The 57,671-nt window shown below is 60.9% G+C and carries 41 protein-coding genes (2 of these 41 running past the window's edge); 20 read left to right on the top strand and 21 right to left on the bottom strand.

Features of this window, described 5'->3' with window-relative positions:
* Nucleotides 1–1,714 carry the 5' portion of a CHASE2 domain-containing protein gene (locus tag ACFOW7_RS21105; protein WP_378168419.1) on the bottom strand. Its footprint begins 281 nt before the window's first position, so 1,714 of the gene's 1,995 nt are visible here — the first part of the coding sequence; it begins with the start codon at nucleotides 1,712–1,714; its stop codon lies beyond the left edge, outside the window.
* A 62-nt stretch (nucleotides 1,715–1,776) separates the two neighbouring features.
* On the opposite strand from ACFOW7_RS21105, the gene ACFOW7_RS21100 reads away from it, so the two are divergent.
* Together ACFOW7_RS21100 and ACFOW7_RS21095 are read left to right on the top strand one after the other, a co-directional pair.
* Nucleotides 1,777–4,998: a FecR domain-containing protein gene (locus ACFOW7_RS21100; RefSeq protein ID WP_378168417.1), complete on the top strand. Its 3,222-nt coding sequence runs from the start codon at nucleotides 1,777–1,779 to the stop codon at nucleotides 4,996–4,998.
* 174 nt (nucleotides 4,999–5,172) lie between these two features.
* A complete protein-coding gene (locus tag ACFOW7_RS21095; protein ID WP_378168414.1) occupies nucleotides 5,173–5,595 on the top strand; it encodes a hypothetical protein in 423 nt (140 codons plus the stop codon).
* Between the two features lie 214 nt (nucleotides 5,596–5,809).
* Here the strand turns inward: ACFOW7_RS21095 and ACFOW7_RS21090 are convergent, their stop codons facing one another.
* Genes ACFOW7_RS21090 through gspD form a run of 9 tightly spaced genes read right to left on the bottom strand, consistent with a single transcriptional unit; the run spans nucleotide 5,810 to nucleotide 16,134 of the window.
* Entirely contained in the window at nucleotides 5,810–7,111 is a 1,302-nt protein-coding gene (locus tag ACFOW7_RS21090) for a protein kinase domain-containing protein (protein ID WP_378168412.1), read from the bottom strand.
* A 26-nt stretch (nucleotides 7,112–7,137) separates the two neighbouring features.
* A complete protein-coding gene (locus tag ACFOW7_RS21085; protein ID WP_378168410.1) occupies nucleotides 7,138–8,655 on the bottom strand; it encodes a S8 family serine peptidase in 1,518 nt (505 codons plus the stop codon).
* 14 nt (nucleotides 8,656–8,669) lie between these two features.
* Nucleotides 8,670–9,356, bottom strand: a complete 687-nt coding sequence (locus ACFOW7_RS21080) for a hypothetical protein (protein ID WP_378168408.1) — start codon at nucleotides 9,354–9,356, stop codon at nucleotides 8,670–8,672.
* Nucleotides 9,307–10,815 carry a hypothetical protein gene (locus tag ACFOW7_RS21075; RefSeq protein ID WP_378168406.1) on the bottom strand — a complete coding sequence of 503 codons (1,509 nt, stop codon included), beginning with the start codon at nucleotides 10,813–10,815 and terminating at the stop codon, nucleotides 9,307–9,309. Before ACFOW7_RS21075 ends, ACFOW7_RS21080 begins: the two co-directional genes overlap by 50 nt.
* On the bottom strand, nucleotides 10,812–11,726 hold the full coding sequence (locus ACFOW7_RS21070; RefSeq protein WP_378168404.1) for a hypothetical protein: 915 nt from the start codon (nucleotides 11,724–11,726) through the stop codon (nucleotides 10,812–10,814). Before ACFOW7_RS21070 ends, ACFOW7_RS21075 begins: the two co-directional genes overlap by 4 nt.
* Entirely contained in the window at nucleotides 11,723–12,523 is an 801-nt protein-coding gene (locus ACFOW7_RS21065) for a PulJ/GspJ family protein (RefSeq protein WP_378168402.1), read from the bottom strand. The genes ACFOW7_RS21070 and ACFOW7_RS21065 overlap by 4 nt, the downstream gene beginning before the upstream one ends.
* Nucleotides 12,523–12,855: a hypothetical protein gene (locus ACFOW7_RS21060; RefSeq protein WP_378168400.1), complete on the bottom strand. Its 333-nt coding sequence runs from the start codon at nucleotides 12,853–12,855 to the stop codon at nucleotides 12,523–12,525. The genes ACFOW7_RS21065 and ACFOW7_RS21060 overlap by 1 nt, the downstream gene beginning before the upstream one ends.
* 37 nt (nucleotides 12,856–12,892) lie before the next feature.
* Nucleotides 12,893–13,693 carry an ABC transporter permease gene (locus ACFOW7_RS21055; RefSeq protein WP_378168397.1) on the bottom strand — a complete coding sequence of 267 codons (801 nt, stop codon included), beginning with the start codon at nucleotides 13,691–13,693 and terminating at the stop codon, nucleotides 12,893–12,895.
* Nucleotides 13,693–16,134, bottom strand: a complete 2,442-nt coding sequence (gspD, locus tag ACFOW7_RS21050; protein ID WP_378168395.1) for a type II secretion system secretin GspD — start codon at nucleotides 16,132–16,134, stop codon at nucleotides 13,693–13,695. The genes ACFOW7_RS21055 and gspD overlap by 1 nt, the downstream gene beginning before the upstream one ends.
* Before the next feature lie 512 nt (nucleotides 16,135–16,646).
* Here gspD and ACFOW7_RS21045 point away from each other — a divergent pair.
* From ACFOW7_RS21045 to ACFOW7_RS21025, 5 genes are all read left to right on the top strand, one after another.
* On the top strand, nucleotides 16,647–18,185 hold the full coding sequence (locus ACFOW7_RS21045; RefSeq protein WP_378168393.1) for a hypothetical protein: 1,539 nt from the start codon (nucleotides 16,647–16,649) through the stop codon (nucleotides 18,183–18,185).
* Nucleotides 18,186–18,295: 110 nt separating this feature from the next.
* Nucleotides 18,296–20,749, top strand: coding sequence for a hypothetical protein (locus tag ACFOW7_RS21040; RefSeq protein WP_378168391.1), 2,454 nt, complete (start codon nucleotides 18,296–18,298; stop codon nucleotides 20,747–20,749).
* Nucleotides 20,750–20,812: 63 nt separating this feature from the next.
* On the top strand, nucleotides 20,813–22,735 hold the full coding sequence (locus ACFOW7_RS21035) for a glycosyltransferase family 2 protein (RefSeq protein ID WP_378168388.1): 1,923 nt from the start codon (nucleotides 20,813–20,815) through the stop codon (nucleotides 22,733–22,735).
* A gap of 4 nt (nucleotides 22,736–22,739) precedes the next feature.
* A complete protein-coding gene (locus ACFOW7_RS21030) occupies nucleotides 22,740–24,998 on the top strand; it encodes a glycosyltransferase (protein WP_378168386.1) in 2,259 nt (752 codons plus the stop codon).
* Nucleotides 24,995–26,044 (top strand): glycosyltransferase, encoded by a 1,050-nt coding sequence (locus tag ACFOW7_RS21025; RefSeq protein WP_378168384.1) that lies wholly within the window; start codon nucleotides 24,995–24,997, stop codon nucleotides 26,042–26,044. The genes ACFOW7_RS21030 and ACFOW7_RS21025 overlap by 4 nt, the downstream gene beginning before the upstream one ends.
* A 191-nt stretch (nucleotides 26,045–26,235) precedes the next feature.
* On the opposite strand, the gene ACFOW7_RS21020 is transcribed toward ACFOW7_RS21025, so the two are convergent.
* The 10 genes from ACFOW7_RS21020 to ACFOW7_RS20975 all read right to left on the bottom strand — a co-directional run bounded on the left by ACFOW7_RS21020 (nucleotide 26,236) and on the right by ACFOW7_RS20975 (nucleotide 37,417).
* Nucleotides 26,236–28,242, bottom strand: coding sequence for a FecR family protein (locus ACFOW7_RS21020; RefSeq protein WP_378168381.1), 2,007 nt, complete (start codon nucleotides 28,240–28,242; stop codon nucleotides 26,236–26,238).
* 12 nt (nucleotides 28,243–28,254) lie between these two features.
* Nucleotides 28,255–29,553 carry a surface lipoprotein assembly modifier gene (locus tag ACFOW7_RS21015; RefSeq protein ID WP_378168378.1) on the bottom strand — a complete coding sequence of 433 codons (1,299 nt, stop codon included), beginning with the start codon at nucleotides 29,551–29,553 and terminating at the stop codon, nucleotides 28,255–28,257.
* 531 nt (nucleotides 29,554–30,084) lie between these two features.
* Nucleotides 30,085–30,855, bottom strand: a complete 771-nt coding sequence (locus ACFOW7_RS21010; RefSeq protein ID WP_378168376.1) for a replication initiation protein — start codon at nucleotides 30,853–30,855, stop codon at nucleotides 30,085–30,087.
* Between the two features lie 38 nt (nucleotides 30,856–30,893).
* Nucleotides 30,894–31,364 carry a type IV pilus modification PilV family protein gene (locus ACFOW7_RS21005; RefSeq protein WP_378168374.1) on the bottom strand — a complete coding sequence of 157 codons (471 nt, stop codon included), beginning with the start codon at nucleotides 31,362–31,364 and terminating at the stop codon, nucleotides 30,894–30,896.
* Nucleotides 31,354–31,902, bottom strand: coding sequence for a prepilin-type N-terminal cleavage/methylation domain-containing protein (locus ACFOW7_RS21000; protein WP_378168372.1), 549 nt, complete (start codon nucleotides 31,900–31,902; stop codon nucleotides 31,354–31,356). Before ACFOW7_RS21000 ends, ACFOW7_RS21005 begins: the two co-directional genes overlap by 11 nt.
* Before the next feature lie 3 nt (nucleotides 31,903–31,905).
* On the bottom strand, nucleotides 31,906–32,385 hold the full coding sequence (gspG, locus tag ACFOW7_RS20995) for a type II secretion system major pseudopilin GspG (protein ID WP_378168369.1): 480 nt from the start codon (nucleotides 32,383–32,385) through the stop codon (nucleotides 31,906–31,908).
* Between the two features lie 35 nt (nucleotides 32,386–32,420).
* Nucleotides 32,421–33,626, bottom strand: a complete 1,206-nt coding sequence (locus ACFOW7_RS20990) for a type II secretion system F family protein (protein WP_378168367.1) — start codon at nucleotides 33,624–33,626, stop codon at nucleotides 32,421–32,423.
* A 4-nt stretch (nucleotides 33,627–33,630) separates the two neighbouring features.
* Nucleotides 33,631–35,187 (bottom strand): GspE/PulE family protein, encoded by a 1,557-nt coding sequence (locus ACFOW7_RS20985; protein ID WP_378168365.1) that lies wholly within the window; start codon nucleotides 35,185–35,187, stop codon nucleotides 33,631–33,633.
* A gap of 73 nt (nucleotides 35,188–35,260) precedes the next feature.
* Nucleotides 35,261–36,022: a hypothetical protein gene (locus ACFOW7_RS20980; RefSeq protein ID WP_378168363.1), complete on the bottom strand. Its 762-nt coding sequence runs from the start codon at nucleotides 36,020–36,022 to the stop codon at nucleotides 35,261–35,263.
* Between the two features lie 66 nt (nucleotides 36,023–36,088).
* Entirely contained in the window at nucleotides 36,089–37,417 is a 1,329-nt protein-coding gene (locus tag ACFOW7_RS20975) for a replication initiation protein (protein ID WP_378168361.1), read from the bottom strand.
* A 546-nt stretch (nucleotides 37,418–37,963) separates the two neighbouring features.
* Between ACFOW7_RS20975 and ACFOW7_RS20970 the strand changes: the two genes are divergently transcribed.
* Genes ACFOW7_RS20970 through ACFOW7_RS20945 form a run of 6 tightly spaced genes read left to right on the top strand, consistent with a single transcriptional unit; the run spans nucleotide 37,964 to nucleotide 44,929 of the window.
* Nucleotides 37,964–39,190, top strand: coding sequence for an ABC transporter ATP-binding protein (locus ACFOW7_RS20970; protein ID WP_378168358.1), 1,227 nt, complete (start codon nucleotides 37,964–37,966; stop codon nucleotides 39,188–39,190).
* Nucleotide 39,191: 1 nt separating this feature from the next.
* Nucleotides 39,192–40,559 carry a GNAT family N-acetyltransferase gene (locus tag ACFOW7_RS20965; protein WP_378168356.1) on the top strand — a complete coding sequence of 456 codons (1,368 nt, stop codon included), beginning with the start codon at nucleotides 39,192–39,194 and terminating at the stop codon, nucleotides 40,557–40,559.
* A gap of 11 nt (nucleotides 40,560–40,570) precedes the next feature.
* Nucleotides 40,571–41,248 (top strand): class I SAM-dependent methyltransferase, encoded by a 678-nt coding sequence (locus tag ACFOW7_RS20960; RefSeq protein ID WP_378168354.1) that lies wholly within the window; start codon nucleotides 40,571–40,573, stop codon nucleotides 41,246–41,248.
* A complete protein-coding gene (locus ACFOW7_RS20955) occupies nucleotides 41,212–42,900 on the top strand; it encodes a hypothetical protein (protein WP_378168352.1) in 1,689 nt (562 codons plus the stop codon). The genes ACFOW7_RS20960 and ACFOW7_RS20955 overlap by 37 nt, the downstream gene beginning before the upstream one ends.
* Nucleotides 42,897–44,060 (top strand): glycosyltransferase family 4 protein, encoded by a 1,164-nt coding sequence (locus ACFOW7_RS20950; RefSeq protein ID WP_378168350.1) that lies wholly within the window; start codon nucleotides 42,897–42,899, stop codon nucleotides 44,058–44,060. Before ACFOW7_RS20955 ends, ACFOW7_RS20950 begins: the two co-directional genes overlap by 4 nt.
* A complete protein-coding gene (locus ACFOW7_RS20945; RefSeq protein WP_378168348.1) occupies nucleotides 44,042–44,929 on the top strand; it encodes a glycosyltransferase family 2 protein in 888 nt (295 codons plus the stop codon). The genes ACFOW7_RS20950 and ACFOW7_RS20945 overlap by 19 nt, the downstream gene beginning before the upstream one ends.
* Nucleotides 44,930–45,442: 513 nt before the next feature.
* Here ACFOW7_RS20945 and ACFOW7_RS20940 read toward each other — a convergent pair.
* Nucleotides 45,443–45,592 (bottom strand): hypothetical protein, encoded by a 150-nt coding sequence (locus ACFOW7_RS20940; protein WP_378168346.1) that lies wholly within the window; start codon nucleotides 45,590–45,592, stop codon nucleotides 45,443–45,445.
* 229 nt (nucleotides 45,593–45,821) lie between these two features.
* Here ACFOW7_RS20940 and ACFOW7_RS20935 point away from each other — a divergent pair, with 229 nt between their 5' ends.
* The 7 genes from ACFOW7_RS20935 to ACFOW7_RS20905 all read left to right on the top strand — a co-directional run.
* Nucleotides 45,822–50,141, top strand: coding sequence for a glycosyltransferase (locus ACFOW7_RS20935; RefSeq protein ID WP_378168344.1), 4,320 nt, complete (start codon nucleotides 45,822–45,824; stop codon nucleotides 50,139–50,141).
* 102 nt (nucleotides 50,142–50,243) lie between these two features.
* Nucleotides 50,244–51,053, top strand: coding sequence for a ParA family protein (locus tag ACFOW7_RS20930; RefSeq protein WP_378168342.1), 810 nt, complete (start codon nucleotides 50,244–50,246; stop codon nucleotides 51,051–51,053).
* The gene (locus tag ACFOW7_RS20925; protein WP_378168340.1) at nucleotides 51,046–51,948 is read left to right on the top strand and encodes a ParB/RepB/Spo0J family partition protein; all 903 of its coding nucleotides are present in this window, start codon (nucleotides 51,046–51,048) and stop codon (nucleotides 51,946–51,948) included. Before ACFOW7_RS20930 ends, ACFOW7_RS20925 begins: the two co-directional genes overlap by 8 nt.
* A gap of 379 nt (nucleotides 51,949–52,327) precedes the next feature.
* On the top strand, nucleotides 52,328–52,948 hold the full coding sequence (locus tag ACFOW7_RS20920) for a hypothetical protein (protein ID WP_378168338.1): 621 nt from the start codon (nucleotides 52,328–52,330) through the stop codon (nucleotides 52,946–52,948).
* Nucleotides 52,949–52,953: 5 nt separating this feature from the next.
* Nucleotides 52,954–53,559: a GNAT family N-acetyltransferase gene (locus ACFOW7_RS20915; protein WP_378168336.1), complete on the top strand. Its 606-nt coding sequence runs from the start codon at nucleotides 52,954–52,956 to the stop codon at nucleotides 53,557–53,559.
* Nucleotides 53,556–56,717 carry a glycosyltransferase gene (locus tag ACFOW7_RS20910; protein ID WP_378168334.1) on the top strand — a complete coding sequence of 1,054 codons (3,162 nt, stop codon included), beginning with the start codon at nucleotides 53,556–53,558 and terminating at the stop codon, nucleotides 56,715–56,717. The genes ACFOW7_RS20915 and ACFOW7_RS20910 overlap by 4 nt, the downstream gene beginning before the upstream one ends.
* On the top strand, nucleotides 56,714–57,671 hold the 5' portion of the coding sequence (locus tag ACFOW7_RS20905; RefSeq protein WP_378168332.1) for a GNAT family N-acetyltransferase. Its footprint extends 14 nt past the window's final position; the window shows 958 of its 972 coding nt (coding positions 1–958); the start codon lies at nucleotides 56,714–56,716; its stop codon lies off the right edge, out of view. The genes ACFOW7_RS20910 and ACFOW7_RS20905 overlap by 4 nt, the downstream gene beginning before the upstream one ends.

Here is a 57,671-nt window from a genome sequence, read left to right as displayed (position 1 = left end):
CGCGCCGGCTGAGCCGCGTCACCGTCTCGCCGCTCAGCAGAATCACCGTACCGTAGAACTTGTTTGCGCCTTCAAGCCGCGCAGCCAGATTCACATCGTCACCCAGCGCCGTATAGCTGAAGCGCATGGGCGAGCCCAGATTGCCAACCACGGCATGGCCGCTATGCAGGCCGATCCGCATCGTCAGCGCCGGCCAGCCGTGTTCGGCCAGACGGGCGTTGATCGCCGGCATCGCCGCCTGCATGGCGCAGGCACAGGCCAGTGCTCGGTCGGCCTGGAGCGGATCGGCCAGCGGCGCCCCCCAGAAGGCCATGATCGCGTCGCCGATGAACTTGTCGAGCGTGCCCTCGCAGGCAAACACCTGCTGATGCATCGCCGCGAAATAATGGTTGAGCGCTTCGGCCACCTCGGCCGGGTCCATTCCTTCTGCCAGTGAGGCAAATCCCGCCAGATCGGTAAACATCACCGTCAGCTCGCGCTGACTGCCGCCCAGGGCCAGCCGCTCGGGATGGCGTTCCAGCTCGTGGACCAGCCGTTCCGGCAGATAGAGCGCCAACATCCGGCGGATTTCCAGCCGCGCCCGCCGCTCGCGCCGATAGACCAGATAGCCCTGGCCCAACTGCACCAGTCCCAAGGACAGCAGGGTCGGCAGCACCGGCAGCCAGACCTGCTGCCAGCGGAACAGGCCATAACCCAGCCCGACAAGGCCCAGGCTCAGCCAGGACACCACCAGGGCCTGCCGGCGCAGACCGCGCCCGCCGGCCAGGCCCACCAACAGCGTGACGCAGACGATCAGCAGCAAGGCGGACAGCCAGGCCGATGTGCGCTCGACCAGATGATGACCGACTGCATTGGCCACCAGCGTGGCATGCACTTCGACGCCGGGCGTGCGGTTGCCGTCGAGCGCGCTGTAGGGGGTCTTGAACAGATCGGGTTCGGCCACGCCGACGTCGATGGCTGCCACGCCGGTGCGTCCCACCATCACCAGACTGCCGCTCAGCGCCCCGGGCGCCACATGGCGCGATGCATCGAGTGCCTGCTGGACCGGCAGGTAGTCGAAGCTGCCGGCGGGGCCGAAGTAGCGGATATAGCGGTCCGGCCCGGTCGTCAGATCGGCCGCCACCTCATCGACCAGCCGTTCTAGCCGCTGTGCCAGCACACGCCATAGCGCGCCCTTGCTGTCGGGCTGGCGCCGCACCACATCGTCACGGTCTATCGCCACCTGCACCAGCGCCGTCTCAGCGCCGGCGGCCAGAAAACGCGGCAAGGGATCGACCCGGCGCCAGATGCGGCCAGCCGGCGTATCTTCGGTGACGATTTTCGAAGCAAGCACCACCTTGCCACCGGCACGGCGGATGGCCGCCTCGAAGGCAGCATCGTCAGCTTCGTTGGAAGGTTGATCGAACAGGACATCGAAGGCAATCAGCGCCACGCCCTGGTCCAGCAGACTGTCGATCAGTCTGGCGTGAAGGCGGCGCGGCCAGGGCCAGCGCTGGCCAGCCGCCTGGATCGAGGCGTCGTCGATCGCGACCACCACGATGGGCAGTGATTGCGGCGGTGCTGGCAGCGAGCGCGACCAGAGATCGTATTCGCGCCCGAGTTCGGCTTCGACCGGCGCCGTGGCCGTCAGCAACGCCAGCACGGCGCCGAGCAGCAGGCCCAGCACCCAGCCCAGACGGTGCCGCCACGGCGGCGGCAGGCGCAACGATGACATTGGGAGATCACTCATGAAGCCGTTAGAATGCCGGCCACTTCTTCCGCCAGTCAAACAGCACAATGCGCCGCGTCCTGACTACGCTCGTCTCCAGTTGCCTGTTCAGTTACGCCTTGGCCGATGGCGGCGAAATCGTCGCGCTCGCCGGCCGGGTCGATTACCGCGAAGCCAATGCCAGCGCCTGGCGCCCGGCCGTACTGCGCCAACAGGTGCAACCGGCGAGCTTTGTGCGGACCGGCGACGCCGCCAGCGTCGCCTTGCTGCTCAGCGACCGCACCCAGGTCAAGCTCGGCGCCAACAGCATGTTTCAACTGCGTGGCGTCGCCACGGGCGGTACCCGACTGTTCCTGCAACGCGGCAAGGCCTGGAGTCAGACCAAAAACGCTGGCGGCGGCCTGTCGATGGATACACCGGCCGTTACCGCCGGCATCCACGGCACCGACTGGGTGATGGAAGTCGACGAACGCGGCACCACCCGCGTCACCGTGCTGAGCGGCGTGGTGTCGCTTCACAACGAATACGGCCGCGTGGTGCTCAATAGCGGTGAGGAAGGCCATGTCGAAGTCGGCGCCGCCCCGATCCGGCGCGTGCTGGTCACGCCGCGCGAGCGGGTGCAGTGGGTCGGCATCTACCGGATCGACCCGCGCAGCTACCCTGAACTCGATGCCGCTGCCCGGCTGCAATTGGCCGAGCCGGTCCAACTGGCCCAGGAACTGGCACGCCGCCGCCGCGAGCAGCCCGAGGCACCGGCCTGGCTGCTCGGCGCAGAACTCGCGCTGCTGGCCGACCAGCCCGCAGAGGCGGCCAGCCTGATCGAGGAAGGCCGTCGCCGCTATCCCACCGAATTGCGCTTTGCCACGGTCGGCGCCCGGATCGATCTGTTCCATGACCGCTTCGCCGCCGCCCGTGCCCGGCTCGACGCCTTGCCTCCAGCGCAAGCCGACCAGATCGAGGCACTGCTGGTGCGGGGCGAGCTGGAGCGGCTCAGCGGCCACGGCATCCAGGCCCGCAACGCCTTCAGACGCGCCACCGAGCTAGCACCACACGACGGGCGCGGCTGGCTCGGACTGGCCCGGGTCGAGAGTGAACGCGATGCGCTGGGCGCAGCTCGTCACGCCATCGATGAAGCAGCGGCACGCCAGGAAGCGGTATCCCTCTCCGCCGGTCGTCTCGCTGCCGACAACGACCGGCTGACCGAGGCCAGACAGCATTTCGACGCGGCCCTGGCGCGCGACCCGGCGGACTATGAAGCCTGGACCGGGCTGGGACTGAGCCGGCTCAAGGCCGGCGACGAGCAAGGCGCCTTGGAGGCCCTGCTGCGCGCCAATGTGATCGAGCCGCGCTACGCCGCTGCCGTCAGCTATAGCGCCGTGGCCTACCATCGCCAGGGCAGAAGCGAAGTGGCGCTGGCCACGCTCGAGCGGGCCGCCGAACTCGACCCGCGCGATCCGCTGCCGTATTTCCTGCGCGCCGCCATCCTGCGCGAACTGGGCCGGCCGGCCGAGGCGCTCAGCGCTGCCCAGGGCGCGCAAAGCCGTCTGCCTTATCTCAAATCGCTCAACCGGCTGGCCACCGATCGCCAGGGCTCGCTGGCGCTTGGCGCCACGCCCGCCGATCTGGGCCTCGAAGCCTGGGCCGAATCCCTGGCGCAGGAAAGCGCCCTGCCAGGCTGGGCCGGCAGCCATCTGTTCCTGGCCGAACGGCTCGGCCGGGGTTTCTCGCACGACAGCGAATTGATGCAGGGCCTCTTGGCCGACCCGACCGTATTTGGCGTCGCCGGCCGCCGCCAGCCACTGCTCAGCCGTGCAGGCGACCACCTGAGCGTCGCCGGCCGCGTCACCTCGCAAGACAAGCACGACGGCGGCGAATGGCGACTCAGCAGCCAGGGTCTGCGCAATCACAGCACCCCCTGGGCCTATCTTCTCGACTGGCGACACCATGCCCATCCGCTGTCCCTGATCGACGGCGATATCGACCAGGCCACCGTGGGTCTGGGCTGGCGGCCGCGCGCCCAGACCGGTCTGTTTCTTTATGCAGGCGGAATCGATGGTGATTTCCAGCTGCGCAGCAACAAGGAATTCGTCGATCTGCGCCAGGCCCGGGTCGATCTGGGCTGGAGCGAACGGTTCGGCCCGCACACCCGCTGGTGGCTCAAATTGGGTGATGGCTACCAGTCCTGGCAGCAGGCGCTGGGGCAGCAGAACACCGACAACCGGATCGACGACACCGATCTGCGCTGGCGCCACGACGATGTTTTCCAGACGGTCCACCGCCTGTCCACCGGCGGCGAATGGATTGCTCAGGACCGCAACCGTCTGCTGGTGGCCAATCAGGGGCTGATTTCGATCGAGCATCAGGAGCGCAGCCGCGACAAGCTGCTGTGGCTGGCCTGGCGGACCGAGCAGGGACCACTTGCCATCGAAGCCCAGCTCGACTGGCATCGGCTCGAATTCAACAACCGCAATGTCACCCGCCACCGCAACAGCACCTCGCTCACCAGCCGTGGCCTTGCGCAACGGAGCACGCTGGGCAGTCGTTTCGGCCTGTCCTGGCATGGCGCCGGCATCTGGCGCTTTGCCTGGCAGGATTGGCGCAAACCGCTTGGCTCAGGCAGTCTGCTGCCAACCGCCACAGCCGGTATCGCACTCGATGACAGCACCGTCCTGCCCGGTGGCCGCCAGCAACGCGGCCGCCTGCAATGGGAATGGCAGGACCAGCGCCGCTTCGCCCGTCTCTATCTCGAACGCCAGACCATCGACAACCTCAGCCTCGATGGCTTGAATCCAGTCCTCAACACCCGCCCGGTCGCCGGCCGCGACACCCTGCTGGGCGATTGGGACCTGCCGCTGCCCGACGCCGACACCTTGCCCGGTCAGCCGGAATTCCCCGCTGGCCGCCTCGAGCGCGGCGGCATCGCCCTCGCCACCTTGCTGGACCAGCACTGGAGCCTTGCGGCCGATCTGGTCGGCCGCCACAGCCGCTACCGTGGCGGCCACCGCGCAAGCCTCAGCCCCGACGACACCCTGCCCAATATGCCGCGCCGGCAGGCCACCCTCAGCCTGAGCTGGCTCGACCACGCCTGGAAACTGAGTCTGCAAGGGGTCTACCGTTCGGCCTACCACGTCCCGCAGCTGGACGGCTACTTCCGCCGGACCGCGGGCTGGACCGGCAATCTGCGCGCCACCTGGCGCTCGCCCGAACGCGCCTGGCAACTCAGCCTGTTTGGCGACGAACTGGGCCGCTCAGGCAGCCGCTTTGGGGTCGGCTGGGAATATCGCTTCTGAGCGGCTCCGGCATCGGACATAAATAGAAATTTTTATGCAAATTAGTTGCCATAACTATTGCGGCAAATAATAGAAAATAAATAAATTCAGAAAATCTCTGAATACCCGACCGTCCCCAACGCGGACGGCCCGACTTTTATTTCAGGCATGCCCATTCCCGCCCCGGAGACCACCGTGTCCGCCCCCCTCTCCCTGCTGCGCCGACTGCTGCTGGCCTGCCCGCTGCTGCTCAGCCTGCTGCCCGCCCAGGCCCAGGACTTCTACCAGACTTATGTATTTGCCCGCGTTCCCCCGAGCCAGGGCGAGAACGAGAGGATCTACCGCTATACCCAGCGCGACGGCTGGCAGCCATATGACGGCCTTGCCAGCGAATATGCCCACGGCATCGTCTACGAGCCGCCGTTCTTCCAACTGCTGAGCCTGCTGCCGCCTGCACTGCAACAGCGACCAGGCACCCGCTTCTACCTTGGCTACGGCACCGACGAATTCGAGATGATCAGTCACTGCCGACTGGCCCGCTTCTTTGTCCTGCCCGACCAGAACGGCGAGATTCCCACCGCGCCGCGTCTGGCGCCGCTGTGCGCAGAGACGGAATAGATTGGCTTTGCATCAGCAGATCGTGATGTGTCCGGGCTTGGGACAGGCTGGCTCCGAGACAACATGGGCCGGGATGGCCTGGCTCGATATGGAGGTCCGGTATCGGGGGATGAAGCCATGGTATGCGCTGGAAGCATAGATACAGGCTTCATTGCATTTCCATTCCTTGAAATGAATTCAAAAAGCTATGCGTCTTTTGCATAGCGCTCTTTCATCAGGCCAAGGGATCGAGATCAGGGTCGGACAATTGCCGGTTGGTCGCCTGCAAGCGCTCGATCAGCAGGCGGATAAACGCTTTATCGAAGCGGGTCTGCAATTCGGGCGAGGCTTGACGCAGCGAATCCCCGCGAATCTTCAATACCGCGATATCGGTATCAGCCACCACGCTGGCTGTGCGCACCCGCTCTTCGGGGTTGAGATAGGCCATCTCGCCGATGCTGACGCCGGGTTCCAGTTCGGCAATCTCCCAGCCATGGCGGCTCACTTCGACCCGGCCGCGCGCCAGCATATAGAACGAGTCGCCGGGGCAGCCCTCGCGCATCAGTTCGGTGCCACGCGGCAGCTCATGCCAACTGCCCAGGCGCAGTGCCTCCCATAACATCACATCGGGAAATCCTGCAAAGAAGGGCATGGCCCGCAGCAGATTGAACTGTTCCAGCTGCGAGGCCGATTCGCTGTTACGCGGCAGATGCCGGGCGACGCCAGCGAGTTCGGCGGCAAACGCTTGCCAATCGGCATGACGCTCAGTCGGCCGCTTGGCCAGTGCGCGCTCGACGACTGCGCACAGCGCTTTGGGCAGTTCGGGCCGCATGGTCTTCAGCGGCGGCGCCTGCTCGTGGGTGATCTTGTAGATGGTGGCGAAATCGTTGTCGCCCTGGAACGGCCGCCGGCCGGCCAGCAGTTCGTACAGCACGACGCCCAGCGAAAAAATATCGGATTGATGGGTCAGCTCGGCTTCCCGCACCTGCTCGGGCGACATATAGGCCGGCGAGCCGATCAGGCCGAGCACCTGGGTCTGGTCGGAATGCAGCGCCAGGGCGGCGCCGAAATCGGTCAGCTTGAGTTCGCCGTCGCGGCTGCGCAGCAGATTGGCCGGTTTGATATCACGATGGATCAGGCCGAGCTGGCGGGCATGGTCGAGTGCATTGCAGCACTTGAAGGCAATCTCGATCACCTCGCGCACCGGCAACAGCGAATCGGGCGCCGTATAGGCTTCGAGCGATTCGCCGTCTACATACTCCATCACGATATAGGCGTCGCCGCCCAGGTCATCGAGTTCGGCGTCGAGCACCGCCACGATATGCGGATGCTGCAGGCGGCCGACCAGCGCGGCTTCGGTTTCAAGGAAATGTCGGTAGCGCGGACCGCGCCGTGGGTCGGCCAGCAGCGCCTGATGGGCCAGCTTGATCGCCACGGGGCTGCCCCGGAAACCGTCGCGGCCCAGATAGACCACCCCGGTCGCCCCCCGGCCAAGCTCGCGCTCGACCCGGTACTTTCCGATCTTGGCTGGCATCATGGCGGTCCAGCCTCCGCGCCGGACGACTACTTCAGGGTGAACGGCGACTCGACCACCGGCCCGATCAGCGCGCCCCGACTGGCATCGACCTGGGCGATGCGCCAGCGGTATGCCCCGGCGGGCAATCCGGCCAGCCTGAGCGCCGGAAACAAGCCACCACTACCGAATAATATGCCGGTTTGCTCAGCTGGACTGGCGTAGCCGCTCAACAGCGGCCGATAGCCTTGGCGCGCCACATCACGCCAGCCGCCGTCGGCCGTCAGGGCGAATTCGCCAAACGGGGTGAGCACGGTGGCGTAGAGATCGACTGGACCCATATGCTGCGGCAGACGGAAATCGACTTGCAGGCTGTCGGTGGCCGCATTCAGCACGGTGCTGCGCGGACGCAGCTCGGGAAGCTGGTCAAGCAGCAGGCGACCGATGTCGAGCCGCTTATAGCGGGTTTCGCCGATCAGCGGCTGGCCGGTGGCATTGAGCCTGGCCACGATATGGGCACGGTCGAAACGTGGCTCGACCTCGACCAGCGCGGCCACCGCGGCAGACACGGCCGGGGCGGCAAACGAGGTGCCGCTCTGGCCCACATCGTCAAAGCCGCCGCCCAGTTTGGCGCTACGGATATTCTCGCCGGGCGCCGCGATCGCAACTTCGGGGCCGTTGCGGCTATGCATGGCGATCGCATCGTCGGCAGTGCTCGACGCCACGGCGATCACATTGCTCAAGGTGGCGGGAAAACTGACTTCGATTCCCTGGTTGCCCGCTGCCGCCACCACGATGACGCCAGCGGCAACCGCGTGATCGACGGCGTTCTTGACCGTCTCGGTATCATTGTCGATTTCCAGACTCAGATTGATCACCCGCGCGCCCTTCTGGACCGCGTAATAGATCGACTCGGCAACGGCTGCCGAGGTAAAGGTGCCGGAACTATTGGGATTGATCTTGACCGGCAGCACCTTGGCTTTGGCCGCCAGGCCGCTGCCGCCCAGCGCATTGTCGCGCAGCGCCGCCACCACGGCCGCGACGCGGGTGCCGTGGCCATGCTGGTCCTGCGGGTCGCCATCGTTGTCGCCGAAATCGAAACCGGGCAGAAGATTGTCGCGCAGGTCGGGATGGCTCATGTCCACTCCCGAATCGACCACCGCCACCGTGACGCCACGGCCTTCGGCAATCGCCCAGGCCTGCCGGGCGCCCACCTTGTCGAGCCAGTCCTGGCTCGAGAACTTGGGGTCGTTCGGTGCCGTCACTGGGGTGGGCAGCGCGGCAAACTGGCCATACCAGTTCGGCTCGGCATATTCCACCCTCGGATCGGCCCGCAAGGTGGCAAGCCGGCGCTGTAGCGCATCGTTGCGCGCCCGCTTGGATGATCTGGCCGTTGCACTCAACCCCACCGATTCGACCCGCACGCCATGACCGATCGAGCGACCCGCGGCGCCGGCAAAGCTGCCGCCATCGCGATACTTGACCAGGATCTCGTCGGGAACAAGCCCGGTGGCCGCCTGAGCCGTTATCCACCACAGCGCCGCCACGGCGGCCGGACCGAACTTCATGCTGCTTACCTCGCTTACTTGGCCTTGGCGCCCTTGGGCTTGACCTCGGGCGCCATATAGAGCGCCTCGACCCGGGCGCGTACCTTGAGCTTGGGCAGCTCGATGGCCGGGTCACCTTCAAGACGGATTTCCGCGATCCGCATCAGGCGCTGGCTGGTCTGGATACTGTCGATCCAATGCACCACCTGTTCGGGCACGGCGGCGAACTCGGCATCGACCGCCACCACCGGCGAGGCCGGATGGCCCTTGACACTGCCCGTCAGCGGGGTGAGCTGCGGATTCTCGATCTTGACCCCGCCCAGCCGACCTTGCAGTTCACCCAGCAGCATCACGGCGGCGGCGTCAACATTCTCCGCCACGATGGCGCGGGCCTGTTCCTGCGGCAGTCGGGTCGAGTCGCGCTTGAGCGCCTCGTCGATCTTCTTGCGCATATCGACCAGCGCCTTCATACGGCGATATTCGACCGACTCGGTGCTGAAGCGCTTTTGAGTGGCATCGATGCGCTTGCTGCTCTCATCGACCCACAGCAGCAGGATCAGCAGCGCCGCCAGCGCGACGGCAAAGGGCTTGAAGCCCAGCAGGTGGTATAGCCGTCCGCTGTCGCGCTTCCAGCGCTGCATCGACTCGGCGAAACCGACCTGGATCGGTACCTCAGCGGGTTTTGCCGGTTTTTTCGGGGGCTGGCTTGGTGGGTTTTTCATCGATTTGCAGCAGGAAACGCGGCGACGGCTTAGCGGTCGCAGCCGGGGTTTGCGGGGAAGTCGAAGCGACAGCCGGCTGTGCGGCAACCGGTTGAGTCGTGGCCGGCTGTGGCAACGCAGGCGGTGCCTTGGCAGCGGGCGGCGACACGATCAGCTCAGGCGCAGTGGCCGCGCCGGGCGGCACGGCGGCAGCCGGCTTGGCAGCGGGCTTCGGTGGCGGCGGCGGCACATAGGGCTTGGCTGCCAGCGGGGTCTTTTCAAGCGCGGCGATCAGACGGGCATTGTCGAGCCCGGAACCTTCGATCGTAACCGTCTTGTCCTTGAAGGTGTAGGCCGTGAGCCAGGCTTCGGCCGGCAGATGTTCGCTGACCAGCGCCAAGGTATTGAGCGGCGAGCGGCTGGCCAGCTGGTCGAAGCGCTCGACCCGGCCCAGTTGATCCTGGATATGGAACAGCTCGCGCTGCTTGGCGGCAACCCGTCGATGATTGCTCTCGATCGAGGCCTTGTTGTCCTCGACGGTCTTGAGCTGGCCATTGAGCTTGCGCTCGTACCAGGACATCGAGGCAAATACCCCGAGACCCACCACGGCAAAGCCGATCGCCCAGGGGGTGATCTTGGCGTTAATGCTCTCGCGCTCGGGCGCCAGCCAGATGCCGCGCTCGCCCGTCAGCCATTGCCGGAACAGCGCATCGCTGAGCGGTCGCACCATTTCGGTCGGATGATAGTGACCGGATCGCTCGCGCACGGCCTGCTCGCATTCGGGACTCAGCCCGAAGCCATAGACGCCGGCCCGCTCGCCGCCCAGTCCCTGCAAGGCCAGAGTCAGCGGTTGCAGATGCGAAGGCGGGGCCAGCTCGACGGTCAGCTTGGCCGTGGTGGCGCGCTCGCCGTCGATGGCGTAGAGCGCCAGCGCCGTACCGCTTTGCTCGATACAGATGCCGCCACTGTTGCCAAGTCCGGTCAGATTCTCGAACAGACGCGGACGCGGATAGATCTCGACGAGCCGCATCCCCAGCCGCGCCAGCACGGCGCGACAGTCGGCCAGCCAGGCGCGGGGCAGCCAGTAGACCAGCAGGCGGGCCTTTTGCAGCTTGCCCTGGGTCTTGAGTCCGACCAATCGATGGCAGTGCACCAGCTCCTTGACCGAATACGGCAGGCGCGAGGCCAGCAGCTTCTCGGACAGTTCCAGCCAGTCTTCGGGCTTGACCTCGCTATAGGCCGACTCGACCACCCCGCCGATATCGGACGAAGGGGTGATCAGGCAAGGCGTCTGGGGCGGCACGGCCCATTCGAGCAGCAAAGGTCGCAGCGTGGCCTGGAATTTCTCGGCAAAGGTTTCCTGGGCGCGTCCCTCGCGCCAACCCAGCCAGGCATGACGGACTCTGGCCCAACCGCGCCAGTTGCGCCGGTAAAGGCCGACGTCGACGCCGGCCTGATCGATGGCTAACACTAACTTCACGGCTTGGCGGCCTCTTCTTCCTCGGTATCCACCTCGCTGATCGGGGTGGTTTTGTCATGCAGTTTGAAACTACGGATCTTCCACTTGCCGCGATCGCTGATAAAGGTGGCCTCGGCCCAACGGCCGTCTTCCACCGCCCGCAGCGTGGCGCGGTACATATCGCCGGCCCCGAGAAACGGCTGGATCTCGGGACCGATCTCTTTGATCGTTTGGGCATTGGCTTCACCGGCCCGACGCAGCGCCCGCAACTTGTCGAGCTTGCTCTCGTCCCAGCCGGTCAGCGCCGCCACCAGCAACAGATCGGTCGTCACCGGATCGACCTTGCGGCTATTGGTGCCAATGCTCAGATAATCGACCAGCCCCTTGGGCCGGCCGTCCTCTTCACCGATCCCGCCGTCGATCAACTGGCGCGGGATGGCAGCAATGCCACGGATCGCGTCGAAGTTCGGATAGCCCGACGGCGGCCGGTTGCCGACGATCAGCTTGGCAAAGACTTCGGCCTCCTTGGCATCAGCCCCGAGCGACACGAACAGCCGGGTCAGCTGGGCGTCGTCGAGCTGGTTGATATCGGGCGGAAACGGTCTGATCGCCAGATCGATCTCGACTTGCTGGCCATCGAGGTCCAGCGTGCCGGTATGGCCTTCGCTCCAGCGCTCGATCTTCGACACGGCCGGGTCCTTGACCTGAACCAGGGGCTCGATCGCCACCGACATGGCAATCTGCGCCAGGGTGTATTCGGCTGCATTGCGGATCAACAGCTCCGACTGCATGCGCTCCTTATTGTTGGCAAACAGCTGGAAACCCACCCGCTGCTTGTACGCCACCGATAGCGCCAGCATGCCCAACACCAGCAGCGTTCCCAATACATACAGCAGGATATAGCCGCGCTGGCGGCGCAAAGAGGTCTTCATTCCTGCCGCACCAAGGGAAATACCACCGGCGGCTGCTCCAGACTGCCATCGCCCAGCCGCAGACCGAGTGCACGCGGCATGCCGGGTTTTTTCCATTCATCGAGCCATATGGCCTGTTTCAATTCGATCGGCTCGGCCTTGCCCGTAGGCGCCAGCGACTCGACCGGCTGCGGGGCCGGTGGAGCCATTGCAGCAGCCGGGGACGGGGTTTGTCCGCCGTTCTTGGCAGGCTCGGGCTCTTCCACCGTCAGATAGGAGAAATCGCACTGGCGCAGGCCGCGCATCAATACTTCGAGCTGCTCTGGCTCGATCACGGCGGGTTCTGCTTCAACGTCCTCTTCCTTCTTGGGCCCTTCGAGTTCACCTGGCGCCTGGCCACCGGTGGACGCCGCCGCTTTCTCGGCATCACCCCGGCTCGGGCGCGGCGACTGCCAGCTCTGTTCGAGCCGGTAGGTCGGCGACTCGGCACCGGTATCCTCTTCGACACAGCGCAGCACGATCTCGGCGGGCCGGTCGGCAAAGCCGCCGGCTTCCACGCCATGGCGACTGACAAAAGTGACCGACAGGGCGTCGCCGCTGAAATCGCTGATCTTGCCCGGTTCGAGCTCGACCCGGAGCAGTCGGGTCACCGCCAGCATGTCCTGCAAACTGGCGTAGAACGCCTGGCCACGGTCGACATAGCGAATGCCGAGACGGAAGGCGACGACCAGCGCCACGCTGATCGCCGCCGCCAGGGTCAGCGCAATAATCAGTTCAAGCAGGGTAAAGCCCGCCGACGCCCGTGGCCGTACCGGCATCAAGGCTGGGCCGGCTTGGCCGGCGCAGCCGGCATCTTGTCGTCTTTGGGCTTGGCCGCATCAGCCGTCTCGACCGGCTGAGTCACCACAAAGGGATTGGGGGAGGAGTTCTTCGGTTGCTTCTTGGCCCATTCGATCGCCTCTTTGAGGTTCATCGCCCGGGTGGGTGCTTCCTGGGTCTGGGCAGCCGGTTGGTTCTGCTGCTGGGCGGCCTCGATGGCCTGTTGCAGGGTAGGTGCCGGAGCCGGCGTGGGAGCAGGAGCCGGCTTGGCTTCTTCAGCCAACACACCCACCATCAGACCGGCAGACAACAAAGCGACTAGCGTTTTCATCAGTTTTCCTTTCACGGCGCGATCATCATGATCGCCGTTACAACACGTCGGCAAATCCCGGTCTGGTGAAATTAAACCAGCGATAGCCGATCACCACCGCTACCAAGCCCACCAAGGCATAGATGCCCAGACCCGCCCAATCGGGCGTCAGTCCCTGGATCATCACCGCACGACCTTGTTCAATCGGAAAACTCAGGGGGTTGAACAACAACCACCCACGCATCGATTCGGGCAGACGGTCGAGCGGATAGAACACAGGGCTGACAAAGGTCAACAGCGTCATCAGCATCTGCACGCCCTGACCGATGTCGCGTACATAGGCACCGGTCGCGGCCAGGAACCATGACAGTCCCAGGGTCAACAACAGCAGGGGCAGCATGACCAGCGGCAGATACAGCAAGGTAGCGTGCAGCGTCTGGTGAACATAGAAGTAAAAGGTTCCCCAGATGGCCAGCCCGATCAGGAAATGGGTCAGCGAAGACAGCAGCGACACGCAAGGCAGGATAGCCAGCGGAAACACCACCTTCTTGACGTAGTTGCCATTGCTCGTGACCAGCCCCGGCGCACGCGCCACATTGTCGGAGAAGAATTGCAGAAACAGCATGCCGGCAAACACATTGAGGGCGAAATCGGCTTCACTGCCGCCGGAGCCTTCGCTCCATCTGGCCTGGAATACGCTGCTGAACACCCAGGTATAGACGCCCAACATCAGCAAAGGCGTCAGGATGGCCCACAGCCCCCCCAACCAGGAGCCACGGTAGCGCTGCGCGACTTCACGCAGCGCCAGTTGTCCGACCAGGAAACGCAGGCCGTACCAGCGTTGCAAACGAGCCTGCATCAACGTTCCCGGAAAGATTTGATGGGTTGTTTGGCAGCCGAGGCAGGTGCCGGTGCTGCTGCCGGCACCGGCGCAGGCGCCGGTTGCGGTGCCACCACCGGGGCCGGGGCCGGAGCCACCACCGGCGCGGGCAGCGGGTTGGCCAAGGCAGCCTGACGCGGCAGGGACAGTTGACGCAGCTTCATGTCCTTGAGGAAGGCCGTCACCTCTTCGAGGCTCGATTCAAACTCTTTGGACAGATGGGCCGCGTCATCCTGGTTGCGCACCACATACGGAGTCAGCGTCAGGAACAGCTCGGTACGTTTGACGATCTTGGAACTCTGCTTGAACAGATTGCCCAGTACCGGCACATCCTTGAGGTAAGGCAGACCGGCTTCGGTGTCGTTGCGCTTTTCCTGGATCAGGCCACCGATCACAAAGGTCGAGCCTTCCTGCACCGACACTTCGGTCTCGACCTCGCGCTTGGAAAAGCGCGGCCGGGTGGTATCGGCGCCCGAGATCACATCGCTGACCTTCTGCGACACATTCATGTTGACCAGGCCCGAGTCATTGATATTGGCCTTGATCTTGAGACTCAGACCGGTCTGCCGATAGGTGATCGACTCGGTCAGCACATTGGAGGCATTGGTGGTGGTCGAACCGCTGGTGGTCGAGCCGACATTGGTGATCTGACCGGTGGTGACGGGCACTTCGTCACCGATCTCGATCGAGGCATCCTTGCCATCGCTGGCCATCAGTCGCGGCGAGGACAGCAGATGGACATTGCCTTCACCTGCCGCGGCTTGCAGGGTGGCCAGGAAGATATCGTTGCCGCTGGCGTCCTTCTTGCCCGAGAGAATGTTGTAGACCAGGCCGCCTGCATCCTTGGCCAGCGGCTGCGAGAAGCCGGCCACGGCCTTGAAGGCCTTGCCATCGATCCGCACGCCTTCGTTGAGCAGGTTCCACGAGATACCGAACTTGGTCGAATCCTCGAGCGTCACCTCGATGATATTGGCCTGGATCAGCACCTGACGCGGTGCCACATCGAGCTGGTCGAGCAGCTTGAGGATTTGCAGATAGTCCTGCCGGCTGGCCTTGATGATCAGCGAGTTGGTCTTGTCGTTCGGGATGATTGCCACTTCGCCCGACAGGCCGCTGCCGGTCGCCGTAGTAGTTGGGGTCGGCCCTTTCTGGATCACCCGCGTGGCCGTGCCGCCACTGCCCGAGGTGGACGACGAGGAAGAGGAGGAAGACGATGAGGAAGCGATCGCTGCGCCACCGTAGATCTGGCTAATCAGGCTGGCCAGATGTTCGGCCGAGCTGTTCTTCACCGTATAGATATTAATACGCGAGCCCAGGCCTTCCTTTGGCACGACGTCGACTTCCTTGATGCGACGGCGGGCGCTTTCGAGAATCTCACGGCTCTGTGCACCGACCAGAATGGCGTTCATACGCTTGATCGGCATAAAGAACACCTTGTTCGCTTCCACCCCTTGCCATTGGTAGAGCTGGGAGGCTTTGAACAGGGTCTCCATTTCCTTGGCGACTTCAGTCGCATCGCCATTTTCGATCTGGATCATCTCTACCTGCACTCGGGCCAGGTAGTCGATATCGAAGGCTTCGACCAGCTCCTGGAGCTTGCGGATATTGCGGGCCCGGTCGGAGATGATCAGGTAGCGATTGGTCGGGTCGTTGATCAGCACCGCATTGGGGCTGATGAAATTCTTCAGCGGGGCAATCATCGCGCTGGGCTGCACAAAGCGCGGTGCGAAAATCTGGATCATGGCGCCGTTGTCGCCAACCGAGCTGCCCGAAATGCCTGGGTCGCGCGGCGCCAGCGTATCGCGGATCACCTTGTAAACATTGCCTTCGCGCACGATCGACACGCCATTGAGTGCCAGCACGCTTTGCAGCACGCCAAACAGGTCTTCGGCGCTGACCGGAGTCAGGCTGTTGATATTGACCTTACCAGTGACGCCGGGCTCGATCACATAGGGTACGTTGAGCACTTCACCGAGCACCGTCTGCACGACTTCATAGATGTCGGCGTTGTCGAAGCGCAACGTGGTGCCCCCGCCGGAAGCGAGCTTGGGTTGCTTGATCGACACCTGATTGCCAGGGCGGATCGGGTCGGGTTTCCATTCATCGACAGGCTTCACATCGACCGGGACAGCCGGAGCGGGTGCCACCGCCGGTGTTGCTGGGGCCGGAGTCGGTGCGGCAGGCGCTGTCGTGGGCGCCGGGATCGGTGGTTTGGCCGCGTTGGGGTCAGCCGGCGGCTTAGGCAGTGCGGTAAAGGGATTGGGAGAGGTCGGAGCCTTGCCACTGCGCGCAGCATTCAGCGCATCGAGCAGCGACTGCGGAGCGGCGGGCTGCTGGGGCGGCTTCGGCGCTTCCTCGGCGTGGGTGGTGGCGACAAGGAGCAGGGAGGCCGTCAAGGCCGGCAGTCTGAACTTATACATGCAGCTCGATCAGTTAATTAAGTGTGGTTGACGGGGCAGATCTGCGCTTAGTCCGGCGCAGGTCGCGCCAGTTCCACCCTCGCATTGAACCGAAATCCTACGATTATAGGGTATGCCGGTGTAGTGAGCGAGCGTGATACAGGATTGCCGCAATGACCGCCTGATCTGCCTCCCCTTTTGACCAGCCCCAAGCGGGCGATAAAAACGGGGAAAGCGCTATATATTATTAGTGTCACGAACTGTTGTCCTTGAGCAACGTTCTCTTCGTCAGTATTTGTATATAAAGTACAGTCCCATACGGTCGGCGCTTGCTAATGCCCATGCCTGCTGATATATTCGCCGCGTGTTACTGTGGCATGCCAATGGGTAGGTGCGACTAATTAAGTTGCGGAACTACAACTTGGCAAAGTATGGGGAACTGCACCCAGCCTGGCGTGGCGGGTACAGGGTAACACTGGTTAGCAAGTTCACCTTTCTAATCAAAACCTTATTTCCTAACTGGAGAGTCATCAATGATGAAGAAAAAGATCCTGCCGTCGGCCGTAGCTATGACGTTTGTAGCCGGCTTGGTGGCTAGCGTTCCCGCTCACGCTGTCCGCATGTCGGAAAACGGCGCAGGTCAGGTTCTGTTGGGTACCCAGTACGTGCTGACCAATATTGCTGGTGGCGAAAACTACACCAACAACAGCATCCGCGTTCTGAACCCGAACACCACCAACGCCGTCAAGGCCAAGCTGGTTCTGCGTTCCAAGAAGTACTCCCTGGAGTGTTTCGATACGGTTCTGTACTTGTCCCCGGGTGACGTGGCCGTAGTTAACCTGAGCGTGAACAGCACCGCCGCTGACGGCGCCGTTGGCAAGCTGCGTGTTACCTCGCAAGACGACTCCATCCTGTCGCGTCGTCTGACCGACGGCACCCTGGTGTTCGCCTCGCAAATGGACGCCACCGGCAAGTTCATTGCTCCGTTCGCCAAGGTGGTTGACGAAAACACTCTGGCTTCCTTCAAGGCCGCCAATGTTGCTGCCACTGAAGATACCTGCCTGCAAGGTCACATCGAAGTGGTCGGCGCCTACGCCGCTCAAGACCTGGTCTCGGTTTCGGCCGGCGCCCCGGTGCAAGTGATTCAAGGCATGTCCAAGCACAACCTGGCTCGTATCTTTGATACGTCCAAGTCGCAGCTGAACGCCCTGAACGCCAACACCACCCGCATCACCAACAACTCGACCGGCTTCGCCGATCGTGAAACCCGCGTGGACGACTACTCCCGTCGCGTCCAACTGAGCGGCGTGGTGGAAATCAGCAAGGCCGACGACCGCCTGCTGACTCCGCTGATCGCTCTGCGCGAAGGTATCAACCCGAACACCACCTCCCTGAGCACCCCGGTTATCTCCAACCCGGTGTTCGACGTGACCGTTGGTTCGGAAACCTTCCTGGGTTCCACCTTCGATGACGCTCTGACGACTAACCCGTCGGCTATCAACGGCGACAACATCAACGACATCGAAGCCGCTCTGGCGACTTCCTCCCTGCGTGGCTTCTACGAGAACGTCGCAGGTCAACGCAGCGTGCTGGCTGCTCTGACCTTCCCGACCAAGTATCGCCACATCCTGGGTGCCGCGCCGTTCACCGGCAAGTGGGGTGAGCCGTTCTACAACGACGCTTCCGGTTCGATCGCTTACGGCGCTACGCTGTTCGACGAACAAGAGCGTTCGGGTGTGGCCGGCGTTGGTGAAGTTTGCGTGGTTTCGCCCTGCCCGATCGTTACCCCGACCGGTCAATTCCTGAACCACGAAGTGAACTTCCCGGTTGTGATCTCGTCGGCTGATGGCACCGGTTTCAACCCGGCCAACGGCTGGTACAACATGGTCCTGACGGGTGTAGGCGGTCTGCCGCGCTACTCCAACCCGCTGGGCGGCGCTGCCTTCACGGCTCCGGCCTACGCTGGCATCCCGACCATCGGCTACACCCACTACTACCAGATCGTGGGTGGCCGTATCTCCCGCTCGGTGGTGGAACCGCTGGTCCGCAACAACAACGTCGATATGAACTAATCTTTAGTTTATATTTACCGTTGAGCAGTAAGACAAAAGCCCGCGCAAGCGGGCTTTTGTTTAGTATGATGCAACACAGTCCTACCTTGACTCTGAATTTAGAGGTTGCAATGTACAAGCTTCGACGGACGGCTCTGATTCTGGCCGCCTCCCTGGGCGCAACCGCGGCCCACGCAACGTTCTACACGATCGATTCTGCCCCCCGTCTGCTCAAGCCCGCCGAGCAGGCAGCCACCACATCGGATACCTTCCTCCCCATTACTCAGGTCGAGCCAGGTCTCAGAGCTTATATTCTTCCTTATTCAGTTTCCAGCTCGCGTGTCGCCACACCTGGCAATATGCCGACCACCTGGGAAAACGGCACGCTGAAGGCTGGTGCCGTACTTCAACTCCGCATTCTGGTACCGCCCGGTGTAAGCACCGTTCTGCTCGATACCACCTCGGCGACCAACTTCGGCACCTATAGCGGTACTTCGGGACGCAACCTGTTGCTGTGCCCCAATATCCCCGTGCCGACCAGCACCTGCCCGGTCAGCTATATGCCCTCGGTGAGTTCAAGCGAAGGCTATATCGATTACACCGACCGCACCCATTTCGGCGAAGGCAGTGCCGCGCCGCTGGCTGGCGCACTGTTCCCCAACGCCGATATGTCCGGCGCCTCGGACAAGCCGCGCTGGTTCAACTTCTACTATTTCGTCCCGTCCAGTCACGGCGGTGGCGGTATTCTGCTCAACAGCTTCGGCCTGCGCATGTTCCTGGACAACCAGGCAAACGTAGATCTCTACAACCGCTGGTTGGCCGCTCGCCCTTGGTCTTCCCACAGCATCCCGGGTGTTGCCAAAGAAGCCAGTTGTGATGGCCTGCAACAGAACTGGGTCTCCGACTGTAGCGGTGTCGCCCCGTGGCCCGGCCAAGTCGTCGGCCCGACGCCTGGGCCGACGGCCCTGGCCTTCGGTGCCCGTACCGGTGCTGAACTCAACGCGGTGGTCGAGTCGTCCGAGCTGACCCAAGCCGGTAACGGCGGCCCATGGCAAGTCTCGATCACTGGTGGCGAATACAGCCTCAACGGCGCTGCCTATACCAGCCAGAATGGCCAGATCAAGATCGGCGATCGGATCAAGCTCCGCCTCACCACGGCCGGTACCCCGCAGACCTCGCGTCAAGCCGTGTTGACCGTTGGTACGATCTCCTCGACCTTTGCCGTCACCACCAAGGATCAAGCCACCCAGCTCCTGTCGGTCATTGCACTCAAGGATGGCCAAGGCAAGGTGTTCACTGGTCGTAGCGCCAGCCTGCTCGATGAGCAGGTCCGTATCACCGAATCACAGCTCGGTGCACTCAAAGGTAGCGTGCGCGCCCAACTGAGCGGCAACGCCAAGTTCTCGCTCGGCTCGACGATCAGCTTCAGCGCCGACCGCGCCGGCGTTGGCGAACCGGTCCCGATCAAGATCACAGCTCAGAATGCCAGCGATCTGCCGATCGACCTGCCGACCGATCCGGGTGATCGGGTAACGGGTTACTTGCAGATCGGCAACGGTGCCCCGCTGCAACTCGATCTTGGCAATGTCACCACCCCAGGCGAGCTGACGCTCAATCTGAGCGGAGCGCTGAGCAATAGCACCAAGATCGCCCAGGTCGTGGATGCCACCACCTATCCCAATCTGTCGAGTCAGGTCGCCCTGACGCCTGGCGGCAGTGCCGTGGCGGTGCCCGAGATCAAGATCGCCGAATCGACCAATGGCGCGCTGGCACTCGATGGCAATAAGACCCTGGCTATTCTGCTGCCCAACGATGTCACCTTCGACACCGCCGCAGCGCCCACCCTGGCCGTCAGCAATGCCTCGGGCGTCCTGGCTACGGTTCAACTGACTTCGAGCTTCGGTAGCACCGGCCGCGATCTCAAGTTGACCCTGCCCGACACCTGGGACAGCGCCAAGACCGGCCCCTACACCATCTCGATCAAGGGTCTGAAGATCCAGGCCAGCAGCAATGCTGTTGCCAGCGATCTGGAAGCGGTGGTGGGCGGCGCCAAGCTGACCGGCACGGTTGCCCTGTCTGACGCCGATATCGGCTGGGACTACGGCGCCAAGGCCACCCGCAAGGGCATCAAGCTCGGTACGGTCGGTCAAGGCGAGATTCCGTGGACCATCAGCCCGGGCCTGGTCAGTGTGGCCGACCCCAAGAGTGCCGTGATCAGTGGTATCAAGATCAAGGCCAACAGCAAGGATCTGGGCAAGCCTGGTGCCAGCTTTGTCGCGGCCATCCTCGACAAGACCCTGCTGTTCCTGACGCCGGCGGGCTGGCTGCCTTATAGCGATCTGCTGAACTGCTACGCGACCAATAGCTGCCAAGGCCGTCAACTGGCCTTCCAGAAGGTCGATAAGCTCGACGGCTTCACGATCGATGTGCTGCCGCAGGCCTTCGATATCAGTGCGCTCAAGCCTTTGCAGCTGATCATCGGCTACGGTGCCGGCAATGCCGACAACCCGCTGCCGTACGATCCGGCTGGTGCCTTTGGCAGTATGCTCAAGGGTGGCAACTTCAAGGTCATCTACAACCAGTAACGCAGTTCCCCAACTTGCGCTCAAGACACCCCGGACCACCGGGGTGTTTTTTCTTTTCGCGCCATGTCGAGAAAACTAAAAAAACTTGCCGCCTTCGCCCGGCTATTGGCGAGGAATCCGGGAAAAATACCATCAGCAGTCAAAGGGCTAAGCGCCAGCTATGTCCAAAGTGGTGTACCCGGGCTGAAAAACTTCTTCCATACCTTCTCGGTACTCGAAGGATTTGACCGCGCCTGGGAAATCTACCGGCGCGGCTTTGTCGACTACCGGGTCAAGCCGCTGCGCGAGATCGGCGCCAACTGGAGCGATCCGCCGCTGATCAGCGTCCTGATGCCGACCTACAATACGCCGCTGCCGCTGCTATGTGCCGCCATCGAATCAGTGCAGGCGCAGTGGTATCCACATTGGGAATTGTGCGTAGCCGACGACGGCTCGACCGATCCGCAGGTGCTGGCCACGCTGCAACGTTACGCCGCCAACGACCCACGTATCCGAATCAGCCAGAGTGTGCGCAATACTAATACTGCCGCGGCTTCCAACCGGGCACTGGCCATGGCCACCGGTCGCTATTGCGCTCTGCTCGACCATGACGACCTGCTTGAACCGCAGGCGCTCTGGCGGTTTGCCGACAGCATCGTCGAAGACGCACCGGACTTTCTCTATAGCGACGAGGTACTGGTCGACGAGAACGCCACGTCGATCCAGAACTGGGTATTCCGTCCCGGTTTCTCGCTGGAGCGCTTGCGCGGCCACCCCTATATCGTCCATCTGGTGTGCTTTCGCACGGCGTTGCTGCGTGAGATCGGCGGCTTTGATGAGCGACTTGCCATCTCGCACGACTACGACCTGATCCTGCGGGTCGCCGAGCGGGCCGACAAAGTGGTCCATATACCGGAAGTACTCTATCAGTGGCGCCAGCGTGGCAGCTCCACCGGCCATCAGAAGAAGGCTGAAGTCGAGGCCGTTTCCAAGCAGGTGCTGAAGAGCCATCTTGAACGCTGCGGCTTGAGCGAAGCCAGGGTGGAGGCGCGTGAGCGCTTCAACTACTACAAGGTCGACTACCCTCTGCCGGAAAAAGCCCGAGTGGCCATTGTGATTCCCACCAAGAACTACGGTCACCTGGTGCGGCAATGCGTCGAGAGTCTGCATCGAACGATCAGCGGTATCGATTACGATATCGTGCTGATCGACCACGACTCCGACCAGCCCGAGTCCCTGGCCTATTTCGACGAGTTCGAGCGACAGCGCCCCAACCATCGCCGGCTGCGTCATCAGGGCGCCTTCAATTTCTCCAGCATCAATAACCGGGCCATTCGCAGCCTGGGCAAAGGCTACAGCCATCTATTGCTCTGCAATAACGATATCGAAGCGATCGAGCCCGGCTGGCTCGACACCATGCTCCGGCTGAGCTACCAGTCCGATATCGGCGCCGTCGGTGCCTTGCTGCTCTACCCCGACCGTACCCTGATCCAGCACGGCGGCGTCTGTGTCGGTCTCTATGGGGCAGCCGAGCACTACGGCAAATTCATGAAGTGGCGGCTCGAAGATGGCGAACGCCATCCGGGCGCACTGGGCAGCCTGCTGATCAACCACGAAGTCAGCGCAGTGACCGCTGCCTGCCTGCTGATCAAGAGCGAGGTATTCGAGCAGATCGAAGGGTTCTGCGAGAAGATGGCGGTCGGCTTTGGCGATGTCGATCTGTGCCTGCGGGTACGCGAAGCGGGTTACCGGATCGTGATGAGCCCGGATGCCGTGCTGATACATCACGAATCGGTATCGCGCGGCAAGAGCCGCACCGATCCGCATCCGCTCGATTCAGCCTTCTACCGTCAGCGCTGGGCCAGCTTCCTTGCCAATGGCGACCCCTATTACAACCCCAACTTCGATCTCGGCCAGACCAACTGGACTATCCGTCCGGACTTCCACTGGGAACAGTTTCCCAAGCGGCGTATCCATAACGCTGGCCGCTTTACCATCCTGAACTGAGTCCATGACGCTCGAATACGCTCCGGAATCGCGCCCCGAGCGGGCGCTTAACAACCTGGCGCTGGCGCTGGAAAAGCAAGGCGGCGAGATCGCCCGGCTGCGCGGCGAGTTGAACCGGCTCACCGCTGAACGCGAACAGCAGGTCGGTGCCTTGTCGCAACAGCTCCATCAGACCCAGATGGCACTCGAACTCTATCGCAACCGTCGTGTGGTGCGCTGGGTGGACCGTCTCAAGGGCTGGCTCAAGCCCGCTCCGCCGCAACCGACTGCCGCAGTCGCGGCACAACCGGCAGCGGTAGCCGTCGCCACCGATGTCACGGACCGGACCGATATCATCGTCTGCGTCCACAACGCCCTCGACGACGTCCAACGCTGCCTGCGCTCGGTCCTGCAACATACCACCCCGGTCTATCGCCTGATCGTGGTCGATGACGGCAGCGCCGCCCCCACGCGTGACTGGCTGGCCCGTTTCTGCAGCAGCCAGTCGATCACCTTGATCCGCAACGAACAGGCCGGAGGCTATACCCTCGCTGCCAACCAGGGGATGCGAGCGAGCCAGGGCCGTTATGTGGTTCTGCTCAACAGCGACACCCTCGTCAGCGCCGGTTGGCTCGAACGGCTGCATTTCGCCGCCGAAGTCCGCGGCGAGCGCACCGGTATCGTCGGGCCGCTTTCCAATACTGCCTCCTGGCAATCGATCCCAGAGATCGAGCATGAAGGCGACTGGGCCACCAATCCGCTGCCCGACGGTGTCCAGCTCGCCCAGTGGTCCGACTGGGTTGCGCTGCGCTCCGGTCGGATCTACCCGATCCTGCCGTTCCTGAACGGCTTTTGCCTGCTGATCAAGCGCAGCCTGATCGACACGATCGGCTATTTCGACGAGGAGCATTTCGGCCGAGGCTACGGCGAGGAGAACGACTATTGCCTGCGCGCCCAGGCGGCCGGTTTCCAGCTTGTGCTGGCTGACGACTGCTACGTCTACCACGCCCAGTCGAAGAGCTACTCGCATGAGCGGCGTAAACCCCTGGCCGAAGCGGCCGGGCAGGCGCTGGTGGCCAAGCACGGTGCGCCGGTGATCGAAGCAGGGGTTGCGGTCTGCCGCGATGGGCTGGCCTTGCTTGGCCTGCGCCAACGGGCGCGCCGGCTGCTCGAGCGGCAACGTCAGGTCGAAACCGCGCGTGCACGCTGGGAAGGCCGGCGTGTACTGATCATCCTGCCGGTGCAACACGCCGGTGGCGGTGCCAACATCGTGCTGGCCGAAGCCCTGGCGCTCCAGGAGATGGGCGTCGATGTGCGGCTGGTCAACCAGTACATCAACCGTTCGGCCTTCGAGCGCAGCTATCCCGATCTGCATCTGCCGGTGATCTATATCGACAGCGAGGATGAGCTGCTGGTCCACGCCCGTCACGCCGATGCGGTGGTCGCCACGGTCTACTACTCGGCCTATTGGGTCAAACGGCTGGGCGAGCTGCTGCCGCATCTGACGCTTGGTTACTATATCCAGGACTACGAGCCCTACTTCTTCCCCGAAGGCAGCCCCGACTATGTACGGGCCCGCCAGTCCTATCAGCTCGACCCGCGCATCAAGCTGTTCACCAAGACCTGCTGGAATCGCGACGAGTTGCAAAAGCAGACAAATATGGTAGCCCAGACGCTCGGCATCGATTTCGACGCCGACCTCTACCGGCCAGGCCAGCGTCATCTGCCGCACTATCCACACGGTCCGGTACGAATCTGCGCCATGGTGCGGCCGACCTCGCCGCGCCGCTCGCCCATGCTGACCATGCGGGTGCTGCGTGCGATCAGCCAGCGCTTCGGCGCTGCGGTCGAGATCGTGATCTTTGGCGTGGCCCACGACGATCCGGCACTGGCGACCTATCCCACCGATTTCGACTTCAATTGCCACGGCGTCTGCGACCGCCTAACCCTGGTGCGGCTGTTTCGCGAAGTCGATATCTTTGCCGACTTCTCAAGCTTCCAGGCCATGGGTCTCACTGCACTCGAAGCGATGGGCTGCGGCGCCGCCGTGCTGGTTCCGCAAGCCGGAGGCGCCGGCGAATTTGCCCGCGACCATCACAATGCCCTGCTGGTCGACACCAGCGACGAAGATGCCTGCATCGCCGCGCTCGCCCGCATCGTCGAAGACCATGCACTGCGTCAGCGCCTGCAACGTCAGGCGGTCATTGATGTCGCAGGGCTCGACCCGACCGGCCCGGCCTACCGGATGCTCGAAGTGCTGTTCGGCGAGGAGGCGGCACGATGAAGCGGATCCACGTCATCCACGAATATGCGGTCGATAACCGGCCGCACAGTTGCAGCTACATCCGGCTGCTACAGCCGCTCAGCCACCCGGCGATCGCTGACCGTTACGACATCAGCTTCGGGCTGACCATGACCGAACGACCGGTCGATGCGGTCATCCTCGAACGGGTCTGGATGCCGACCGGCATCAACTGGCAACAGGCCGAGGAACTGGTCTGGCAGATCCGTGCCGCCGGCGCCCGCTTGATCTATACCCTGGACGACAATCTGGTCGACCTCGGGATCGATTCGCCGCAACGTGGCTTTCCATCTGACCTCGACCGCAATGTGGTGCGCTGGCTGATCCGCGAAGCCGATGGGGTGATCGTCTCGACCGAGGCGCTGGCCCGGCGCTTTGCCGGACTCAACCACAATATACTGGTGGTGCCCAACCAGCTCGACGAGCGGCTGTTCCCCAGCGAACTGGCCAGCCGGCCCGAGCGCGACAAGCTGGTGATCGGTTATATGGGCACCTTCAGCCACCAGGCCGATTTCGCCATGGTGCTCGAAGCGCTGCGGGCCTTGCTGCATGACTATCCGGGCCGGACCCGCTTTGAGTTCATCGGCGTCACCACCAACCCGGCCATCTTCGAGCTGCTACGCGGCTACGATTTCGACGCGCTCAGTTGTGGCGACGACTATCACTATCCCAACTTTATCCGCTGGGCCGGCCGGCAACTCGATTGGGATATCGGTATCGCCCCACTGCGCGATGAGCGCTTCAATCGCTACAAGTCCGATATCAAATATCTGGACTATGGTCTGCTCGGTATCCCGGCCGTCTACAGCGATATGCCGATCTACCGCGACAGCGTGCGCGATGGAGAAACCGGCCTGCTGGCGGCGGCGGATGTCGACGCCTGGTATCGCGCCTTGCAGCGGCTGGTCGAAGAGGATGCCTTGCGTCAGTCGATCCGGCGTCAGGCGTTTACCGAGGTGGCTCGGCAGCGGACCTGGAAATATCGTGCAGCCGACTGGCATGCCGCATTGGAACAGTTGCTGGCCTGATTGCCACGGGGCGAATGGAGAGCCGTCGGATCAACAGTCCGGCGGCTTTTTTAATGGTTTCATGCAAAAAATAAAATAATGAGAAAAACCATTGCAAGATCCAGGTTTGCATATAAGAAAAAATAAAACATCAAGGCCACCAATCCCTAAAGATTGGTGGCCCATGGCGGCAGCTGACCGCAGTTCGACGATTACGGCCCGGTGGGTCGCTTGAAGCCCGCTCCACCCATTACCGTGATACCGCCATCAAGAATCTGATAGGTCAGCCCGGTATGGGTAGCCTGGTCGCCTGCCAGGAAGCCCTTGATCGCGGCCGAACAGCTACTGTTGAGACAACCGCTTGGCGTCAGTCCGAAGTTGTAACCTGGTCCGCCAAACCCTTTGCCTCCACCGACCAGACCGTAGTTCTTCGACGACACGGCCACATTGGCGCTCAGATCGACATCGAAGGTCTTTACAGACGGGTCGAAGGTAACGGCTACCGAGCCGCTGAAGGTACCGGGCGTGGAGAAGGTGACCGCACCGGAACTGGTATCCATCAGCGTCGGCTGGGTTGCCCCGGCCAGACTATAGGTAAAGGTGGTCTTGGCCGTCAGCGTCGGAAAGGCCGTGGTGGCCTTACCGATCACATAGTGGTCGCCACTGCCGGGATCGGTCATGTCGAACTGACGGTTCGGATCGACCTGACTCGGCGAGACGATCTTGCCACCTTGCCAGCGGCCCCATCCCAATACTCCATCGCCTCCGGCATCGACGAGCTTGGCTGTGCCGATCGATGCATTGAGGCTGCCGCCGTTGGAGACGGCAGTCATCCCCCCGGTACTGTCGAACGTCCCGGTCAGATTCGACTCGACCTCGCTCTGCCCCTGCACAAAGAAGATCCCGAACGCCCCATCCTTGCCCACATAGGCATGCGTGCCAGTGTAACCACTGCCAGAAATCAACACCGTCGGTGGCGGTGGCGGCGGCGGCGGCGGCGGCGGCGGTGGCGGCGGCGGCGGCGGCGGCGGCGGCGGCGGCGGCGGCGGCGGCGGCGGCGGCGGCGGCGGCGGCGGCGGCGGCGGCGGCGGCGGTGGTGGCGGCGGCGGCGGCGGCGGCGGCGGCGGCGGCGGCGGCGGCGGCGGTGGCGGCGGCGGCGGCGGCGGCGGTGGCGGTGGCGGCGGTGGTGGCGGTGGCGGCGGCGGCGGCGGCGGCGGCGGCGGCGGCGGCGGCGGCGGCGGCGGCGGCGGCGGCGGCGGCGGCGGCGGCGGCGGCGGCGGCGGTGGCGGCGGTGGTGGCGGCGGCGGCGGCGGCGGCGGCGGTGGCGGTGGCGGTGGCGGCGGCGGCGGCGGCGGCGGCGGCGGCGGCGGCGGCGGCGGCGGCGGCGGTGGTGGTGGCGGCGGCGGTGGTGGCGGCGGCGGTGGCGGCGGATTCTTGTCGCCTAGATTGGTCTGCTGCCCCTGACTATCGCGGGTATCGGCCAAGGCGATCTTGTTGCTCTGATTATTCTGATCATTACCGCTCGCGACATTGGCCGTGTCGACCGTGTCATTGGTCGCGGAACTACCTTGATCCTGACTCGATTTGCCGTCGCTCTTCTCTCCCTGACCGCTGGTCTCACCCGAGCCGGTCGGTTTGTCGGTGGCAGCCGGGCTGCTGCGCTCATTGGCCACATAGGCATTCTCATTGCGGTTGAGCACCAGGCTACCGAAATCGTTCTGCACGATAACAGAACCTTCATGGACCGATACCCGCAGCCCTTCACCCTGTTCGGCGCTGTATTCCGTGCCACGGATACCGATGGTGGCCGTCGGGGTAGACATCCGGTAAGCGTCGCGTTTTCCCTTGCCAATCAAGCCAGTAATCGTACGCAGCGCCCCACGCACCAGATTGAACACGCCTTGCTCATTGCCGTCGTTGGCGCCATCGAAACGATAGAACTCGATGCGGAACCGGGTATTCGGGGCAAGCGAGACGAAAGCGCCGTCGGTAAAGCGCAGCTGTACCCTACCTTCGTTGGTGTCGATCAGATCAGCAGCGTTCAGCTCGCTGCCGCGTGTCAGTACCCGCGACTGCTGGCCTGGAGCGACCGCAGTCACGTTACCAGAAGCGAATTCAACCCGGGCTGCCGGCGCCGCGTAGACGGCATAGCTCAGCATCCCGGCTACCAGCATGGCCGAGGCCGGGCGGGTCAGACGGAACACGTCCTTGCATTTCATAGTGGACCCCGCTTACTCGAAATCCGCGCGCACGGCTAGTTCGAACACCGTGCGCGTGTAATCGTTGATCGTGATGTTGGAACTGTTGCGCGTGTAGTTGAGTAAAGGCAGCAAAGACCAGCGCTTATCAAAAGCGTAGCTCAAGCCGACCCGCGCATCGGTCTGCTTATCGTGCCGTTTCTTGAGAAATAATACCTCTTGTCCCCGGTAGCTACGGTCTTCATAACTGGCCGACAGCAGGAGCTTGAGGCGGTCGTTGATCACCTGTTCAGTCCCGGCGCGCAGCCCCAGTGAGCGGAAGCTCAATGCATCGAAACGGCGGTCCTCGACCTGTTCCCGTCCACCAAATAGCCCCGCAAAACCGTTACTGCCGCTATCGCTGCGCTGGCTATAGGCTGCACCGGCAATCAAGCGGCGCCCGTCGCGGACCGACTGACCGGGATAACGCAACTTGGCGGCCTGGCCAAACAGGATCAGTTGTTGGGTACCGGTCAGATTCTTGATCCATTGTCCGGTCAAGCCGGCGTGATTGCGATAGCTGCGGCCATCGAGCCGGAAATGGCCGGCTTGGGCAGTCAGCAGCCAGAGCTGGTCATTGCGTTCGAAAGCAGGGCCCAGGCTGAAGTCGTATGAGTCGGTATCGAATTCCTGCTGATCGAAATTGCGCCGCAGGGCCGCTGCGCCGCCAAATAGCCAGGCCAGTTCGCGATCCACTCGATGCAGATAATTAAAACCGGCGCTCAGATTGGCGAAATCGTCGCTGCGCTTGCGGCCATCGCTGGCGATATCGAAAGTCAGACCGCCAAAGATGGGCAACGCAACCTGGCTTTCCGCAGTCGCGCTGTTGACGTTGCTGTCGTGGCCGAAGCCGAGCTGGGCATAGATCCGGCGATTGCTGCGGGAGGGGGCAGTCTGCCGGGCAGCGATCGCTTTCAGGTAGCGGTCTATGGTGGGAATTGCGCTGGCTGGCGGGTTTTTTGCCTTAACGGCTTCAAAGTTGGCCCGAGCCGGCTCGAGTTCACCCAACATAAACTGGGCACGTGCCAGTTCGAGTCGGGCCAGAAGATTGTCGGGCTGCTGGGCCAGCACCCGTTCCATTGCAAATACGGCCTGGGTCGGTTTACCGGTGTCGTTGGCGGCAAGGCCTAATAAATAATCGAATTCGACCTCACCCGCATGCTCGGTCGCCTGGGGCGACAAGAGTTCAAATGCCTGCTGCTGCTTGCCCGCGGCGATCAGGCGCTTGGCCTGCTCTACCTCGGGGATAGCGGCAAGCGTGGCCGTGGCGGCCAACCATGCCAACCATCCCATACCATATTTGTTTACTTGTCTCGGCATCGTTGTTTCCCTGGCGGATTACCTGTCGCGATTCTAATTATCGGCGCATTGCCCAAAGCACCAGCCGGCCCGGCAAATGCGTACCTCTCTCCAATATATAGGCTGGCGATCCTGGCTTGCGGAGCAAAAGTGGCGCTTGACGCGCCACTGCTCCCCTCATCCTACCTGGGAAAAAACGATTTCCTCCTGAGCGGCTCGACGCCGCCCGGCACACCATAAACGTCAACTTTTTAAGGGCGTCCTCACCATAGAAGAAGCTCAAACATTGCAAGCTATTGATTTTAAAGAAATATGCGAAAATCCAAAGGGTGAGTGATTATGATAAATTTCGTTTGTGTTCTGCCAGAGCTTCTGGGTATAATGGGGCTCCACTTGGAAATAAGGTTAAGCGCCACCCCAAGCCTGCCGGTTGCTCCGCCACAAGCAACACACAAAAGCCTGTCCTGTTTTGGACAGGCTTTTTTCTTTTATGCAGCACGATTACAACAGTAATCACCCGCTGCTTCAGCCCTCTCCACCGCCGATCAACCCTTCCATCAGCAGCGCTGGGTCACCGACATACTTGCCGTCGTTGATATCGACCAGAATCTGCGCTCCGACCACCTTCTTGCCCCGCTTGTGGTATTCGATCTCGACCCGCAAATCGCTCGTCTGGTTGATCTCGCGTAATGCCGGATTGATGCAGTCACGCTTGGCATATTTGAATTCGAGCTGCCGGCTGATCCCCAGCAGATCGTAGAAATCCTCCAGGGCAATCACATCGCTGCGCCCCTCGGCCAGAAAACGTACCGCGTTCTCATAGAGCGCCAGCGAGTACTTGCTGGTGAGCTGATTCTGTAACTTGATATCGATGATCCCGTACGTGGCAGGCTCGTACAGCTTGTCCACCAGCATCTGGGCAAACTCATACTCGATCACCCCACCCCGGTAGCGCACCGCTGCCAGCAGCGTGGTAATACCGAAAGCGTCCTTGGACTGATCGACGATGGACCAGCGTACCGTGGTCTTCATCAGACTCTTGACACTCTCTTCGATGTACTCGTAGTTGTAGGAATCGATCTCCAGCATTTCCTTGAGCTTGGACATCTTCATTCGGTGGATGCGCTGGGTGGCCAGATCGGGATAGGCGTGCTTCAGCAGCACGTTGTAGATCTTGCGCTGGAGAAACGAGATCGAGTTGGAGATCTGAATAACGTCGGAATGCTTCCTGACGTTCAAAGGCACCGTCGCCTCCCCGAACAGTTTGGCGGCAGATTGTTTGTCCAGGTCAAGCATATCCGGCATCGTGGTGATCCTCGGGCGAAAAAGCGGGCTCAGGGCTTGGGCGGTGTCGAGGGCGGTGACGGCTGCTGCGGATTGCCGGTGCCAGGCGGCGTATTCTTCTGCGGACGGGTACGATAAGCCACCAGCCGGTATTCCCGTGCCTGCTCCCCTTCGCCCCAGAAAACCTGGACCAGTACACGATCAAGCACCAAAGGCAGTTCAACCCGCTTAGCCAGCGCCGCGTCAATCAGATCGACCTCTTCGATCGTCATCCGATAGCCGTAGAGAATGCCGTTGTAGCGCTCCTCGTTCTCTCGATCCACCACTTCCATCGTGGGATCGGTCAGATACTCGTCGAGCTTGCTGCGCGCCAGCACCGCTGCGGCATGGTTGACCTGGCTTTCCTGCATCAGCCGCATCGAACCTGAATAGGCCACCAGAATGGCCGTCAGGCCGATCCCCATAATCACCAGCGCGACCAGCACTTCCATCAAGGTAAAGCCTTGGGCACTACGACGCATCGTCGCCCTCCAGCGTCTCTACCTCGATCTTGCCGGTCAGCGCCGAGACGCTGAAGCGGTAACGCTCGCGCCCGGGACCGTCGAGAATCAGCCGTACCGGCTTGGCACTGCCATCAGCATAGAACTTCAGTACTTCTTCATTGCGCAGCACCGGGTCTTCTTCCCCCTCGTCGCTTGGCGGCAGATCGTTATTGACTTCGGGAGGCGGCGGCTTCTTCATCACCACTGGTTCAGGATCGCGTTCGAGCTTCCAGCCGGGCGGTGGCTGCCACAGCAACTCACCGAACTTGAAGGTGGAGGCGTCGAAATCGACATAGCCGGTCTGGGTCTCGTTCTTGAGAATCGCCTGGCTACGCAGCTGTCCCAGCCGATCTTCGAGCGTCTCGCGCGCTGCGCGGACATCCCGGCTATTTATGAAAGTAATCAGCCTAGGTGCTGTCAGAGCAGCAGCCACGCCTATCAAAAATAGAACGATCAGTAGTTCCAGCAAAGTAAAACCGGCCGCCGCAGCGGCGACCGGTCGATGGCGCAAGGGCATGGTTTATTTCGGAGCGGAATCGGCAGCAGGCGCGCCCTCGGTGGTGCCTTCCCAACTGGTGATATCGGCATCATTGCCTTCACCACCTTCGGCGTTATTGGCGCCACCCGACCACAGATCGTAGTCGCCATGATCACCCGGCGCCTTGTAGTGGAAATCGTTGCCCCAGCCATCCTTGGGGGTCTTCGGCAGGTAGGGACCACGCCAACGGCTGGCACCCGGCGCATCGTCCGCCGGCTTGACGCGCAGGCCAGCCAGACCTTCCTCAGTAGTCGGATAACGACCAAGATCGAGCCGGTAGGCATCAAGTGCCGTGCCGATCGAGGAAAGCTGGCTCTTGGTGGCATCGATCTTGGCGCCGTCGACCTGGCCAAACAACCTGGGACCGACCAGTGCGGCCAGCAAGCCCAGAATCACCATAACGATCAGCAGTTCGATCAGGGTAAAGCCGCGTTGCCGCGACCGGTGTTGCGATTGCTTCACAGGAGTTCCTTTCTCCGTCTATCGTTTTCGGCGCCTTAACGCGCCATGCTGTTGATCGAGAAGATGGCAGTCAGCATCGACACCACAATGGCACCGATCAGGCCGCCCATCACGATAATCATCATTGGTTCGAACAAGGCCACAAAGCGCTTGGCCGCCTTTCTGACCTCGTTGTCGTACTGGTCGGCGACTTTGAGCAGCATTGCGGCGATGTCGCCGGTTTCTTCACCCACGGTCACCAGATTGGTCAACAGCGGCGGGAAGAAGCGGTCCATCCGCATCGGTGTGGCCAGACCTTCACCTTCGCGGATGCCGCGCTCCAGCCGACTCAATGCATCGTTGACCTGTAGATTGTCCGAGAGTTGCGACACGATGCGCAGCGCTTTGAGAATCGACACGCCAGCGCTGAGCAGGGTGCCGAGCGTCCGACAGGCACGGCTCAGGTTGGCCTTCAGAATCAACTCACCCAGCAGCGGCAGACGCAGCAGCAACTGGTGCCACCACAGTTTGCCCGAGGGCGAGCGGATATACAGGATAAACGCCGCCACCAGGATGGCCAGACCGATCAGCAGCTCGATCCCATGAGTCTGCAAAAAGCTGCTGGTCTCGATCAGGAAAGCTGCGGCACCGGGCAGTTCCTTGCCCATATTGGTGAATACCTCGGCGAACTTCGGGATCACCATCACCGTGAGCACGATCAGCGCCGAGATACCGAAGACCAGCAGGACCACCGGGTAGATCGAAGACGAGATCAAGAAATTACGGAACTCGATCGAGCGCTCGTAGTAATCGATCAGCCGGGCCAGGGTCAGGGGCAGGATGCCACCCTCTTCGCCAGCGCGGACCATATTGATGTAGAGCCGGGGGAAGGTCTGCGGATGGCGGGCAAACGCCTCCGCCAGCGGACTGCCCTTCTCGATGTCGAGCAGCAGCTCACGCAGCAGCCCACGCAGCTTCTCATTGGGCAGCGTGGCCATCAGGATCTTGAGCGCCCGATCGATCGGCAGGCCCGCGTCGAGCAGCGTCTTGAGCTGTTCGGTGAATTCGAGGATATCGGCCATCCCCGCAGCGCTGCCGCCACCGAACGTCAGGCCGCTCAGCAAGGGACGCTTTTCCACCACGGACAGGGCTTCCCAGCCGTTCTCGCGCAGCAGCGCCTCGGCCTGGGCCTGATTGGTCGCCTCCATCACCCCGGAGACGGTGTCCTCGTTGATACGGACGCGGTAGGCAAATTGCGGCATGAGCTTAGAAATCCTCGCGCGTGACGCGGCCAAGTTCTTCCAGCGTGGTCATGCCGGCAATCGCCTTCAGGATGCCCGATTGCCGCATGGTACGGACGCCCTCGCCGATGGCCAGACGACGGATTTCGACCGCCGGCGCCTTCTTGAGAATGGCGGCCTTGACCGTATCGCTGATCGGCAGAATCTCGTAGATACTGCGCCGGCCGCTATAGCCCGTATGGCTACAGCCATTACATCCCTGCCCACGGTACAGATGACTGATCTGGTCCGGATCGAAGCCTTCTTGCTTAAGGAACAGCCGGTCGGACTGGCTTAAAGGTACGGCTTCCTTACATTGCGGACAGATCACCCGCACCAGGCGCTGGGCAAGCACCATGATCACGCTCGAGGCAATCAGATAGCTCTCCGCGCCCATATCGAGCAGACGGTGCGGTGCACTGAAGCTGTCGTTGGTGTGGATGGTCGAAAATACCAAGTGACCGGTCAGCGCCGACTGGATGGCGATATCGGCGGTTTCCCCGTCACGGATTTCACCAATCATGATGATGTCCGGGTCCTGCCGCACAATCGAGCGCAGGGCATGGGCAAAGGTCAGATCGATCTGGTGCTTGACCTGGACCTGGTTGATCCCCTCGATCTGGTATTCCACCGGATCTTCAACGGTGATGATCTTGACGTCGGGTGTGTTGATCTCGCTCAGCGCTGCATAGAGCGTGGTGGTTTTACCCGAGCCAGTCGGCCCCGTTACCAGAATCATGCCGTGAGGCTGACAGATGGCGCGGCGGAACAGCGCCAGCGCATCGGGCTCAAAGCCAAGCAGATCGAGCGACATGGTCGACTCGGCCTTGTCAAGGATACGGATCACCATACTCTCGCCATATACCGTAGGCAGCGTCGAGACCCGCATATCGACCTCGCGGTCCTTGACCGTCATCTTGATGCGGCCATCCTGCGGCAGACGTCGTTCGGCGATATTCATCCGTGCCCGCAGCTTCAGGTGCGAAATCGTGGGCAGGAACATGCGCTTGGGCGGCGATTCCATATCGGTCAGTACGCCGTCGATACGAATTCTGACCTTGAACTGGTTTTCGTAGACTTCGAGATGGATATCCGAAGCATTACGTTCGATGGCGTTCTGGATCACGTACTGGGCCAGCCGGACGATCGGAGCGTCTTCGGCCTGGTTCTTGAGGATCTCCAGATCATCCTCATCGAAATTCTCACCACTGCCGTAGACATCCTCATCGCTGCCGGTCGGCATCTCACCACGACGGTAAGTGCGGTCGATCCCAAGCGCGATGGTGTCGGGGGTAGCCAGCATCAGGTGGAGCTGACGCTGTGAGGCGTACTGTTTCAACCCTTCGAGCGCTACCCAGGGCAAGGGATAGATACAGGCCACCTTAAGGGTTTCACCGTCGAATCCCAACGGCAACAGACGGTTTTCCCGCAGGAAATTCTCGCTCACGCCCTGTAGCGGTACGATTTCCTCGGGCAGCATAGAGGCATCGAGCCAGGCCAAGCCCAGTTGGGAAGCCTGGTCGGCCAGCACAGTGGCGGACATGGAGTTATGGGTAGCAGTCATCGAGAATGAAAGACTCCGCCTCCCAAGCAGAGCGATCGGGAGGCGGGAGGGTTTACCTAGGCTGTTGTTGGTTGTTGTTGGGAGGCAGGGTAAACGGGTTGGCGTTGTTGCTCGGGTTCTTCTTCGCCCACTCGATTGCCTGCATCAGCGTCATCCCCTGCGGCGGCGCGCCACTGGGAGTAGGTGCCGGCGTGGGCGGCGCCACATTGGGCTCGGGCGCGACGGCCGGTGCGGCTTCCATCGGCGGCGGTGGCGGAGCGACCTCACCCGAATCGCCCAGCATCGCCGGCGCGGGCGAAGAGGAGACGATAGCGACCTGCTCAGGCGGCGGCACGGTAATCCCGGCAGCGGGGCGATTCTGGGCAATTTTAAAGCTCAGATCGCTACGGAACCCGCCCTGTTCGAACACCAGCTTGCCTGCCTGGATATCGACCAGTTGATAACCCCCCAGCGTATCGCCGATCGACACCATCTTGTAGGGTCTGGCCGGCTTACCGGGTTGGCTCTGCACTTCGGACAACATCCGGCCCAGCAGCTCGACCAATGCTTTCTTGGTCGTACCCGAGACGATAATGCCCTGTACGCGGACTTCGTTTTCCGACAACGGTGGCGGAGGCGGCGGTGGAGGGGGCGGCGGCACTGGCAAGGTCCAGGGCTTGCGCGCCGGGTCGAAGGCATTCTTCTGATAGATGATCGACGGATCGAGCTTGGGCTTTGCCTCGGCGTTAGCCGGCGGCTGAGGCGCAGCCGGCGCTCCCGCGATGCTGGCTACGCTGGCCGTCAAACACCATAGCGCTAACGCTTCCTTTTTCATTTCAAGTACATCGCTCGTCCCACAGGACTCAAATAGTTAACTCGTGATTGTACCCCAGCGCCAAGCTCAGTTTGAAGCCAGTGCCAGTCCCATCAACCGCTCCCGCTGCAAGAAGGCCAGGAACTGCATCCGTACCAACGACTTGCTCAGATCAAGCCGGCGCAGATTCAGGCCCGACACACCTTTGAGCAGACCGTACTCAGGGGAGGCTTTGAAGCGGGCGTGAATTTCATCGCGTTTGGGCTTGGGCAGATTCTCCCAGGCCTCCAGCAGACTCGCCTCGTCGTGCCACCAAGTGGCAATAGCTGGCTGCTCAATGGGCTCATCTTGGTCATCGGCCGCCCCCAATAGTTTCTCGATTTCCAGACGCGGGCTTGAACGTTCACGTTCAAGCTGGCTGAGCGAGAAATCTTCCTTGAGCGCCTTGAGCAGATAAAGGCCGGGGTTACTGACCTTGCGCACCCGATTATTGCGAATACGAGCCCGGACAAACTCGATCTTCTGCACGATGTAATCACGATTGTACTGTTGCAGCACTTCGCTGATCTGCGCCGCCGACAGGCCGAATTCGTTCTTGAGGATCTGGGCCAGCTCGTGCTCCAGGTTTTCCAGGTGGTGCAGCGACTGTTTGTACTTGCCGTCGGGGTTATCTTCGATCCAGAAGCGCAGATGCGAAATCCGCTTGCCTTCGCGTTTGACCTCCACCTTGACCCGGATATCCGAATACTCATTGATCTGCTTGACCGCAGGATTGAGCACCCGGGCACGCAGAAACTTGAATTCGTCGTAGGATTTCTGGCCTTGGGTATTGGTGATCTGGCGGAATTCCTCCACCGAGATCCAGTGGGTCTTGCCCAGATATTTCCAGCTCGCCAGCCGCTCATACAGGGTCAGGGCGTATTCACTGGTGAAGTAGTTGATGATGCGCAGGCTCAGATAGGTGTACTGCCTGGGGTCATGCAAGGGCCGCCGCAGCTCCTCAGGCAGCCGGAAGTACAGTTTGCTGCCCTTGATGGTGAAAGAGGAGATAAACGGGATCGAATGCCAGAAGTCCCGGTCAGGATGCTCCGGGTCAATGATATTGATCTGGATCAGCGTCTGCTGGACCTTGGTCAGTTCGCGCTTGAGATAAGTGTGGTTGTTCGAGTTTTCGAGCTTACACAGCCACTTGAAGTAGTCGAGCGACACTTCGTGCAGGTCACGCTCGAGCACATAGGGTTTGGCGACGTAGAAGCAGGCGTTGATGATCTTGCGACCAAACAGACCAAGGCCGCTGTTGACGTGGATCGTGATGTTGTTGCGGCGATAGCCAATATCTCGCGGCACCTCGGTAATGGAGGTGCCGGCCGCCTTGTCATAGATCTCAAGCGCCAGTTGCTCGGGTAGTTGCTCCAAAACGCTCACCGGTAAACATCATGGAAATTAGACGCAACCTTAGGCAGTCCCCCCTGGGCCGTCAACACCACAACTGTATACCGGAGAACGATAAAAATTATCCACAGCCCACCGCAGACCGTCTCCCATGACTGTCTACCGAAAAAAATAAAAACCTGCCATGAATTGGCGAAAATCTCTTTTCAAACAAAATGTTGAAGAATTATCCACAACACAAAAACCATAAATGTAAACCTGATACCATAAAGCGCAACCACAACCACCATAAAGTGTTACCCAAACATCACCATAAAACGCTACTTATGCCTGAATCCTTACCATAAAGCGTTACTTCTCCACCATAAAACGCTACCGAATAAGAAAAATAGCCTTAAATATCAAAACCCTACGGCATGCTAATAGTTAGTTAGTAATGAATTTTAAAAGCTAGCTAACTCGTCTCACCATAAACCGTTACCTCAGACAAACGACGAAACCGCATCAGCAGGTAAGGATGGCAACGTCTGGTATCATCGCGCGTCTCTCACGTCCTTCCCCATCTGCTGTATGAGCTCCAATTGGGCCCTTTCGCTCCAACAAGTCTCCAAGTGCTACCACCTGTTCGAACGTCCTCAGGACCGTCTGAAGCAGTTCCTGTTTGGCAGATGGAAACGCTATGAGAAATCGTTCTGGGCCGTACAGGACGTGACCATCAACGTCGACCATGGCGAGGTCATCGGCATCATCGGTCGCAACGGCGCTGGTAAGTCCACCCTGTTACAACTGATCTGCGGCACACTCACACCCACCAGCGGCACAGTTGCAGTAAACGGTCGTGTTGCAGCACTACTCGAGCTCGGTGCTGGCTTTAATCCTGACTTCACCGGCAAAGAGAATATCTTTCTCAATGCCGCGATCCTTGGGTTGTCGCAAAAAGAGATCGAAGAGCGCTACGAGGAAATCGTCGAGTTCTCGGGCATCCGCGAATTTATCGATCAGCCCGTCAAGACCTACTCCAGCGGGATGTACGTCAGACTGGCCTTCTCTGTCGCCATCAATGTCGATCCGGATATCCTGATCATCGACGAAGCACTTTCAGTCGGCGACGGCATTTTCGCCAGAAAATCCTTCGATAAGATCATGGCAATGAAAGAAGCCGGAAAGACGATTCTTTTCTGCTCACATTCCATGTACCAGATCGAATCGATCTGCAATCGGGTCATCTGGCTCGAAAAAGGACGGGTAAGGGAAATCGGTCCTCCACCCCCTATCGTTTCCCGCTATGAGATTTCACTGGCTTCGAGCAAGGAAAGTGAGCCTCAGTCTCTTCATACCGGAAACCATGGCGGAGACACCGATCTACCCCGCATCCGCAGCATCATCCTGAGCGCCGATGGTATCCAAGGTCGAGAATTGGCCGTCCGCAGCAGAAAAAGCAATCTGCTGATCGAGATGACTTACGATGCGCCATCGCATCTGCCAACACCTACCATCGCTATCGGTATCACCAGCAGTGATGGCCGAACTGTCTGTTCAGCAGGCAATCTTAATGATCAGGTTTTCTCACCAAGAGATGAAGACGGGAAAGTAAGGATAAAGCTGGAGTTTCCGGCTATTCCCTTGTTAAAAGGTGAATACACGATTTCCGCTTTCTTACTCTGCGAAAGAGGTCTACATATCTATGAACAAGCCCTCGATGTCGGCAAACTCTATGTAAGTCAGCATGACCTAGAGCAAGGACTGGTCTCCATTCCTCATCGCTGGATCAAGACGCTGGAAACAGTCGAGTCCTGATATGGTTGAAATTGTCCAACAGTCTCCAAATGATCCGACGCTCTCTCCATTGACTGGAGAAGAAGTGACTGTCGTGATTCTTGGAGGAGCTGCGCCGGTCAGCAAAGTACACCATATTTGTCTTCCTGACTTGCCTTCGGTCTACGCTTGCCAGCAACAATTCGAACTAATCATTGCTGATCATCTGACCCAGGCATGGACAGTGACCGGTGTATTGCAGGCTGCCCGCAAACTATTGGCTGAGCACGGCAAATTCATCGTCACTGACTGTTTCTGCACTAATAGAAATGGTTGGGAAAAAGACCAGTACGCTTACCTCCCGCATTTTGAAGCGCAGGCCGAACGACTGGGTCTGCAAATCGTCGATTCACGGACACTCAGCGACGATACTTATTCCATTACCCTTCAACTTGGCCCGAAAACTCGCTGGCAATCGAGGATTTTCCTCGAAAGTGAGTTAGCGCAATTCCAGGAACTGTTCCACAACTGCTTCAATAGTGAGATCAGTAGACAGTTATGGTTCTGGAAGTACGCTGAAAACCGGGGCCAGCAGATAGGTGTCTGGCTTGGCGACGAAATGGTCGGCCACTATGGCGGCATGACCCGTCGGATATTACTGCAAGGCAAACCCGTGCTGGCCTGCCAGATTGGCGATGTGATGGTCAAACCCAGCGAGCGTGGCGTGCTATCCAGACGTGGACCGCTTGCTCAGGGCATGGCCACCTATGCAGAAAATTGGTGTGGCTGGGGCAGTCAACATCCTATCGGTTTCGGTTTCCCTAATGCCCGCCATATGGGAGCGGCCGAGCGGCTCGGTCTTTATGCTGAAGTCGGGGCTATCAGCCAGATCGATTGGGACACCGATCCACGTCGTTTCGATTGGAAATATCGTGCCGTGCTGGCTAAGCCCGATACCGCGACCATTAATCGTTTATGGTCTGCGATGGCGGCAGATTTCAACGACGGCATCATCGGCGTCCGTGATCAGGCACATCTGCAACATCGCTATTACGATCATCCTCACCATGACTACCAGATATGGTCGGTCGCTCACCGACTCACTGGCCGCCCATTGGGAATTCTGGTTTTGCGCTCGCATGGCGAATCGATCGAACTGATCGATTTGCTCGCCCCCCGCCGTGCTATCACCGGACTGGTCGACAAGGCTCGTCGAATCGCCGCCAGTCAGGGAGCCAGCCGGTTATTCTGCTGGATCAGCGAGCCATATGCCGAGGACTTCGTTGCAACGGGCGGAAAGCGCTCCGATCCTGACGTAAGAATTCCGACCAATATCTGGACTGACGGTCCGGCCCCCCATACGCTGCGCAATCGCTGGTGGCTGATGGGTGGCGACACCGATTTTCGTTGAAGGCCAAATCCATGTTGCAGGCTTATTTCCACCGATTTCGCAATTGGGTTGGATTGCGCGTGTACAGCAAGCACCGCAAGTTTCGAGTGATCTATCAGGAAAATCTGTGGGGCGATGCAGAAAGCCGCTCGGGCAGCGGTTCTAATTTGGCGAATACCGCTGCCATCCGGGAAGAGATTCCACGTCTTATCGAGAATTACGGCATCCGCTCTATTTTTGATGCTCCCTGCGGCGATTTTTTCTGGTTCCGTGAAATGAACCTGAAAATTGCCTATCAGGGTGGTGATATCGTTCCCGATCTGATTGAGGCCAATCGGGATCTCTACGAAGCCGAAAATCGTAAATTCATCGAGTTCGACCTGACCAATGACATTGCTCCCGGCGTCGATTTAATACTATGCCGCGATGCATTGGTACATTTTAGCTATCAGGATATCAGAGCAACTTTACGGAATATGAGAGCCAGTGGCGCGACCTATCTGCTGACCACGACTTTCGCATCACCAGACAGAAAGAATAAGGATATCCTGACTGGTGAATGGCGCCCATTGAACCTCCAGGCTGCGCCATTCAGTTTCCCGCCGCCCTTGGTCAGTATTGATGAGCGTTATCTGGCTGAAAACGGCATTTTCTCGGACAAGACGCTCGGCTTATGGAAAATCTCAGATCTTCCCATCCAGGAAATCTAAATCTTTCTTTGTCCATGAATGGCTCGCCATTGCACTATTTATGGATACTACCGGTAGCAATATTCTTTGCAGGATTGGCGAATTGGGCACTCGATGTGCCGATTTCGGATGATTATGAGGCAGTCCTTGATCATCTGAATCGCTATCTGCTGGGTAATGTTTCACTGGTCGACTATCTATTCGAGCCTAATTTCTACCATGTGCTGACTTCGGTCCGGACAGTGGCACTGCTTTATCAGCAGATAACTGGCCAGATCGATTTCAGTGCCCTGCTCTGGCTCGGCAATTTACAGTGGTTGGCGCTGTTTCTGTTTCTCTGGAAATACTACCGGGAAGAAACAGATCACCCGCTATTCTGGTTCGCCCTGGCTGTTCTGTTCTTCAACCCCAGATATTGGCAAGCCAGCCTCTGGCCCATGGTATCGCTGTCCGGCTTTGGCGTATTGCTGCTGGCCTTACTGAGCTTTCATCTTGCCTATAGCGAGAAAGTGAAGTTTCAGCTCGTTGCGATCGGTCTTGCACTGTTGGCTGGAATGAGTCAGTCCAATGGATTATTTGTCCCCTGGCTGATCTTTCTTGCTTGCCTGATCCGCAGAGATTCCCGCGCCATATTATGGACGGGTGTGGCCCTGTTATTGCTGGTGTTTTATATCTGGGTGGGAAAAACCTTCCCGGTCGGCTTGCTATTTGCTGCGCGCTGGCCTGAAGACTGGCTCCAGGTTTTCTACCACATCTTTATCTTTATTGGTGCTTTTGCCCCTGACGTTTATTTCGCCTGCGCATTAGGTTTCGTGATCAGCCTTTTGTCAGCCAATTTACTGCTGCGTCAGCGCAACTGGGGCAAACATGCACCACTGCTGTGCTCGTTGCTATTTCTGCTGGTGACTTGTGCTTCAGCCGCCGTGAATCGCGGTCAATATGGTGCCGAGGCATTGCTTGAATCGCGTTACAGCATCAATTCAGGCTTGCTGCTCATTCTGTTGACGATTGGTTATCGCGACTTTCTCAAAAGATCGCTGGCTAATTACGCACTGACCGCCGCCTCGGTTGGCACTACTGTCGCCATCGTATTTGCCATTGTTCCGCTTTGGCAGGCCGGACTGACACTGCGCGAACAATCATTCGCTCCTCAGCTCAATGGCCGTCATTATCTGTTCTGGTCGCAGCATACCGCTCACGATATCTTGTGGCAGGCGCGGGCACTCGGTTATTACCAGGGTCTGCCGGTGGAAGCGAAACGTCTTGATGAGCGTGACGCTATCGTGGTCGAGAAACTGCCGGTTAAGCCAATGCTGTCCGTGAAAGGTGGCCACCTCGATCAGGCTGTGGTGGAAGGTCGCACACTGCGCCTAGGGGGCTGGCTCGATCTGGGCGATCAGGAACAGCAACAGCAGCTGTTTCTGCTCGCGCCTTATCGCGCCGAAGCAATCCGCCTGACCCGGATGGCACGACCTGATGTGGCCGCCGTGTTGAATCGCGACGACTTGCAACGCGCCGGTTTTCTGCTCGAAGTCGATTTCGCCTCGCCTGAGCAGGCCACGCAGGTGGCCGGACAGGGTTGCTTGATGTATCGATCACTGACCCGCTACTACACGGCACTCAATGGCCATGCGGCTTGTATTCCCTGGTTGAAGGGTCGCGCCTTGCGATGAAAGTGGCTGAATACGATGTATTGCTGGTCAGCCGGGTGCTGCCGGCCGAAGCCCGCTATGGGTTGGGCAAAGGTGTCACCCTGCTTGGCCAGGCCTTGCAGGAAAGCGGCTTACGAGTGCTGTGCCTCTCGCCTGCCGATCTGCCGCCTGCCTGGATCGATCAGGCCGAGCGCTGGGCTGCTCGCATCAATCGCTGGGCCGGCCGATGCTTTATCGCTTATCGCGATCTCGGTCTGATCCGCCAGATCTGCCACTGTGTCGCCCTGGGTCGTTATGCCTGTGAAGAAGCACGGCGGCGTGGCATTGGCGTGATTCATGTCCACGATGTCGGTATTGCCTGGGGAGTGCTGCAAGCCCGCAAACGTGGCGACAAGCTCCGCTGCGGACTGACCCAGCACAGCTTCGACAGTACCACCCACGCCATTCACCACCATGTCCAGCCCCTACCCAGCTGGCTACGCCGTCTCGGAGCGGCATTGGAGCGCAGGGTGCTGACCCGGCTTGACTGGGTGGTGTTTCTGAGTCAGGCCAGTCGCCGCGATACCGCAGCACAACTGGGATGCCGTGTGGGCGAGCGTTGGCAGGTGCTGCCTCATCCGCTGCCGCCAATGGCGTTTCCCCCGCGCACGACAGCCCGGGCTGCGCTGGGCTGGAATGACGAAGAGCGGGTGTTGGTGGCAGTTGGCCAGTTGATTCCGATGAAGGGTTTCGATCGGCTGATCGCCGCCTGCGCCGACTATCCCGGTTCGCTGCGTCTGTTGCTGCTTGGCGAAGGCAATGTCTATCCGCTCTCCGTGCTGGCGGCCGGACTGGGTGTGCGTTGCGATTTCACCGTCTCTGACGATATTGCCTCGTATCTGGCTGCTGCCGACCTTTATGTCAGTGCCTCGCTGACCGAGTCCTACGGATTTGCCAATGTCGAGGCGATGCTGGCGGGATTGCCGGTGGTTGCCACGGCGGTGGCCGCGGTGCCGGAAGTCCTGTCGGGCAGCGACGCGATCCTGGTGGCGCCCGAGCCCGCAGCGCTGCGTCGTGGCATCGAGCAGGCACTTGCGGCCGATCCCGCTGGCTTGACGCCGGTGCGCGAGCGCTGGCTCAAGGCCCAACCGACCGCTGCCATGGTGGCGGCACAGCATCGCCAGTGGTACGGCCTGTCGTGATCGTTGCCCTGATCGTCAGCCATGCCCCCGACCTGGCCAAGCTCGATGCCCTTGTGGTCAGCTTGCACGGCCAGGTCGATGCGGTTCTGTTGATCGATAATGCCTCCCCCCATCCACCCGCCGAGCTGGCAGCACGCTACGCGCCCTGGCTCCGTTGGCTGCCGCAGTCGTGCAATCTGGGTCTGGCGGCTGCCTACAACCTTGGCATCGAAGAAGCAGAGCGGCTCGGAGCGAGTCACTTGCAGACTTTCGACCAGGACAGTCTCTGTGATCCCGGCATGCTGGCCGAGCTGCTGGCCGCTGAAGCGCGACTGCGGCAACGTGGTCTACTCCCGGGTGCGCTCGGGCCGCTTTACCTCGACCGCAAACTCGATAGCGCCCCGCGTCTGCCGCGGCTTGATCTGCCAGCCGAGCCCGGAACGATCCCGGTGGCCTACACCATCAACTCGGGACTCTTGCTGCCACTTGACAGCCTCAAGCGGATCGGTCGCTTCGACGAGCGCCTATTTATCCAGTATGTCGATGTCGAATGGGGGTGGCGGGCCCTGGCCTGTGGCCTGCCCTGCTATGTGGTCGAGCAGGCGCGCTTGCAGCACGATCTGGGCGACCGGGTTATCAAGCTGCCCGCCAGCCAGCGGCGGATCCCCGTCCACGCCCCGGCCCGCAACTACTATTTCTTCCGCAATGCGCTTTATCTGGCGCGTCGCCGCTATATCCCTCTGCGCTGGCGGGTTGGTGAACTGATCAAACTCGCCCTCAAGGTGGCGATCCAACTTTGCCTGTTCCAACAGCGGCCGGCGCGGATGCGTCACGCCTGCGCCGGCATCCTCGACGCCTGGCGCGGTATCAGCGGCAGCCGGCCGCGCTGAGAACATCAGGTAATGGCTGATGGGGAAAGCTTTCCCATGAATGTCTACCTGAAAACAGCGTCTGATTTCACCTCAACAAGACCGGATTTTGGTTAAAAAATAATGAGATCAGCCTGCAAGGCTGCTCGGCTGGCTTGAATATTGATCTCTGGGCCAGATCGGCTTGTATCGGCAGGCGGCGTTGCGGAGCCATCGGGTCGGAAGGCTCGGAGGGGTGATTTATTAAAATATTGTGCAGAATACGTGCTAGATAGATAGCAATAAATTAAAACAAATACAATTTTTATTGGTAATTGCAATAAGAGATGTGGAAAAGACACGGCTCGATCGTCTATCGATGAGCCAATACGCTCAAGTAAACAGATATGGTGGAAGTTCGAGCGCTTTAAGGTGAAAGTGTCGGAGTATCGTTAGAAGTAGACGGATATGGTGTGGGTGTCACCAACTGATAACCATGACGCAGCCTGACCTTACCCAGTTGTTCCAGCTTGTGCAGACCGCTTGCGAGGTCCGCTACAGGCTCGAACGTTGGCCGCCGCCACGGCTGTCCTCATTGCCCCAGACGCGGCATAGCGCCCATTCTTCAAACAAATCCTGCTGGACCCAGGCTGGGTAATAACGTGAGGCACTTTCCCAGCGTAAGGGGGCGGGTGGGGAGTCCATGGCACCTCCTAAGCAGTCGATAGATTGGCTGGTTGATCGTCAGCATTGTCCAGCGTCAGCACTGTAGCAACTTGCTACACATTGGCCTGTGCTACATCTGGTTTCCCAAGAAGGGCGACAAGAAACTACAATCGCGGCTTCGTCCGAGAGGCCCGTTGCTGAAACAATGCATTACACCGAATCCGACCTGATTCCATACCAAGCGGTTTCCGCTCTTCCGGGCCAGCGCATGCTGGTCTTCGCTCCCCATCCTGATGACGAGGTATTCGGCTGCGGTGCCGCGATCACCCGCTGCCTGGAAAAGGGCGGCAGTGTGCGGGTCATCCTGCTGACTGCCGGGGCTGATTCGGCCGAGAGCGAAATTGCCCGTACTCGTCTGGCAGAAAGCCGTGCCGCTGCCGAACTGCTGGGATATGAGGCCCCGCTGTGCTGGGGCTATCCCGACCGTGGCTTGGGGTATCAGGAGAGCTTGATCGAGCGGATGCGGCAAGAGATTGAGAGCTACCAGGCCGATCTGGTGTTGGCGCCCTCGTTCTTTGAAGTCCATCCCGACCATCGTGTTGCTGCCCGTTGCGCCTTCGAGGCCGTGCGTCGGCTCGGTGGTGAGCGTTACTTCGTGCAATACGAAGTCGGTGTGTCGCTACGTCCCAATCTGTTGCTCGATGCAACGCCGGTTTATCCGCGCAAGCGGGCCGCCATGGCCTGCTTTGGCTCGCAACTGGTCCAGCAGCCCTACCACGAGCAAGTCGAGGCGATGAATCGGCAGCGTTCCTATACGCTCGATGCCTCGGTCAAACTGGTCGAAGCCTTTGAGATTCATCCGGCCGCCGGACTCGCCCACCAATTGCTGGCCTTCTTCGGTTCCGAATCGACCCGCCAGTGCGATATACCGCTGTTGGTCGGCGAGGCGCCGCTGGTTTCGGTGCTGATCCGTGCTGCCAATCGTGACACCCTGCGCCAGACGCTCGATAGCGTGGCAGCACAGACCTACCCCAATCTCGAAGTGGTGGTGGTGGCGGCGGTGCCTGAACAGGATAATCCTGGTGAGCATTGCGGCCGTTTCCCGCTGCGCTTTGTCGGCACCGAGCAGCGCCGCCCGCGCGCCATCGCCGCCAATACGGCACTCGATGCGGGGCGTGGCGAATTCCTGTTGTTCCTCGATGACGACGATTGGCTCGAACCCGACCATATCGCCCGTTTGTTGCCGGTACTCAATAGCGAGCCCAGCCTGGTGGCGGTGTATAGCGAAACCCGTTGTGTCGATCGTCAGGGTCAGCCGCTTAGCCAGCGTTTCGGTGAAATCTACGATCCGGTGCGCATGGCAGTCGGCAATGCCCTGCCTATCCACTCGGTGCTGTTCCGCCGTAGCGTGCTGGCGTCCGGCTGCCGCTTCGATACCGATTTCGAATGCTATGAAGACTGGGATTTCTGGCTGCAACTAGGCCGACTCGGTAATTTCCAGCTGGTGACGGGCGCCAGTGCAGTCTATCGGCTGGGCACGCAGAACAACTCGGGTGCCCAGACGGCTGCGATGTCACAGATCGTGGCAGACCATCTCAAGATCTACCATAAATGGCTACCTGAAATGCCGGGTGAGCGGCTGTTCGATGTCTTGCAGCGCTCACTGGCGACTTTTGGTCTGGTACGTGAGAAGAGCGAACTGAGCCAGACGCTGGCTCGGGTCGAAGCGCTCCATGAGGCGGCTGCCCAGCAAGTGGTCGCGCTCGAAGCCGAACTCGACGCGGCTCGCTCGCTGTACCAGGCCAATGCCGAAGCCCATGTGGCACAGGTAGAACTGCTGGAACAAGAAATCGAGGCGCGCGAGATTCGCTGCGGCGAGATCGAGGCCCAGTATGCGGCGGCTCAGCAGGCGACCCGCCAGCATATCGATAATCTGACCCAGCAAATCCATGTATTGCAGTGTGAGTTGGGCGATACCCGCGCTTCGCTGCATCGGATTACTGCCTTGTTCCATCTCAAGGTAGTGGAACAGCGTGAGCTGAGCGAGCGACTCGCCACGGTGGAGCATTTGCGCAGCGAGCTGAGCGGCAGTCTGATCGAGCGGCAGCGTCTGGCCCAGGCGCTGGGCGAGCGTGACCGTCTGATCCACGATCTCGACCAACTGGTGCGCGATCGGCAGGCACGGGCCGAGACGCTTTATCGGGCCGTGGGCGATATCTTCGGTGCAGCCCGCTGGCGCTGGGCTACCCGCCTGGCTCGCTTGCAGGCAAGAGCCGGTCGCCTGATCGGCGCCTCGGTCACGCTGCCGGGCCAGGTCGAGCTGCCTGCGGTGGCGCCGCTGCCGCAATGGCGTCTGCCCGACCCGGTACAGATCCCCGAGCCGCCCCCGGCAGCCTTGCCGCCGGCGGTGCAAGCGGTTGCGCCGGTTTTCCCGGAAACCTATCGGGAATTCCTGCGCTGCTTTGCGCCCTGTCCCGAATTGACCGATGAATTCCGGCGCGCCATGCGGGCCCATATCGACGGCTTCAAGGTCCGGCCGCAGATCACGGTGCGGCTGTCGGCTCATGGCGCCAGCCCGGCCGATCTGCTGCGCGCGGTCGATGCGGTGCGCTATCAGCTCTATCCAGCCTGGGAACTTCATCTCGATGGTCTTGATACCCCGGCCTTGCAGGAGCTGATCGAGCCGTTGGCGATGTCGGACCGGCGTATCGTGATCCATACCGTTGGCCGGCTGCGCGGTAATTTCGTGCTGGCGGCTACCGTGGACGAGCCGCTTGCTGAGCTGACCTGCTATCGGTTGGCGCTCTATCTGATCGAGCATAACGACCTCAAACCCGAGACTGCCCCGGTCGAAACTGACTACCCGAACTGGCTGGAGCACTACAGTGCTTTGAACGAGCCGAGCCGCGAGCAGGTCGAGCAGGCCATCGCCGCCCTGCCGGCGCAGCCGCTGATCTCGGTGGTGATGCCGACCTACAATACCGAGCGGCGCTGGCTGGCTGCAGCCATCGAGTCGGTACGGCGCCAGAGTTACACGAACTGGGAACTGTGCATCGCCGACGACGCCTCGACCCGCGAAGAAACGCGCGAGTTGTTGCGTGACTATGCGGCGCGCTACCCCGAGCAGATCAAGGTGCACTTCCGTAGCGAGAACGGCCATATCTCGCTGGCCTCGAACGATGCCCTGGCACTGGCCGGCGGCGACTATATCGCCCTGCTCGACCATGACGACCTACTGGCACCCGATGCCTTGTTCTGGGTCGCTCATACCCTGGCCGAGCATCCTGAGGCCAATATCATCTATTCCGACGAGGACAAGATCGACAGCGATGGGGTACGGTGCGAACCGTACTTCAAGCCCGACTGGAACTACGATCTGTTCCTTGGCCAGAACACCATCAGCCACCTTGGCGTCTACCGCGCCAGTCTACTGCGCGAGATCGGCGGTTTCCGCCAGGGCTTTGAAGGCTCACAGGACTACGATCTGGCGCTGCGGGCCATCGATACCTGCAAGCAGCAGGGTATCCACCATATCCCGCGCGTGCTCTACCACTGGCGCATCCTGCCCGGCAGCACGGCCTTGACGATCGGCGAGAAGCCCTATGCCTCGATCGCAGCCAAGCGAGCGCTCCAGGAGCACCTGGAACGTAATGGCTATGCCGGCGAGGCGATCGACGCGCCGGAAGCAAGCGGCATGTATAGGGTGTGTTTTGAGCTGCCGGCCGAGAAGCCGCTGGTATCGCTGATTATCCCGACCCGCGACAAGGTCGAGCTGCTGTCGCTGTGTGTGGACAGCATTCTGGAAAAGACCCGCTACCGGGCGTTCGAGATTATCGTGGTCGACAATGGCTCGGTCGAGCCGGCCACCCTCGACTACCTCGAACGGATCTGCCGCGAACATGACAATGTGCGCGTGCTGCGGGACGATTCACCGTTCAACTATTCGCGGCTCAATAACGCGGCAGCAGCGCTGGCGCGTGGCGAAATCGTCGGTCTGCTCAATAACGATCTGGAAGTGATCAGCGAGGATTGGCTCGATGAAATGGTGACCCAGGCGCTGCGGCCGGGCGTGGGCTGTGTGGGAGCGCGACTGTGGTATCCGGACGAGCGGCTGCAACACGGCGGTGTGCTGCTGGGCCTGGGTGGCGTGGCCAACCATGCCCATCTGCGCCATTCGCGTGGCCACCCGGGCTATTTCGGCCGGGCTGCGCTGGTGCAGAACTTCAGTGCGGTGACAGGTGCCTGCCTGCTGGTGCGGAAATCGATCTACGACCAGGTGGGTGGGCTCGACGAAAGACTGCAAGTCGCCTTCAACGATATCGATTTCTGTCTGCGGGTCCGTGAAGCAGGTTATCGCAATCTGTGGACGCCCTATGCGGAGCTGTATCACCACGAATCGGCTTCGCGTGGCAGTGAGGATACGCCGGCCAAGAAAGCCCGTTTCCAGTCGGAAATCGACCATATGCTGGCCCGTTGGCAGGGGCAGCTGGAGAACGATCCGGCCTATAACCCCAATCTGGCGCTGTATGGCCGGGATTTCGACCTGGCTTTCCCGCCACGTCCATTGCCAGGCTTAGTCGAAGCCTGATCGTGTTGCAGGTGTAGCAAATTGCTACACCTGCTTCTGCCAACGTAGCCAGTCAGTGCGTCATGCGCTATCGTGCACGGGTTTTCACCCGATCGATCACGCATGAGCAAAGATACCAAGACCATCGCCGTGGCCAACCACAAGGGCGGCTGCGGCAAAACCACCACCGTGGTCAATCTGGCCGCCGAGTTCGGACGTATGGGCCTGTCGGTACTGGTGATCGATCTCGATCCCCAGGCCAATGCCAGTCTGCATATCGGTAAAAAGCATCCGAGCGAAGTGACCGTCACCTGTGCCGAGCTGCTGCTGTCTGAAGTCGAGAAGCTGCCGCTGGCCATTCACGAAGACACCTACCTCGAAGGGGTTTCGCTGATCTATGGCTCGCTCGGCCTCGGGCGAGCCGAGGATGAGCTCAAAGATGAAACGCCTCGTCCCTCCGAAGAGCTGCGCGGCAAGCTGATTCCGCTCGAAGGCCTGTATGACCTGATCTTGATCGATTGCCCGCCCAGTCTGAAGCTGCTGACCAGCAATGCCTTGGCCGCAGCCAGCCATCTGATCATTCCGATCGAGTCGGGCTCGCAATACGGTATGTATGGCGTTACGGACCTGCTGAAACACGTTACGCGTATCCGTCGCATTAATCCTCGTCTTGAATTGCTAGGTGCCCTGCTGATCAAGCATGACGAGCGCCAGACCGTGTGCAAGTTGCTTGAAGGTGCGGCCCGTGAGCAGATCGGCAAACTGCTGCCGATCCGTATTCCCACCAGTACCAAGGTCAATCAGGCCGCGATGGCCCAGACCAGCCTGCATACGCTGGACCGCAGCGCCAAGGTATCGCGCGAGTTCCGGCAACTGGCTCTGCATCTGGCCGAGGAGCTGGGACTCAAGGTGGAGACGGCAAGTAATGGCTAAGAATCTCAAGGCGCTGCTGGCGCAGAAACTGGCCGAGAACAACCAGCGCCATGCCGCGGCACAGCAGGAAGCCGAACTCGATGTTGGTCGCCAGCATCTCAAGTTGCCAGTCGAGTCGATCGACCCCAACCCTTACCAGCCGCGCCGTGAATTTCCGCAGGCCGAGCTGGATGCCCTGGCCAGCTCGATTGCCGAAGTCGGTCTATTGCAGCCGATCAGCGTGCGTCAGGTTGGCGAGCGTTATCAGTTGGTCGCCGGCGAACGCCGCTGGCGTGCCCATCGGCTGCTTGGCCGGCCCAGTATCGAAGCCTTGCTGATTCCGGCCGAAGACGCCGATCTGGCGGTGCTGGCGCTGACCGAGAATCTGGACCGGCAGGATCTCTCCGACTACGAGATCGGTCGGGCACTACGGCGGATCGAGACTTTATTTCCCACTCGCAAGCGACTGGCCGAAGCCCTGGGCCTCAATCGCGAAGATATGTACCGCTACTACGCTTTTGAAGCGCTGCCGCTGTCAGTGCAAGCCCGACTCGAAGTTCGGCCGCGTTTGCTGTCGCGGGCGGCTGCGGCTGAGCTGAAACGGGTGTTGCAGGCCCAGACGGCGCCGGCCACCACGGTTGAATCGGCGCTGGCGACGGCTTTTGACCGGCTCGAAGCTGGTCAGATCGAGCAAGGGAAGCTGGCAGGTCTGCTGACTCAATTGCTGGCCAATGGCTCGGCCGACGTCGAAACCAGTACGCCCGATGTGCTGCGCCGTGCCGGTCGCCGGGTCGGTAGTTTTTATGCTGACGAGAGAGGTGTGCAACTTAAGTTGGCAGCCGGGGTATTGGCTCCGGCACAGCAGGAACAGTTGCGCGGTTTCGTATTGCAATTGTTAGGTGAAGCAGAACATTGAGCAGGGTGGTGTAGCAACTTGCTACACCTTTCTATTTTTCAGACCGCAAGCAAGACCTTCTTCACGTAGAAAAAAATGTGAAATTCATGCGCAATATTTGGTGTAGATAAATGAAGAATAGTTAATAAAGTGACAATCACCTGTTTGCTGATCTCTTTATTTATGCCGTACTGCCTTTCCTGCTGTTTTCCGATTGTGTAGCAACTTGCTACAAATCCCCCGTAGTGCTCAGTCTTTCATTACTCTTGCAGTAGAAAAAAGCGCTAGATAACTGATTTTTCATTGTTTTTTTCTGCGCACCACAGGTCATTTTCACGTTGAAATCTTTACAAAACAGTAAATACTGAAGCGGAACTTTTACCTGCCATGGGAGGCAGCTATGAAAAACCGCTTTGCGCATTTTCTGCTGACGGGTAAGGCCGCAACCTTGCCGGTGCTAATTGGTCATCAAGCGATGGCCGCGGTAACGCCGACCTTCGAGCAGCTGACCACTGACAAACTATCTTTGGTTGAACTGCCTAAAGCTGGTGAAATCGAGCTGGGTAATGCCTACGGTGCCAACCCTTACGGCGACGGCATGGTGATGCTGTGCAATGGTCGCAATCCGCAAATCATGTCCACGGTACTGACCGGCCTGCGCGATGGTGCTCAGGTGTTTCTGGCCGCGGCGACCGATCGCGACGACTCTTTCCATCTGGCGCTCAATCCCAAACTGCGGATCGGCCGGCAAAACCTGACCATCGTCACCTCGTTCATTTATGGCGTATCACCACGGATGGAAGACGCGGCCGAGGTCAAGGCTGGCTTCGGTACGGTAACGGTGCCGGTCAATCTGGAAAAACTGCGCGCCAAGGGTTTTCCGATGGCGCTCAATGGCACCTTCTATCTGCAAGCCCTGGTGATTCCGCCCAATGTCAGCGACTGGAACCAGTTCGCCTATTCGGAACTGGACCAAGTGAAAGTACAGACCTGCGGCACGACCTACGGCAACGGTAGCTAGGCCGCGTGTCCCGCCTGCTGTATCGCGGTCATCATATCGATCTGCGCCTGCAAGGGCCGGACGACCTCCCCACCTTGTTCGAGTGGGCGGTCGATCCGGCCTTCGCTTTTTTCCAGCCGCAACAATCCTGGGCTTATCCGACGCTCGAAGCCATGGCCACTCGGCAACAATGGCTGGCCCATTTCGAGCCTCCGATAGAAATCGGCATTGTGATCGAGCACGCCCCCAGCCATATTCCTATCGGGGCGGTACTGTTGTCGGCACTCGATCATCACAACGGCAAGGGCGAACTCTCGCTCTATCTGGCCCGTGGCCGCGGCACCCGTTGTACCTGGGAAGCGCTGCATGCGGCAATCGATGGCAGCTTTACCCTGCTTGGGCTCGATAAGCTGATCTTCCAGGTACTGGCCGACAATGCCGCCGCCCATGGTCCGCTGACCCGTTTCTCGGTGTGCCGGGAAGGGGTGTTGCGGGGTGAGATCCGTGGCGAGGACGGACAGCGGCACGATGTCTGGCGCTACGGATTATTGAAAACCGAATGGCCGACCTGTCCGCTGGCTGATTGGCTGCGCCGGGTCGCGCCACTGCGCGAAAAGGAAAACCCGGCATGAAACGCCGCTGGCTGGTGTTGTCGCCCCATCCCGATGACGAGGTGCTGGGCTGCGGAGGGCTGCTGGCGCTCGAAGCCGCGGCCGATAGCGAGATCACGGTCATTGTGATCAGCGATGGCGGCGCTGGACTCGCGCCCCACACCACCGTCAGCGACCGCCAGCAGGAGAGCCGGGCGGGACTCGCGGCGCTCGGGGTGGAAACGGTCGAGTTCTGGGATTACCGCGACGGCGCCATCCCCATCGACGGCGAGATCGCCCAGCGCTACCGCGCCGCCATCGAACGCTGGCAGCCAGATTGCCTGTTGCTGCCGGCGACTTCTGAGGCCCATGACGATCATCGCCGCGTCTGCCGTGGCGTTCTCAATGCGCTGACCGGGGTCTGGCAGGGCGAGCTATGGTTCTACGAGACCATCCAGCCCAATCCGACCGTCAACCGCCATCTCGATATCAGCGCCGTCTACCCGAAGAAACTGGCGGCGTTGCAGTGCCATCATAGTCAACTCGGCTTCTATGACTATTCGGGCCATATCGATGCGCTAAGCCGGCTGCGTGGGGTGGCCTGTGGTGCAGCCCGGGCCGAGGCCTATCTGAATTTCTTGTGGGATGGCTCGCCGCAGCGCTTTTTCGAGAACCGGCCGCTGATCTCGGTGGTGGTGCGGGCGCGTGACCCGCAGTTTCTGGTCAATGCGCTGGCCAGTCTGCAAAACCAGACCTATGACCAGTTGGAAGTCGTGCTGGTGTGGTTTGGCGAGGGCGAGCCCGATCTGTCGGGTTTTGGTCTATTGGCCTGCCGGGTCATTGCCGGCAAGCCCTCACGCAGCCATAACCTCAATCTCGGCGTGGCGGCCGCCCGTGGCGAATATATCGCCTTTCTCGACGAGGACGATGTGGTCTACCCCGACCACTATGCGGCCCTATTGGGCGAACTGCATAGCGAAAGCGGGCTTGATCTGGTCTATGCCGGTTGTCGTGTGCGGCGTTGCCGCCGCGAAGCCGATGGCTCGGTAAGCCCCGCTGAATCGCTGGGCGAGAAGAATCTGCCGTTCTCGGCCGAGCGGCTGCGTCTTGGCAATTTCATTCCCTTGCATGCCTTGTTGTGCCGGACGGCCGTATTGCGTCGCTATCGTTTCGACGAATCGCTCGAAGCCTATGAAGACTGGGATCTGCTGGCTCGCCTGGTCGATGACCGATTGCGCTTTGGCCATCTCGATCTGATCGGTTGCGAATACCGTCTCTATGGCGAAGAAGGCCAGGATGAAGCGGCGCTGCATCAGGCCAAGGGCTACGCTCCCTGGGAAGAAGTGGTCCGCAGCCGCATCGCCGAGCGGCTCGATGGGGCCGGACTCAAGGGGCTGCGCGACTGGATCAACCGGCTCGAAGGCGAGTTGGGTGCCATGCGGCAGGGTGCAGCCCGTCTGGTGCAGGAACTGGAGCAGACTCAGCAGGCCTTGCAGCAGGCTGAGCGCAATCAGCGCCAGATTGCCGCGACAGCGGCAGCATTGGGCTGGTTCGACGGCGCCGACGAGCTGCCGCTGCGTTGTGCGGCAGCGGCGCTGGCACGGCGCGGACCGCGCTTTTCGGTCATCCTGCCGGTATGCGATACCCCGCCCCATTATCTGGCCGAAGCCTTGCAGTCCCTGGCCAATCAGTATTACGACAACTGGCAGCTTTGCCTGATCGACGATGGCTCGACCCGGACCGATACCTGGGCGGTGGTGGAAAACTGGCTGGCCGATCCGCGTCAGGCCAGCCGCACCCGTTGGCGGCGCCGCAGCGAGCGTGGCGGCATCGTGGCGGCCAGCAATGACGGGCTCGATCTGGTCCAGGGCGACTGGGTGGCTTATCTCGACCACGATGATCGGCTGAGTCCGCAGGCCTTCCTGGAAATGGCCCTGGCCTTGGCTGCCCAGCCGCAGGCGCGTCTGGTCTATACCGACAGCCGCACCATCGATGCCAACGGCGCTGTGCTCAATATCTACCATAAGCCCGACTGGTCGCCCGAGCTGGTCCTGTCGATGAACTACCTCAACCATCTGACCGTGGTCGAGGCGGCGCTGCTGCGCGAATTGGGCGGCTTGCGGCAGGCTTTTCACGGTTCGCAGGATTTCGACCTGATTCTGCGGCTGGCGGCCCGGCTCAATAGCGAGCAAGTCGTCCATATCGAGCGACCCTGCTATGACTGGCGTGCCGCACCGGGTTCGGTGGCCTATGCCATGTCGGCCAAGCCCTGGGCCCAGGCTGCCGCCGTCAGTGCACTCGAAGCCCATTTCGCCGCACGAGGGCTGACGGCTCAGGCAGGCTGGCAGGCCGACTATCCCGGGGTATACGCCGAGTGGTCGGTCGATTGGCAGCCGATCCGGGTGGTGATCCCGACCCATCGTCATCTGACCGGCTTGCAGCGCTGCCTCAATGGCTTATGTCACGGTACCGACTATCCGGCGCTCCATATCACCGTGGTGGCCAACCGGGCCGAGCCGGCCCTGCGGGCCTGGCTCGATCATTTCGCCGGCAGTGAGCCGCGTCTACAGGTGATCGACGACGACAGGCCGTTCAACTGGTCGGCGATCAACAACCGGGCAGTGAGCCATAGCGAGGAGCCGTGGATTCTGTGGCTCAACGACGATATCGAAATGCTCGAACCCAACTGGCTCAAACATATGGCGCGCTGGTTGGCGCTCGACGCAGTGGGGGCGGTGGGGGCGACGCTGAGTTTTCCGGACGGTGGGCTGCAACATAACGGGATCGTCACCTCGACCGACTTTATCGCCTCCAATATCGACGAATGGGGCTCGCGCCGTGAGCTGGCGGCAAGTCGCAATGTCTCGGCCGTGACCGGCGCCTGCATGCTGGTGCGGCGCAGTGCCTGGGAAGATGCGGGCGGCTTCGATGAGCAGCTGGCGGTGAGCTACAACGATGTCGACCATTGCCTGGCCTTGCGCGCGATGGGCTGGCGGGTGGTACAGGCGGTCGATGCCAAGTTGATCCACGCCGAATCGAGCACGCGTGGCCGCACCGCCGAGGACGATCCGCAATGGCGTGCCGAGATCGTCTATATGCGCGACAAATGGGGTGAGGCGCTACGCGAGCGCTACCACAGCCGCTATGAAGTCCTGATGCAGACGACCCGGGTGTTGCCGGTCGAGGAGCAAGCGCCATGAAGCTGCTGTTTCGTGCCCCTACCGAAGCCGATTGGCCGGTGATCCGGCGCAATTTCGCCCTGGCTTTCCATCGGCCACGCCCGCAGGCGGTGTGGGACTGGATCTACCGCGACGCTCCCGACGGGGCTTGTGCGATGGCAGCTTTCGATGCCGAGAACGGGGCACTGGCCGCGTTCTACGGCGCGACCCGCCATCGGGCGCTTTATCGGGGACAGCCATTCTGGCTCGGACAGATCCGCGATGTATTCAGCCATCCGGCCTATCGTGGTGGTCGGCGCGGCCCGTTCGTGCAGACGGCCGAGGCGTTTTTCGAGCGCTATACCGGCGCAGGCGACGAGCGGATGGCCTTGCTCTATGGCTTTCCTTCCGAGACGTCGTATCGGATCGGCGAATTGATGCTGCACTACCGGCGACTGCCGGCGGCGGCGCTATGGCACTGTCCCGCACCGTCGCCCGAGGCATACGCTTTTGGTAGCGAAGCGGTGCTCGAACAGGTAGACGGATTTGGGGAGGAAAGCGAACGGCTATGGCGTCAGCGCGAGTCGGCCGTGGTATTGGGACTGGTGCGCAATGCCCGTTTCCTCGACTGGCGATTTGCCGCGCAAAGCGGTCGGCAATATTTAAAACTGCTGATCCGTCGCTACGATGAGTCGGGCGCCGCCGGTTATCTGGTGACACGTACTATGGGGCGCGAAGCCTGGCTGGTCGATGCCTGTCTGCCAGCCGATTTCACCGCTGCCCGGCTTGCCTGGGAGCGCCTCACGGCCAGGCTGGCGCTGCAAGGGGTGCGCAGAATCTCGACCTGGGCGTTGCCCAGCCAGCAGGCATCCCTGGCACGGCTGGGCTTTGGCCAGGGAGGCTGGACACCTCCGGTATTCCCTACCTACCGCTTGTTCGATTCGTCTTGCAGCGAAGCGGAAGTCGAGGCGGTGCTGGGTTTCAATATGGCCGATG

It is taken from the genome of Chitinimonas lacunae (assembly GCF_042650885.1).
GTDB lineage: Bacteria > Pseudomonadota > Gammaproteobacteria > Burkholderiales > Chitinimonadaceae > Chitinimonas_A > Chitinimonas_A lacunae.
Note: the sequence above shows the minus strand (reverse complement) of the source record. Positions and strands in the feature narration are given on the sequence as shown.

Bases quoted from the DNA above. Each gene is read 5' to 3' on its own strand.
- ACFOW7_RS21060 (WP_378168400.1), bottom strand. From the start codon at position 12,855: ATGAAAACGCTAGTCGCTTTGTTGTCTGCCGGTCTGATGGTGGGTGTG.
- ACFOW7_RS21000 (WP_378168372.1), bottom strand. From the start codon at position 31,902: ATGCCCTTGCGCCATCGACCGGTCGCCGCTGCGGCGGCCGGTTTTACT.
- ACFOW7_RS20925 (WP_378168340.1), top strand. From the start codon at position 51,046: ATGGCTAAGAATCTCAAGGCGCTGCTGGCGCAGAAACTGGCCGAGAAC.
- ACFOW7_RS20970 (WP_378168358.1), top strand. From the start codon at position 37,964: ATGAGCTCCAATTGGGCCCTTTCGCTCCAACAAGTCTCCAAGTGCTAC.
- ACFOW7_RS20955 (WP_378168352.1), top strand. From the start codon at position 41,212: ATGGAAAATCTCAGATCTTCCCATCCAGGAAATCTAAATCTTTCTTTG.
- ACFOW7_RS20960 (WP_378168354.1), top strand. From the start codon at position 40,571: ATGTTGCAGGCTTATTTCCACCGATTTCGCAATTGGGTTGGATTGCGC.
- ACFOW7_RS21015 (WP_378168378.1), bottom strand. From the start codon at position 29,553: ATGGGATGGTTGGCATGGTTGGCCGCCACGGCCACGCTTGCCGCTATC.
- gspD (WP_378168395.1), bottom strand. From the start codon at position 16,134: ATGTATAAGTTCAGACTGCCGGCCTTGACGGCCTCCCTGCTCCTTGTC.
- ACFOW7_RS21030 (WP_378168386.1), top strand. From the start codon at position 22,740: ATGACGCTCGAATACGCTCCGGAATCGCGCCCCGAGCGGGCGCTTAAC.
- ACFOW7_RS21040 (WP_378168391.1), top strand. From the start codon at position 18,296: ATGTACAAGCTTCGACGGACGGCTCTGATTCTGGCCGCCTCCCTGGGC.
- ACFOW7_RS21020 (WP_378168381.1), bottom strand. From the start codon at position 28,242: ATGAAATGCAAGGACGTGTTCCGTCTGACCCGCCCGGCCTCGGCCATG.
- ACFOW7_RS20980 (WP_378168363.1), bottom strand. From the start codon at position 36,022: ATGAAAAAGGAAGCGTTAGCGCTATGGTGTTTGACGGCCAGCGTAGCC.
- ACFOW7_RS21055 (WP_378168397.1), bottom strand. From the start codon at position 13,693: ATGCAGGCTCGTTTGCAACGCTGGTACGGCCTGCGTTTCCTGGTCGGA.
- ACFOW7_RS21080 (WP_378168408.1), bottom strand. From the start codon at position 9,356: ATGAAAAACCCACCAAGCCAGCCCCCGAAAAAACCGGCAAAACCCGCT.
- ACFOW7_RS21025 (WP_378168384.1), top strand. From the start codon at position 24,995: ATGAAGCGGATCCACGTCATCCACGAATATGCGGTCGATAACCGGCCG.
- ACFOW7_RS21100 (WP_378168417.1), top strand. From the start codon at position 1,777: ATGCGCCGCGTCCTGACTACGCTCGTCTCCAGTTGCCTGTTCAGTTAC.
- ACFOW7_RS21005 (WP_378168374.1), bottom strand. From the start codon at position 31,364: ATGCGTCGTAGTGCCCAAGGCTTTACCTTGATGGAAGTGCTGGTCGCG.
- ACFOW7_RS21065 (WP_378168402.1), bottom strand. From the start codon at position 12,523: ATGCCGGTACGGCCACGGGCGTCGGCGGGCTTTACCCTGCTTGAACTG.
- ACFOW7_RS20965 (WP_378168356.1), top strand. From the start codon at position 39,192: ATGGTTGAAATTGTCCAACAGTCTCCAAATGATCCGACGCTCTCTCCA.
- ACFOW7_RS20940 (WP_378168346.1), bottom strand. From the start codon at position 45,592: ATGGACTCCCCACCCGCCCCCTTACGCTGGGAAAGTGCCTCACGTTAT.
- ACFOW7_RS21090 (WP_378168412.1), bottom strand. From the start codon at position 7,111: ATGATGCCAGCCAAGATCGGAAAGTACCGGGTCGAGCGCGAGCTTGGC.
- ACFOW7_RS20930 (WP_378168342.1), top strand. From the start codon at position 50,244: ATGAGCAAAGATACCAAGACCATCGCCGTGGCCAACCACAAGGGCGGC.
- ACFOW7_RS20910 (WP_378168334.1), top strand. From the start codon at position 53,556: ATGAAACGCCGCTGGCTGGTGTTGTCGCCCCATCCCGATGACGAGGTG.
- ACFOW7_RS20920 (WP_378168338.1), top strand. From the start codon at position 52,328: ATGAAAAACCGCTTTGCGCATTTTCTGCTGACGGGTAAGGCCGCAACC.
- ACFOW7_RS20935 (WP_378168344.1), top strand. From the start codon at position 45,822: ATGCTGGTCTTCGCTCCCCATCCTGATGACGAGGTATTCGGCTGCGGT.
- ACFOW7_RS20990 (WP_378168367.1), bottom strand. From the start codon at position 33,626: ATGCCGCAATTTGCCTACCGCGTCCGTATCAACGAGGACACCGTCTCC.
- ACFOW7_RS21085 (WP_378168410.1), bottom strand. From the start codon at position 8,655: ATGAAGTTCGGTCCGGCCGCCGTGGCGGCGCTGTGGTGGATAACGGCT.
- ACFOW7_RS20985 (WP_378168365.1), bottom strand. From the start codon at position 35,187: ATGTCCGCCACTGTGCTGGCCGACCAGGCTTCCCAACTGGGCTTGGCC.
- ACFOW7_RS21045 (WP_378168393.1), top strand. From the start codon at position 16,647: ATGATGAAGAAAAAGATCCTGCCGTCGGCCGTAGCTATGACGTTTGTA.
- ACFOW7_RS21010 (WP_378168376.1), bottom strand. From the start codon at position 30,855: ATGCTTGACCTGGACAAACAATCTGCCGCCAAACTGTTCGGGGAGGCG.
- ACFOW7_RS20950 (WP_378168350.1), top strand. From the start codon at position 42,897: ATGAAAGTGGCTGAATACGATGTATTGCTGGTCAGCCGGGTGCTGCCG.
- ACFOW7_RS21070 (WP_378168404.1), bottom strand. From the start codon at position 11,726: ATGAAGACCTCTTTGCGCCGCCAGCGCGGCTATATCCTGCTGTATGTA.
- ACFOW7_RS21035 (WP_378168388.1), top strand. From the start codon at position 20,813: ATGTCGAGAAAACTAAAAAAACTTGCCGCCTTCGCCCGGCTATTGGCG.